Here is a 57,671-nt window from a genome sequence, read left to right as displayed (position 1 = left end):
CAAGTGCGTGATGGACCAGGGCTTCCACAAGACGACGATGGCGGACGTGATCCGCGAGTCCGGGCTGTCGGCCGGCGCCGTCTACGGCTACTTCAAGAGCAAGGAGGAGATCGTCGCGGCGATCGCGGACGACGCGCTGGGCACGATCGACCAGCTCTTCGAGGGCATCCTGGCGACCGAGGCGCCGCTCACTCCGGCGGCGGCGCTCGAGGCGACCCTGGAGCACATCGTCGGGATCGCCAGCCAGCCCGGTGGCGACCTGACCAGGGTGGCGATCCAGGCCTGGGCCGAGGCGCTGCACAACGAGACGATCATGGGCACCGCCTGCTCGAAGTACCAGCACCTGCGGAGCCATTTCGAGGCGGTCGCCCGGCGGGCGCAGGCCGACGGCACGGTCACCCCGGACGCCGATCCCAAGCTGATCGCCCAGGTGCTCTTCGGCCTTGTCCCAGGCTTCATCCTCCAGCGCCTGCTGCTCGGCGACGTAACCCCCCACGGCTACTGCACCGGCCTCGCCGCCCTGCTGAACACACCAGTCCCCAAACCGGTCTAGCCCAGGGAACGATCGGCGTCTCACCTACGTCCTTCGGGTGGAGGTGGGAGCGATCGACGGGATCTGGATTCTGTTCCTCAGCCTTGCCGTCGTGGCGGGGTTTCTGGGCCTGCTCGCCTGGGCCGCGGCGCGCTCGCGCAGGCGCGGGATCGGGGCGTCGATGATGGGCCCGTTCGAGCAGATGTGGCTGCCGACGGCGGCCGAGTCGCGGATCGAGATCCAGCTCCAGCAGGAGCGGAAGAAGCCGGTCGAATCCCCCGACGACCTGTGAACCTTCAAAAACTGAAGGCTTCTCCCACTTCGCGACTGTCTGCGATCGAGATGTGACGGAGGGCTTGAGACTCGCGACTTACCCGGTTAGGTTGTGCCGAGCCGCTTATTTCAGAGCTTGAACTAAGCGGGTGACAGGCAGGCACACAACGGCGCTGGGGAGTCGGAGGTGCGGTGCGTACAACCGTGGGGACAGCTCCGCCCAAGGCGGACTTCAGCTGGTACTGGACCAGCCAGACCGCAAGCTTCGTAGGCGACCGCCTGACCGGTTTCGCCGTCCCCAGCATCGCCATCCTGACGCTGAACGCCACTTCCGCCCAGGTAGGCATCCTCTCCGCCATCGGCTGGCTCGCCTACCCCACCCTCGGCCTGGTCGCCGGCGCCGCCCTGACCCGCCTCCCCCGCCGCCGGGTCATGATCACCGGCGAACTACTCCGCTTCCTCCTCTTCACCACCATCCCCCTGGCCGCCCTGGCCGGCTTGGTCACGATCCCCCAACTCCTGATCGTGGTCGCCCTGGCCGGCGTAGCCACCGTCTTCGTAGACATAGCCGGCCAGTCCTACCTCCCCGTAGTAGTCCGGCCCGGAGGCCTGGTAGCCGCCAACGCCAACCTCCAAAGCTCCGACAGCCTCTCCAAACTCGCCGGCCCCGCCCTGGCCGGCCTCTTCCTCAAACTCACCGGCCCGTACACCGGCCTCCTCCTCACCGCATTGCCCTTCCTCACCTCAGCCCTGACCCGAACCCGAATCCAAACCCGCGAGCCCCTCACCACCACCAACCCCACCGCGCAATTTCAGGGGTTAACCCCTGAAATTGTGGGTTGCCAGCCCGGAACCAAGGGGGGCAACCCACAATCTGAGGGGTTAACCCCCCAAATGGCGATGCGGGGGCGGATCGCCCTGGGGCTTCGGTTCGTGAAGGGGCACGGGGTGTTGCGGCCGTTGGTGGTCGGGGCGGCCGTGCGGAGTTTCGGGACCGGGATGGTGGACGCCGTTCTGTTGCTGTTCGCCTATCGGGTGCTGGGGTTGTCGAGCCTGCAAGGCGGACTGCTGATCGCGGCCGGGTCCGTCGGCGGGCTGGTCGGAGCGTTCGCCGCCAACCGGCTGGTCGATCGGATCGGGACACACCGCACTCTCCTGCTGACTGGGCTGGAAGGCGTGTTCTGGTTGGCGATTCCGGTCAGTTTGGTGTTTGCGCCGGCGATCGTGCTCGTCATCATCCGCGTCTGCGCGTCGGTCTGGACGCCGGTATGGAACGTCCTCACCACCAGCATCCGCCAGAACGTCACCCCCGCAGACCTCCAGAGCACCGTCCACGCGACCGCCCGCACCGTCACCTCCTCCACCATCCCGCTCGGCGCACTGACGGGCGGCTTCGCGGCCGGCGTACTGGGTGGACATCTCGGAACGTCCACAGCACTGGTCCTCGTCCTCGCGACGGGAGGTGTGATCGCCGGAGCCAGCGTCTTGTCGATCGGAAGAACAAGCCAAGCCTGAGGGAGATCGTATGCGCCCCACTACGACGCGAACGCTGAACACCAAGGAGTTCGCGGACATCAAGCACACCGTGTCCATCCGTTCCAAGGCCCGCAAGAACCTCCTGCTCGACCCCAGCTACGCCGCACCCCTGCCGCAGGAGGTCAGCCTCCAACTGACCTACCGCTGCAACCTGCGCTGCACCCACTGCTACCAGTGGAACGAGCAAGGCTTCTTCCGCGACTTCAGCATCCAGAAGCAGAAGACCGAGCTGGACCTCGAGGTGATCGAGGACGTACTCCGTACCACCGCCCCCGTCCGCTCCAAGCTCTTCCTCTGGGGCGGCGAGCCGCTCATGCACACCAAGTTCGACCAGGTGGCGGACCTCCTGGTGAAGTACCCGCGCACCGTCAACATGTGCACCAACGGCCTGCTCTTCAAGCGCAAGCTCGACGACCTGCTGAAGATCGGTGAGAACCTCAACCTGCTGGTCAGCCTGGACGGCCTCGGCGAGGACCACGAGGCGCTGCGCGGCCGCGGCACCTTCAAGCGCACGATGGAGAACATCCAGCTGATGCTGGACCTCAAGCGCAAGGGCGAATGGGACGGCGAGCTGTCGCTGTCCTGCATGGTCAGCCACGTCACCGTGCACAAGATGTACGAGTTCATGGAATGGGCCGAGGAGCTCGGCGTGAACACCGTCTACTTCCAGTTCCCCTGGTACATCAGCCCAGCGGTCGCCAACTCGATGGACGAGCTGTACGAGAAGACCTTCTCCTGGCTGAACCCCAGCACCGACACCAAGAAGCCCACCTGGCACTCGTACACCTACCAGCTGCCCGAGGAAGAGCTGCCGGCCTTGAAGGACTCGATGGCCCGCCTGGCGTCCCGGGCCTGGAACGTCCGCCTCCGCTATCAGCCGCAGCTCGAGGACGACGAGGTCGACGACTTCATCCTCGGTACCTCCCGCCCGGCCCAGCACCGCAGCAAGTGCCTCGCGGTGTCGAACCGGATGGAGGTCCACGCCGACGGCGCCGTCAGCTCCTGCAAGTTCTTCCCGGAGTTCGTGGTCGGCAACCTGTACGACCAGTCGGTGAACGACCTGTGGCAGAGCCAGTCCTTCAAGGAGGTCCGCCGGATCATGTCCGAGAACGGCATGATGCCGGTCTGCTCGAAGTGCATTCTCCTTTATCTGAACGGAGTCTGAGGTGGAGATCGAAGAACGCGTCAAGAACGTCCTGGCCAAGGTCCTCGACAACGGCATCACCGCCGGGGAGATCGGTCCCGAGGCGGATCTGGTCGAGCAGTACGGGCTGGACTCGCTGCAGACCATCACCTTCCTGCTGGCGATCGAGGACGAGTTCGACCTCGAGCTCGACTACCCGAACCTCCAGCTGGACGATCTGCGCTCGGTCCGCCAGTTCAGTACCTTCGTCGCCAACCTGGCGGCCCCGGTGCGATGAGCCATCACCTCGAGAACCGCGTAGTGCGGCTGGGCACGTTCGACGCCGAATCGAGCTGGCGTCCGACGGACCTGGCCGCCCTCCCGGCGATCGGTACCAGCGCCAGCGACCCAGCCATCGACGCGATGGACGAGCTACTGGCCGGCTTCTGCGACCCCGGCGACCTGCTGATCACCCGACGCCCGATGTCGGCGGCAGTACGCGAAGGCCTTGCAGCCATGGGATTGCACTTCGATCACCTGGCGCTCGGCGATCCCGGCCCCGGCCCGATCGAGCGCCACGTCCTGGCCGACCAGGCGATCATGAGCCGGATCCGCGGCGCCACCATCGCGCCGTACGCCGTCCTGCCGGAAACCTGGACCCTCGCGGAACAGTTGCTGCCGGCACCGGATGTGGTTGCCCAGGTCAACTCGAAGACCTGGTCCGACGAGCTGGTCCGGCGACTGGGACTGCCCGGCGCCGGGCGGGTGGTTCGCAGTACCGAAGAACTGGTCGACGCCGTCACTTCCCTTGATTTCAAGGCCTTGATCAAGGATCCGTACGGCGTCTCCGGCCGGGCACTGCTCGAAGCGAGTTCCCCCGGCATCCTCAAGGCGATCGAGCGAGTCCTCCGCAAGCAGGTCGGCAACGGCCTGCGGATCGAGCTCGTCGTACAGGAGAAGTTCCCCAAACAGCACGACTTCTCCGGCCACTTCCACCTCGACCAGAACGGCAGCTGGGAGTTCCTCGGCATCCAGCAGATGACGAATCGCGGCTTCCGCCACTTCGGCTCCAGCCCCGCCACCCCGTCACTGATCGACCAGGGCTGGTACGCCGAAACCGTCAGCGAAGTCATCCCCGCCCTCACCGAGGCCGGCTACTGGGGACCGGTCGGCGTCGACTCGATGCTGCTCGACGACGGCACCGTGATCCCCGTCCTCGAGATCAACGCCAGGCAATCACTCGGCCTGCTGGCGATCCGCCTCGACCGCCAGGCCAGGGAGCACGGCCTCACCGGCCACCTCTGGCAACTCGAACTCAACCTCGCCGCCGGCGAGACCATCGAAGACCTGACCCGGGCCTTCGCCCCCATCCGGTACGCCGGAACCGCACAGCCAGGCGTCACGGTGCTCAACGGGAGCACCCTGGCGTCCCCCGGCGGGCGGGTCCACGTCGCCATCTTCTGCGCCGCCGGTGAGATCCACCGTTGGCGGCAACGCCTGCTGACCGAAGTGATCTCGGCCGGCCTGACACCACGAGGGATGACCGATGCCGCTTGAGATCGGCTTGATCGGAGCCACCGGGATCGCCGAACGTACTCTGCTGGCGCAGGGTGCCGGCGTCAGAGCAGTCGCCGCGAGCGATCCCGTCCGCGCCAAGGAATACGCCGGCCGGCACGAGATCCCGGTCGTGCACGAGAACTATGCAGCGCTGCTCGCCGACCCGGCGATCGACGCCGTCTACATCTCGCTGCACAACTCCGCCCATCACCGCTGGGCCGTCCGGGCGGCGGTCGCCGGCAAGCACGTGATCGTCGAGAAGCCGCTCTGCCTCACCGCCGAGGAGCTGGCCGAGCTGTCCTTCGCCGCCACGGACGTGAAGGTCTTCGAGGCCGTCGCGACCGCGGATCACCCGTGGCAGCAGGCGGTTCACGACTTCGTTCACGGCGAGCCCTACGGGCCGTTGGTCAAGGCGGAGACGACCGTCAGGTTCGCAGTACCGGCTCCCGGTGGGTATCGCGATCGGCCGGAGCTCGGCGGCGGCATCTTCTTCGACGCCGCGAGCTACTGGCTGCAGGCCGTCCAGGCCACGATCGGGCTGGACCCAGTCGCTGCCGAGGGCAGGTCGGACTTCGACGGACCCAACGACGTCGACCGTTCGTTCGAGGCTTCGTTGCGCTGGGCAACCGGTGTCGAGGCGACGCTGACCGCCGACGTCGGCGAACAGCACATCTCGGACCATGTCTTCACCTTCGAACGCGCCAAGGTCAAGCTGAGGAACTTCCTCCGCCCGGTCGCCGGGGCGGTACCGCTCAACCTGATCGTCACCCCCACCGACGGCGACCGCCAGGTGATCGGCTTCCCGGCGATCTCGTACTACGAACGCCAACTCACCCGAATCCTCGACAGCCCGACCGACGACCTGGACGCGGCCACCCCGCGGATCACGTTGATGGACGAGATCTACTCCGACGCCCGCCGCCGCAAGGACAACCGATGAGCAACAAGCGCCAACTCGACCGCCCGGCCATCACCCAGATCCTGGAGGAAGCCGGCGTCGACCCCAGCGGCGAGGTCACCGAGCTGACCGAGGGTACGTACAACACCGTCTACCGGATCGGCTCCGACCTGATCCTGAAGGTCTCCCCCGACCCGGACGCGCCGGTGCTGAGCCATGAGCACGACCTGATCCACACCGAAGCCCTCTTCTACCAAGCGGCCCGCGGCAAGGCGCCGGTACCCGAGGTCATCCACAGCGGCGACGACTACCTACTGATGACGGCACTCCCCGGTACGACGATGCAGGGCGTGCCCGACGATGAGCGGGCCGTTCTCCAGCGTGAGCTGGGCGGGATCGTGTCGACTCTCCACGAAGTGACCGGCTCGGCCTTCGGGTATCCGCAGAAGGGGCTGGTCGCCACCTGGAGCGGGGCGTTCCTGTCGATGGTCGACGACGTCCTGGCCGATGCCAGCCGGTTCGCCGTGGAGCTGCCGCGGCCGGCCGAGCAGCTCCGGCAACTGGTCCTCAGCCGGCTCGACCTGCTGGACGAGGTACAGACTCCGCGGTTGATCCACTTCGACCTGTGGGACGGCAACATCCTGGTCGAGGACGGGCGGATCACCGGGCTGATCGACGGGGAGCGCGCGTTCTGGGGTGATCCGGTCGCCGAGTTCGCCTCGCTGACCTTGTTCCGCTCCGCACCTGATGCCGACCTGCTGGCCGGGTACGGCGAACTCGAGTTGGGCGAGACTCTCGTTCTTTACCGGGTCTATCTCTACCTGATCATGCTGGTCGAGGGGACGCCCCGCGGCTACGAGGGTCCGGACCGCGAAGCGATGGTGAAGTTGATCCTTCGGCACCTGAACAAGGACCTGGACCGCCTGTGATCGAGATCCTCACCTCGGGCGTAGCGCTGGGCGTCCACGTTCCGGGCCTGCTCCTCGCAGACCGCCTCGCCGAACAAGGCCAGGCTGCGAACGTCTCCGTGCTGGAGCGCCTGATGCCGCCCGAGACGCTCGCCACCACGGCCCGCTCCAAGCAGGCCTTCCACCGCGACTTCCGGATCGCCCTGGCCGGTCAGAAGCTCGCCCGCGATGCCTCAGTCGCCACCGAGGAGGCAGCTGTCACCGCACTCCTCGACGGCTGGCATGCGCGGCGCGTGACCCGCTTCGTGGTCTTCTCCGGCTTCTGGCTCCCACTGGTCGAGCGGTACATCGCCCAGTACGGCGAATTCCCCGTGGACGTGTGCCATGTCGACTCGGTCCAATCGCCATCCTTCGACAAGGCCGGCCCGACATCCCTGCCGGTGCGGCACATCTGGCTCGCAGACGCCGACAACCTGACTATTCCCTGCAGCATCCCAGTCAGCCGCGACGCCGCTGTGCCGTGGCGGGACAGGGAACAGCGCCTCCTCGTGCACGGCGGTGGCTGGGGCATGGGCACCTACCGCGAGCGAGCCGATGACCTACTCCAGGCAGGCTTCGAGCTGGACGTAGTCGCGTACGAGGACCGGGACCTCTCCACCAAGGGCGTGCGCTACTTCATGATCGACCCGGAGTGGCACCCGTGGCTCGACGACGGCTATCCGCCCTTCGGTGAGGTAGTAGCAGGGCGGCCGACCACCTTCCACCAGCGGTCCGGGCACCACGGCTCCTTCGACCTGTGCCGCCAAGCGCTCGCCACAGTGAGCAAGCCCGGTGGAGGCACACTGCTCGACTCGCTGTGGTCCGCGACACCGACAGTCCTGCTGGAGCCGTTCGGCCCACATGAGCAGCGCAATGCCGACCTGTGGATCGAGCTGGGCTTCGGCATCTCGTTCGAGCAGTGGCAGCAGAAGGGGTTCGCTGTGGAGGTACTGGAGGACCTGCACGAAGCACTGGTCGCAGCGGAGGTCCCCGACTACTCCCAGGCCCTCCTATGAAGACTTCTTTGTGGCAGACGTTCGCCCTGGAGATGGACGAGAAGCGTCCGGGCTTCGCCAAGGGCCCCTGGTTCACGATGAACACAGTGCTGACGCTGGACGACAAACTGGATGCCGACCGGCTAGCTACAGCTTTCTACCGGCTACAGCAGCGCCACGAGGTACTGCGCACAGAGGTCAGCAGCGACCGGCTCCAACTGATCCACCCCGAGCCCCGCTCGTCGCTGGAGCTGGTCGACGAGGTCAGCTCGCACGCCCCGGTAGACATCGCCCGCCCGATCAGACTGCGCCTAGCCGGCAACCAGCTCGCACTGCACCTCCATCACATGGTCTCCGACCCAGTAACCCTCTGGGAGACAGTCACCGAGCTAGCAGCCCTCTACACCGGCCAAGAGCTACCACCGCCCGCCCAGTACACCGACTACACAACAGCAGAGGAAGACCAGGTACGCCGTACCAGCAAAGAAGCCGCCGCCTGGTGGCACTCGAAGATCCGCGACACCAAGGTCTCACCGCAACCCTCCTCAACCGGCGATCCGCTGGCCTACCGTGACGACCTGCTCAGCGCGCAAGAGGTTGCCACCGTCGACGCACTGACCAAGCAGCACCGGAGCACACCCCTCGTCACCTACCTGGCCGCACTTGCCCACGGCATGGACCCCCACGTCGGCCCCGGCGACACCCTGGCGTTCACCACCCTCTTCGGCAAGCGCGACCGCCCAGCCTGGCAGCACCTACTCGGCCCCTGCATCGTCCCCTCCTACTTGGCCATCCCCCGCGTCACCGGCTCGCTAGCAGCCGACGTACCGGCAGTACGGGACGCCGTAGTCGGTTGCAGCCGCTACGCCCGCTACCCAGCATCAGCGATCTACGCGACGATCCAAGACCCCCAGCGCACCCCGTTCTTCGAGTACGTCCCCCAGCAATGGCCCACCGGCTTCACCTTCGGCACGGTCAAAGCAGAGGTCGCCACAGCCGCCGGCCCCAAGGACACTGGGCTAGCGGACGCTCTGGCGATCCGCGTCCGCACCAGGACGGATGGCGTACTCACTGGCCACTTCAGTGCCGACGGCACCGACTGGACCGAGCCACTGGTTCACCAGGTGCGGTCCGGCATCCGCGACTATCTCCTCCACGAAGAGGGGACCTAGCACTACCCCCAGTGGCTGCCCAACTCCCTGGGGAGCGCGTCTGGCTCTCCGTAGCGTCGTTCTCGTCAGTCGGGACAGCTACAAGGGGTCAGTCATGAGGCGTAGCAAGGAAGTACTCACCAGATCGAACCACTCGGTCGTGCTGCAGGACGTACGCCGGGTCTATGGCAAGGGCGGCAATGCCGTCACCGCGCTGGACGGTGTCACGATCAGCTTCGCGCGGGGCACCTTCACCGCCGTGATGGGGCCGTCGGGCTCGGGCAAGAGCACCTTCCTGCACTGCGCTGCGGGACTCGACCGGCCGACCGCCGGTACGGTCGCGATCGACGACGTACCGCTGGCCGGCCTGAACGAGCGGCAGCTCACCGAGCTACGCCGGGAGCGGATCGGCTTCGTCTTCCAGTCGTTCAACCTGCTGCCGGCCCTGACGGTCTGGCAAAACGTCACCCTGCCGCAGGAGCTCGACGGCCGCCGTACCAACAAGGCCGCCGTCCGCGAGGTACTGGACCGCGTAGGCCTCAGTGGCAAGCACAAGAGCCGCCCGGGCGAACTATCCGGCGGCCAGCAGCAGCGCGTCGCCATCGCCCGCGCCCTGGTCGCCCGGCCCGCGGTGATCTTCGCCGACGAGCCGACCGGCGCTCTGGACACCCAGACCGCCGCCGACGTCCTCGACCTGCTCCGCGAACCCGTCCGCACCCAGGGCCAGACCGTCGTCATGGTCACCCACGACCCGGTCGCGGCCTCGTACGCCGACCAGGTGGTCTTCCTCGCCGACGGCGTACTGGCCGGCAGCCTGGTCTCACCGACCGCCGAGCAGGTAGCAGACCGCCTCACCCACCTCGGCGCCCGCGCGGCCCGCGCCGCCCAAGCAGCCCGTGCGGCGCACGAAGCAGCCGGAGTCGGACGATGATGCGCCTGGCCGTCCGCACCCTGCGCTATCGCAAGAGCGGCTTCATCGCCACCTTCGTCGCCGTCATCTTCGGCACCGCCATCGTGCTCGCCTGCGGTGGCCTGATGGAGACCGGCATCCGCTCCAACGTCGCACCCGAGCGCCTCGCCGCAGCGCCGATCGTCGTCACCGGCAAGCTCACCCACCTCCGTCCGGGCAAGGAAGATGTCACCCACCTGACCGAACAGGTCGGCATCGACGACTCGGTCGCCGCCAAGATCCGTTCCCTGCAAGGCGTCACCGACGTCATCGGCGACCAGACCTTCCCCGCCCCGGTCCCCCAGGGCCAGGGCTTCAGCAAGGGCGAGGGCCACAACTGGTCAGCCGCCCCGCTCGCCCCCTTCACCCTCACCTCCGGTACTGCGCCTCGCCCCGGCGGAGTCGTCCTGGACGCAACGACCGCGCGGGACCTCCACGCGAAGCTCGGTGGCAAGGTGAACCTGCTGGTCGGTGGCCGGCAAACCGCCTTCACCGTCGACGGAATCGCCGCCGGCCCGGCCGGCAACACCTTCTTCTCCGACCAGGACGCCAGCCGTCTCGCCGGCCAACCCGGGAAGTTCTCCTCCCTCGGCGTACTCGTTGCCCCTGGCACCGACCTGAAGGCGCTGCGGAAGCAGATCGAGAAGACCGCCGACGTGTCCGCGCTGATCGGTCTCGATCGTGGCCAGGTCGAGCACCCGGACGCGGCCGTCAAGAAGGTCGTGCTGATCTCGGTGGCCGGCTCGTTCGGTGGCATCGCGACGATGACGATGATGTTCGTCGTCGCCTCGACGCTGGCCCTGGCCGCTCAGCACCGGCAGCGCGAGTTCGCCTTGCTGCGCAGCATCGGAACGACACCTGGCCAGGTCCGGCGGATGATCCTCGGTGAGGCGATGCTGGTCGCGCTTCCCGCAGTACTGGCTGGTGTGATCCCCGGCGCGTTGCTCGGGCGCTTCCTCTTCGATCAGCTCTCGAAGAACGGGGTGGCGTCGCCTGACGTGACCTTCTACCAGGGGCTGATCCCGTTCGCTGCCGGTGCGGGAGCCGCAGTACTGGCGGCTGTCGGTGCGGCGTTCATGGCGTCTCGGCGGTCAGCCAAGATCCGGCCGGTCGAAGCTCTGGTCGAGTCCTCGCTGCAGACCAAGTGGTTCAGCTGGGTGCGACTCGTGATCGGCCTGCTCTTCGTCGGCGGCGGTCTCGCGCTGATGATCGTGACGGGAGCCGTGATGAGCGGGCCGCTGGCCGGCGCGACTGCAGGTCCCGCGGTGCTGTGCTGGGCGATCGGTCTGGCAGTGCTCGGCCCGCTGGTCACCAAGCTGATCCTCGGCATCCTCCGCTGGCCGTTGTACGCGGTGAGCCGGGTCAACGGACGGCTCGCGATCCTCAACGTGACGGCGCGATCCGTCGCCATGTCGGCCGCGGTGATGCCGGTCATGCTGGCCGTCGGGATCGCCACCGCCAACATCTACATGCAGACCACCAACGTCGACGCGGCCTCGAAGGCGTTCACCAAGGACCTGCGCGCCGACGCAGTACTCGTCTCGACCGCCTCGGGTCTCTCGCCGTCGCTTCTCCCCCAGGTCCAGGCGCTGAAGGGGGTGGCGAGCGCGTCCGCCTACGTCACCAGCCTCGGCGTCATCGACGAGCCGCGGAACGCGCCGTTCGACGAAGACGGCGCACTCCTGCAGGGCATCTCGCCCCAGGGCCCGGACGGTACTGCGCCGGTACGCCTGACCACCGGCTCCCTCGAGGGCCTGACCGGCAACACGGTCGCGCTCCCCGACGTGGTCGCCAACAAGATCCAGCGTCCGGTCGGTACGTCGCTCAAGATGACCCTCGGCGACGGCACCCCGGTGGAGCTGAAGGTAGTCGCCACCTTCGCGGCCGAACGCGGCTACGAAAGCATCGTCCTCCCCGCCGACCTGGTCGCCGCCCACACCACCGATCGCCTGGCCCCGCAGATCCTCGTCCGCGCCGAGCCCGGCGCGTCGATCGCACCCGCCCTGGCCGAACTCGCCGCCGCGACTCCCGGCGTACAGGTAGCCGATCGCGACGCTCTCATCGCCGGCAACAACGAAGACCTCAAAACCCAAGCCTGGATCAACTATCTCCTGGTCGGCATGCTCATCGCCTACACCGCAGTCTCGGTAGTCAACACCCTGGCGTCCGCCACAGTCCGCCGCCGCCGCGAGTTCGGCCTCCAACGCCTCACCGGCTCCACCCGAGGTCAAGTCCTCAGAATGCTCACCACAGAAGGCATCCTCGTAGCCGTCTCCGGCATAGTCCTAGGCACCCTGGTAGCCCTGGCCACCCTCCTCCCCTACGCCTCAGCAGTCTCCACCAGCGCAACCCCCTCAGGCCCCATCTGGATCTACCTGATCATCATCGGAATCGCCTTCGTCCTGACGATGCTCTCCACCCTCATCCCCGCCACAAAGTCCCTCTCCACCAGACCTGCCGAGGCCGCCGCACGCGCCGACTGACCCCACGCGTCCCCCTCGGCCAGGAACTGGGACCCCGGACACCCCGTCCGGGGCCCCAGCCCCCTCCCCACCCACCCACCCACCATTTGAGGGGTTAACCCCTGAGGTGGTGGGTTGCCCCATCAGAACCACGTAGGGCAACCCACCATCTCAGGGGTTAACCCCCGAAATGTGCAGAGCCGCCGCAGCCTCGCGCCGCATCTTCCGCGCGGTGGGCGCGGTGGGCGCGGCGGGCGCGGCGGGCGCGGCGGGCGCGGCGGGCGCGGGGCGGATTGGGTGAGTTACTTGGCGGGGGTTGGTTCGGCGACTGGCTGGAGAGCGATTGTGGTTGCCTGCACCAGACCAGCGTGACGACGGAGCCAGACTGAGACCGGGAGCTGGAGGTCCTCGAAGTCCTTCTCCTCCAGCGCGACCGGCGGAGTCGGCACGCTCGCACCGAGCTCGGCGAGGACCGGACGCAAATGCAGGTCAGCAAGCAACTTGTGGCTGGGAGCAGCCGACACAGTGACCGGTACGACGACCGAGCCAGCCAGCGCCAGATGCGGCAGCACGTCGAGGAAGCTCTTCAGCAACCCCGTGTAACTCCCCTTGTAAACAGGCGTAGCCAGCACGATCACCGAAGCCGACGACACCAGCTCGATCGCACTGTCCAACGCCTCCCGATCCCCCTCCGCCGCGCTCTCCCCCTGGAAGATCGCCGGCGCGAACGTGACGAGATCGATCAGCTCGTCGATCCGGTACGGCGTACCGAGCTCAGAAGCAAGCAACTCGGCCACCGACGCGGCAGCCGCCGCCGTCCGGGACCCGGCTTTCGGATTCCCCACCACGGTGACGACGGATTGCGGCCAGACCGGCGGATCCGGCACGATCCGCGGCTCGAAGACGGTTGAGGGCATCGGGACCCAACTCCTGGGAGGTTCGGCAGTGAGATCTCGAGCCTAACCAAAGTCGAGCTGGCTACTTGACTTTCTCAGCTGGTGAACGATTCGCCCTCACCTTGACAACCACGAACCAGGTCACCGCGGCCACCGCACCCGCCAGTACGACGTACTGCAGCACCCCCACCGACGACTCCACGACATGCCACTTCTCACCCAGCGCATACCCCGCGACGATCAGCGCCGTGTTCCACACCGCACTCCCCAGCGCCGTCAGCGCGAGGAACAACGGCACGGTCATCCGCTCGACACCGGCCGGCACGGAGATCAGACTCCGTACCACCGGCACCAACCGCCCGATCAGGACCGCCTTGGCGCCATGCCGGTCGAACCACTCCTCCGCCTTGTCGACGTCCTCGAGCTTGACCAACGGCAGCCGCGCCGCCAGCCCGCGGGTCCGCTCCCGCCCGAGCACGCCGCCCACGCCGTACAGCGCGAGCGCACCCACCACCGACCCGAGCGTCGTGAACAAGATCGCGCTGATCAACCCGAGATCACCCCGATTGGCCGCGAACCCCGCCAACGGCAGGATCACCTCGCTCGGCAACGGCGGGAACAGGTTCTCCAGCGCCACCGCCAGCCCGGCGCCCGGAGCACCCAGCTTCTCCATCAGGTCGATCGCCCAACCGGCCACACCGGTCGGCTCCTGCGTCGTCTGCGCGAGCGCGCTCATCGTCACACCTGGTTCGTCGGGGTCATGGGGTCATTTCCTCGGCCCTCCCAACGTACCCAGCCGGCAAAACCCCACTCAACGACGCGGAAGCAGCGCCGACTCACGCCCGCTGAGCAACAGCAGCAACCCGGCGATCGGCCCGCGTACCTCAGCCCCCGCACCCACCGACCACTCGATGTCAGAGGCAACCAATCTGAAGCCACTCAACCGCTTGCGGGCCTTGAAAGGAAACGACTTGGCCCAGATCCGATCGGCCGCCACCACCGCCGCCTCGACCGGCATCTCATGCCGGCGCCCGAGTGGCAGCACGATGTCCTGGGTATGGATCAGCACATCGAGCAGCGGATCGACAACCGTCGTACCGAGCGGCCGCTGACGCGATCCGGCAAACCGCCGGTACTGCGCAACGATCTCCTCCCCCGAGTACTTCGCCCCCGCCCGCCGCGCCTCCTCGAACACGAATCGATTGAAGTCGCCCCGCGCCCGAACCATCCCGCCCATCACCGGCAGCACCCGGGCCTGCGGCGACGAGATCACATGCGCCGCGACGTCGCGGACCGTCCAGCCCGGACAGACCGACGGCGTCGACCACTCGGCCTCGGTCAGCCCGGCCAGCAGGTCGGCCAACGCCGCGCGCTCGGCATCGACGTACCGCCAGATCTCTTCGGTCTCCATCACGCACCCCAGTGGAACTAGTCAGCCTCTCTGACCAAATTAGACAGCCTCTCTGACCATCAGTCAAGATGGCCGGGTGCCGGACGACGACCCGAACCTCGGACTGCTGCTGTTCATCCCGTACCGCTCCCTGGAGAACCGCGTCTTCGCGCGACTGGCCGCGGCCGGCTTCGAGATCACGCCCGCCCAAGCCCGAGTGTTCCAGCGAATCGGCGCGAACGGCACCCGGCTGACCGACCTCGCCGACCAGGCCCAGGTCACCAAACAGACGGCCGGCTTCCTGGTCGACCAACTCGAGAAGGCGGGCTACGTCCGCCGCGTCCCCGACCCGAGCGACGCCCGCGCCCGCCTCGTCCAGATCACCGAGTACGGCGCCCGGACGATCCCCATCGCCGCCGCCGAGATCGCTGACATCGAGGCCGAGTGGACCGCCCACCTGGGCACCACCCAAGCCACCCAGCTCCGCCGCGCCCTGACCAAACTCCGTGAGGTCACCGATCCCTACGCCTGATCCAGCAGGACTCAGGCGCTGCCGCGAAGCTCCAGCCTGGTCTCGACGATGATCTGAGTCTCCGCAGGCTGCTCACCGCTCAACTGAGCCAGTAGGAGCCGGGTCATCTCGCGCCCCATCTCCTCGGTCGGCTGGAACACGGAGGTGAGCGGCGGGTCGGAGTGCCGGCCACCAGGCGAGCCGTCGAACCCGATCACGGCCACATCCTCCGGAATCCGCCGGCCGGCCGCCTTCAGCACCCGCATCGCCCCGAAGGCCATCGGGTCCGATGCCGCGAAAACAGCATCCAGCCCGGGCGCCCGGTCCAGCAGCGCCACCATCGCCTTCGCGCCGCTCTCCTCACTGAAGTCCCCGTACTCGACCAGGTCCTCGCCGATGACCTGGCGGAACCCCAGCAGTCGCGCTACCCCGGCGGACATGTCCTGCGGACCTGCGATGCACGCGACTCGTTTCCGGCCCTGATCCACCAGGTACTGCGCTGCCTGCCGCCCGCCGGTCGCGTTGTCGGCGTCAACGAAGGGAATGTCCCCGACCGGACGGTTGTCCGGCCCGGCCAGTGGCCGCCCGCACAGCACCAACGGCAGTCCGCCGGCCCGGACCTGGGCCGGCAGGGGATCGTCCGCGTGCTGCGAGAGCATCAGCACCCCGTCGACGTGCTCCCTGGTCAGGAAGCGGCCGGCCCGCTCGCGCTCGGTCGCGCTCTGCACCATCGACAACCACAACTGCAGCTGGGTCTGGGCCATCGCCGAACTGATCCCGCGGACGATGCCGGCGAAGTACGGCTCGGTGAAGAGCCGCTCGCCCGGTTCGGAGATCACCAGGGCCACGCAGTCGGTCCGCCGGGTGACCAGATTGCGAGCCGCCCGGTTCGGCACATAGCCCAGCTCGTCGATCGCCTTCAGCACGGCCGCGCGGGCCGCCGGGCTGACCTGGGAGGATCCGTTCACCACTCGCGAAGCGGTACCCCGCCCCACCCCCGCCCTTGCCGCGACGGTTTCGATGGTGGGACGGGGTTCGGTCATACCGCTAGCCTGCCTCGGATCAGATCGCCGTACCAATAAGCGCTGCTCTTCGGTGTCCGTGTCTGCGTCTCGTAGTCGACATGGACCAGGCCGAAACGCCGCGAGTACCCCCAGGACCACTCGAAGTTGTCGAACAGCGACCAGCAGAAGTAGCCGCGCAACGGGACTCCCGCGTCGATCGCCGCCCGACAGGCCCGCAGGTGGCCGTCCAGGTAGCCGATCCGGTCGGGATCACGGACCAGACCATCCGCATCCGGTACGTCCGCGAAGGCCGCGCCGTTCTCGGTGACGTACAGCGGCACCGGCGGATACTCCCGCGCGACCCGCTCGAGAACACCGGTGAGCCCCTCGGCATGGATCTCCCATCCCATCGCGGTGACCGGCAAGTCGCCCTTCACGAACCCCACGTCCTCGCTGCCGGGCCAGGGCGACGCGCCGGCGCCGCCCCCTCCACCATGACCGTCGTCGCCGCCGGTCGGCTCGCCTGTCACCACATGCCGGGTGTAGTAGTTCACGCCCAGGACGTCGAGTGGGGTGGAGATGACGGCCAGGTCCCCGTCCCGTACGTGCGCGAAGTCGGTCACCGGCGCGAGATCCGCGATCACGTCCGCCGGATAGGACCCGCGCAGGACCGGGTCGAGGAAGAAGCGGTTCTGCAGTCCGTCGATCCGCCGGGCCGCGTCCAGGTCGATCGCCCGCTCACTGGCCGGTACGACCTCGTACAAGTTGATGGTCACGCCGACCTGATGCCCGGCGGACCGGAGCAGGCCGGCGGCCAGGCCGTGCCCGAGCATCAGGTGATGCCCGGCGCGAACAGCCGCAGCAGAATCCTGACGACCCGGTGCGTGCACGCCCGAGCCGTAGCCCAGGAAGGCCGAACACCAAGGTTCGTTCAGCGTCGTCCACTGCCGGACCCGATCGCCCAGTGCCGCGGCGATCGCGCCCGCGTAGTCCGCGAACCGCTCCGCCGTGTCCCGCTCGGGCCAGCCGCCCGCGTCCTCCAGCGGCTGCGGCAGATCCCAGTGGTACAGGGTCGGCCATGGCTCGATACCGGCGGCGAGCAGCTCGTCGACCAGCCGCGAGTAGAAGTCGACGCCCGCCTGGTTGAGTGCGCCGCGACCGCTCGGCTGGACCCTCGGCCAGGCGATCGAGAAGCGGTAGGCCTGCAGACCGAGGTCAGCCATCAAGGCGACGTCGTCGCGGTACCGGTGGTAGTGGTCGATCGCGACGTCGCCGGTCTCGCCGCCCAGCACCCGGCCGGGCGCGTGCGAGAAGGTGTCCCAGATCGAGGGACCACGCCCGTCGGCGGTCGCCGCGCCCTCCACCTGGTAGGCGGCGGTGGCGGCGCCGAACAGGAACCCGGTGGGGAACTCCAGTCCGGTACCGGCCTCGGTCTGGCTGTCAGTTGTCACGACTTGATCGAACCTTCCATGATGCCGCCGATGATCTGGCGGCCGAACAGGACGAAGACCGCGAACAGGGGCAGCGTAGCCAGCGCTGTCGCCGCGAAGACCTGCGCGTAGTCGGTGTAGTACGCCGTCGCCAGCAGGCTGAGCGACAACTGGACGGTCGGGGTGTTCGCGTCGAGGACGGCGTACGGCCAGATGAACTCGTTCCAGGTCTGCATGAAGGTCAGCAGACCGAGTACGGCCGCGGCGGGCCGTAGTACGGGCAGCACGACGTTCCAGTAGATCCGGAAGGTCGAGCAGCCGTCCACCCGGGCGGCTTCCACCAACTCGTCGGAGATCGCCTCGGCGGCGTACTGACGCATCATGAAGACGCCGAAACCACTCACCAGGAACGGCACGATCACCGCCTGCAGGTGACCGTTCCAGCCGATCTTCACCATCAGCATGTACAGCGGGATCAGGCCGAGCTGGACCGGCACCATCATCGTGCCCACGATCACCAGCAGCAGACCGTTGCGGCCGCGGAACCGCAGTTTCGCGAACGCGAAGCCGGCCAGGGTGGAGAAGAAGACCACCGAGACGGTCACCACGCTGGAGACCACGACCGAGTTCACCAGGCCGTAGGCGAAGGCCGCGTGCTCGTTCGCGAACACCCGGCCGACGTTCGCGGCGAGCTCACCGCCCGGGAGCAGCGGCGGCGGTACGTCGTTGATCACGTCGTTGGACCGGGTGGCCACGACGACCATCCAGTAGATCGGGAACAGCGACAACGCGCAGGCGACGATCAGCGCCAGGTACGTCAACGGGCTGGTGCGCCACAGCCGGACCGAGGCGGCCCTCAGCGCGCTCACCGCGCGGCCCGCCGGACGATCAGCAGGTTGATCAGCGAGAACACCACGATCAGCCCGAACAGCGACCACGCGATGGCCGCGCCGTACCCGTACTGGAAGCGCTGGAACGCCGTCTCGTACATGTACATGGTGACCGTCTGGAACTGCCCGAGGGTGCCGCCGAGCATCCTGCCGTTGCCGAAGATCACCGGCTCGGTGAACAACTGCAGACCGCCGATCGTGGAGATGATGACGGTGAACACGAGCGTCGGGCGCAGCAACGGCACGGTGATCCGCCAGAACTGCTGCCGGGGCTTGGCCCCGTCCAGGGAGGCCGACTCGTACAGGTCCTTGGGGATCGCCTGCATCGCCCCGAGCAGGATCAGTGTGTTGTAGCCGGTCCAGCGCCAGTCGACCATCACGGCGATCGCGATCCAGCTGGACCACCAGTTGGCCTGCCAGTCCACCGCGTCCAGGCCGAACGCGGTGATGACGTAGTTGACCAGGCCGACGTCGCGGGCGAACAGCTGGCCGAAGACGATGCCGACCGCCGCCACCGAGGTGACGTTCGGGATCAGCACCCCCATCCGGAAGAAGGTGCGCGCGCGGATCTTGCGGTTCAGCAGATTGGCCACCGACAGCGCCATCAGCAGTTGCGGGACGGTCGCCAGCACGAAGATGCCGACCGTGTTCTTCAGCGCGTTCCAGAAGTCCGGATCCGAGAACAGCGCGGTGTAGTTGTCGAACCAGACGAAGGTGTGGTCACCGATCAGGTGCCAGTCGTGCAGCGAGACCCAGCCGGTGTAGACCAGCGGGAACGCCCCGAAGACGCCGAACAGGACGAAGAACGGCGCAATGAAGACGTACGGCGCGAACTTCATGTCCGCGCGGGTCAGCCGGGAGCGCCAGGAAACCCGGCCGTCGGCGGCACGCGCTGCCGCCGACGACCGGATGACGCCGGAAGAGGTCACTTCGCCTCTTTGACAGCGCTCTTCAGCGCTTGCTGCCAAGCCTTGTCGGGGGTGAGCTTGCCCTGTTCGACCGCCTGCATGGCCGGCTCGAAGGCCCGCTCCTTGACGGCCTGGTGCTTCGGGCCGAGGACGACCGGCTTCAGCGACTTGGCGCCCTCACCGAAGATCTTGCCGACCGGCGCCTTGGAGAAGTAGTCGTTCGTCAGCGCCAGGAACGCGGGGTCGTCCAGCGCCTTGGGCGACGACGGCAGCGGGCCCGCCTCCTTGAAGGCGGCGACCTGACCGTCGGGGCTGGTCAGGAACTTGGCCAGTTCGTAGGCCTCCTTGGGGTGCTTGCTCTGGGTGGGCACGGCCAGCCACGAGCCGCCCCAGTTGCCGCCACCACCAGGCACCGCGGCCACGTCCCACTTGCCGGCGTTCGCGGCGCCGGAGTTGGTCTTGATGATCCCGAGCATCCACGACGGGCACATGGTGACCGCGAAGCTGCCGTTCTTGAAGCCCGCCTCCCAGTCCTTCGACCAGGTGGCGATCTTGGCGCTGACCCCCTCCGACACCATCTTCATCGAGGTGTCCCAGGCCTGCCGCACGACCGGGTTGGAGTCCGCGATCAACTTGTTGTCACGGTCGTAGAAGTTGGTGTCGCCGGCCTGCGACAACATCGCGCTGAAGCTGGTCGTGACCGAGTCGACGAAGCCCTTGGCGCCGGTGTTGGCCGCGGTGAACTTCTTGCCGGTGGTGATGAATTCGTCCCAGGTCGGCCACAGCTTCGACACCGCCTCCCGGTCGGTCGGCAGCTTCGCCTTCGCGAACAGGTCCTTGCGGTAGCAGACCGCCAGACCACCGACGTCGGTACCGAGCCCGATCAGCGGCCCGTCGGCGCCGACCCTGCCCAGGTCCCACTTCCACGGCAGGAAGTTCGGCTGCAGGTCGGCCGCGCCCTGATCGAGCAGGTTGACGAAGTTCTGCGGCTGGGTCTTGAACTCGTTGAGAATGCCCTCCTCGAGCGCCACCACGTCCCCGGCCCCGGTCCCCGCCGCGAGGTACTGGGTGAGCTTGGGCTTGTAGTCGTCGAGCTTCTGCACACTGCGCAGCTCGACCTTCACGTTCGGGTGGTCGGTCTGGTACTGCGCGACCAGCGCCTTGTAGCCGAAATCCCCGAACGTGTCGACCACGAGATTGACCTGGCCGTCTGCTGCCGGCTTCGCGTCGTTCGTGTTCTTGCTGCATGCCCCGACCATGCCCATGGCCGTCACGGCAGCCACCGTGACCGCCAGGAACCGCTTCGTCTGGCTCATCGCCTGACCCCTCCTAGGTACTCAGGGCGCTCCATCTGGGAGCGCTCCCAAGAGCATCGGGGTGACGTAGACCACTGTCAATAGCTCGGTGGGAGCGTTCCCAAATCGAGTCCGAACTGTCGGTGGCCGATGATTGACTGTCCGGATGGCGCGCACGATGACTTCGACCGGACAGCCCGACGACCTGCTGGCAGCGGCCCGCGGCGAGCGGTGGTGGGTGCGCGGACGCCGGGTCGGCTCGGTCGGCCGCGCCGGGAAGTTCGTCGACGACGTCGGCTTCGCCCTACTCTTCCCCGCCGCCAAACCGATCGGCCCGTCCCTGTGGGAGGCCGTCGCGGGCGAGGACGAGGAGCCCTTCGCCGGCGGGATGAACGACAACGAGCAGAAGGTCTGGAGCTGGAAGGACGAGCTCCCCCGCCGCGGCCTCGCCTGGTACGGCGCCTTCCTCGGCGGCCGAGGCTCCTTCCTCTCCCCCAGCCTGCTCGCCGCCCTCTACCCAGGCGAGGGCGAGCTGGACGACCACCAGCACCTGGAGCTATCACCCGCCGCCCACGAACTAGCCGAAGCCCTCACCGCCGAGCCGCTCTCCAGCGCCACCCTCCGCGCCCTGCTCGGCGACAAGAACAAGTACCAACGCGCCATCGGCGAGCTGCAGAAGAACCTGCTGGTCACCACCGCCGGCATCGAAGAACAAAGCAACGGCTGGCCCGCCGCCCTCCTCACCCTCACCTGCGAACAGTTCGACGTCGGCGGCCGCCAGGACCACCACGAAGCAGCCCGCCACTACCTCGACACCATGCTCGAAGCAGCCCCGGTCGACCTGGCCCGAGCCTTCCGCTGGCCAACCCCCAAAGCCCGAGCCCTACTCAACGACCTGGTCGACCAAGCCCAAGCAACGACAGACGGCCGCAGGTACCAACCACTCAGCTAGCTCACTTCTGCTCGGCGAGGTCGAAGACGTTGCCCTCCGGGTCGGCGAGGGTCACCCAGTGGGCGCCGTACTCGTCGAACTCGCCGACCCGCTTGGCGCCCAGGCCGACGATCCGGTCGATCTCCTCGGCCCAGCCGGTGGTGGACAAGTCGAGGTGCAGGCGGTTCTTGCCGGCCCGCTCCTCGGGCACCTGGATGAACATCAGCGCCGACCCGTCGGCCTCCTTGTTCACGGTGGCGAAGAATTCGTTGCCCTCAGCATCGACTGAGGAGTTCAGCACGCCGGCCCAGAAGCCGGCCAGTTCGGCGGCGTTCTTGCAGTCGAAGACGACGTGTTCGAGAGTGATGGACATCCTGGTTCAGCCTTTCGGAGTGGGGAGCCGCTGGATCGGCCAGCAGATCTCGGTACGGAAATCACTGGCCGCGGCACCGTCGCCGGGCCCGGTCAGGTACAGCTCACGGATCGGCCCGGGCGCCACCTCGCAGTACTCCGCGACATGGCTGCCGAGCGCGCCGTAGGTGCGGTCGAAGTCGGCGTACGGTCCGTCGTGCCGGGTGATCGCGAAGTAGCTCGCCGGCAGGTCGACCAGCGAGACCCGCTCGAGCGCCGGCTGATCGGGCGCGACCGGCAGGAACCCGACCACCTCACCGACGTCGTCAGTGAAGAACTCGTCCCCGTACGTCGCTCCCGCGGTCGCGTTGATCCCGTACCGGCCGGCGATCTCGCCCAGCAACCCAAAGGTCTCCGAGCACCAGTCGTCGATCGAGTCGCGGTCGACGCGGTCGGTCACCGCGTACGCCCGGAAGGCCGGCATGAACCGGTACTCGACCGTCAACTCACCAACCGGCAGCGTCAGCATCGACCGCAGTGACGCGACCACGTCCCGCGTCTGCGCCAACTCGCGCTCCATCTGATCCAGATGCAGCCGCAACGTCTGGTCGCGGGTCTGGACGTCGGGCGCCTCCACCACCGCCCGTACCTGAGCCAGCGGCATCTGCAGGTCGCGCAGCCGCCGGATCAGCTGGGCCACCGGGACCTGCGCCGTCTCGTACCGGCGGTAGCCCGACGACGGGTCGATCCGCGCCGGCGCCAGCAGGCCGATCTCGTGGTAGTGATGCAGGGTCTTCACGCTGAGATGCGTGAGCCTGGAGAACTCACCAATCGTCACTGACGCCGTCATGAGGCAACCCTCCACCCTCCGCCTACCGGAGAGTCAAGCACCCCAGAACGCAACTCGACCGCCACCGGGGGCGCGGTGGCGGTCGTGCTGCAGGTGTCCCCGTGCGGACACCGCGTTCGGTCTGGCCGGTGTCAGTGACTACCGGCTAGGAGATGGTCCACTTCTGGTTCGCGGCTCCGGTACAGGACCAGATCTGCAATCGGGTCCCGTTGGCGGAGTTGTTGCCGGTGACGTCCAGGCACTTGTTCGCCTGGGGGTTCGTCAGGTCGTTGTTCGCGTAGTTCCATTGCTGGGCGCCGCTGCCGTTGCAGGTCCAGAGCTGTGTCTGCGCTCCGTTGGCGACCGAACCGCCCGACACGTCCAGGCACTTGCCGAGTGCACGGAGGGTGCCGTCACCAGGCCGGCTCCACTGCTGGGCAGCGCTGCCGTTGCAGTCGTACAGGTTGACCGGAGTACCGTCCGCGGTGTTCGCGCCGGCCACGTCGATGCACTTGCCGGCGAGGCCGGTGATCTGGCCGCCCGTACCGCCGCCACCCTGGGTGCCGGACCAGGTGAAGGTCGCCGAGGTCTTGGTCGGCAGGGTGTAGGTGAAGGACTGGCTGCCCCAGTTCACCCGGACCGACTGGTTGCCGCCGGTGGTGTTGAAGGCGATCAGCGACTTCGAGCCGTCGGGGTTCTTCCAGGCGACGTTCTTGACCGAGGCGTTCGCGGTCGAGTCGATCCGCAGCGCGCCCGGCTTCACGAACTTGGTCAGGTGACCCATCGTGTAGTACTCGACGGTCTTGGTGACCTGGCCGGCCTGGCCGTCGTTGCGGTGCACGGTCACCAGGCCGGTGCAGACGTTGCAGCCGGAGCCGACGAACGGCAAGTGGTTCTCGTCCAGCGCGATGCCCCACTTCACCCACGACTTGTCCCAGTTGCGGGTGTAGTCGATCAGGTTGTTCATGTCCTCGACCTGCTGGTTCGGGATCCAGGTACCACCCGAGTGCTCGGTCATGTAGGCGGGCACGTTCGGGTACTGGTTGTGGATCTGGGTCTGCAGGTTCACGTCACCGCCGTACCCGTGCCAGGCGATACCGCCGAAGTTCGGGTCGTTGCGCAGCGTCGCGTCGGCCAGCGGTACCGAGCCGAGGTCGTTGTAGTTGCCCCAGTTGTAGTCGAGCACCATCACCTTGGTGGACAGCCCGGCCGCGTGCAGCGCCGGGAACAGGTGGTTCTTGGTGAACTCGAGCAGGCCCGAGCCGTTCCAGTTCATCGACGCGTAGCCGGTGCTGTCGCTGCCGCAGCAGGTCGGCTCGTTCTGCACCGTGACGTAGTCGATGTGGTTGCCCTGGGCCTCGTTCTGCTGGATGTACTTGACGAAGTACTGGGCGTACATCGGGTAGTACTCGGCCTTCAGCCAGCCGCGGTGGACGAAGTCGTTGTTGTCCTTCATCCAGGCCGGCGCGCTCCACGGCGAGCCCATCACCTTGAGGTTCGGGTTGAGCTGCTTGGCCTGCTTGGTCAGCGGCACCACGTCGGCCAGGTCGTGGTTGATGGTGAAGTCGTTCAGGTTGCAGCAGGTGTCGTCGTAGGAGTAGTTGAACCGGGCCAGGTCGGAGGCGCCCATCGGGTTGCGGACGAACGACAGGCCGATCCCGTTGACCGGGTCGAACAGGTCCTTCATCACCTGGTTGCGGGTCGCCGCCGAGATCGTGTTGCTGCTGTTCAGCAGCCACGCGGAGCTGTCGGCGAAGGACGCGCCGCCGCCCTCCCAGGACTGGTACGTCGTGTTCTCGTTGACCGTGATCGTCTGGTTGGCCGTGCCGCCGGCCGGGCCGAAGTTGACCGGCGTCTGCTGCTGCAGCCCCCGGGTCACGTTCTGGCCGGCCGAGTCGTTGGTGGTGGTCAGGTAGACGTTGACCTGCTCGCCGGCGGCGTGCGCGGGCTCTGGATTGCTGATGCCGATTCCGGTCGCGATCACGGACAGGGCCGCGAGCCCGGCGAGCGCCGGCAGCACACGCCGGCGACGACCGCCGAGACGGAGGGTCCAGTTCGGAGACATGGGCGGATCTCCCTTTTGCTCAAGGGCTTTCTCAGGGGTGGGTAGGACCCCGAGGTACCGGCGTCTGCCCTCGCCGCAACTGGTGGTCAGCTTGAGATAACCATCGGTGAATAGCCGTGTCAACGTCAGGGCGCCACTTTTTTCACAGCTTATATTTATGTGTGGTCTTGACCTGAGAGCGTTCTCACAGCAAGCTGCCACCCAGCGAAACCCTGTCTCGCGACAGTCCGCCCCCCGCCCCCAACGGCCGGACATCACGCTCCGGCCGCGCGAGAAATGAGGCACGCATGAGGCTCACGCGTACCCGGTTCCGGTCAGCCGCCCTGCTCGCCGCAGGCGCCGCACTGGTCGGCACCGCTCTGCTCCAGTCCCCCGCAACGGCCGGTACCTCCGCTGTCGACTCGGCCGCGTCGCCGATGGCGGCGAACGCGGTCGGACCGGTCATCTGGGAGGACAACTTCGACGGCCCGGCCGGCCAGGCCCCCGACTCCAGCAAGTGGCGCTACGACATCGGCGGCTCCGGCTGGGGCAACGACGAGCGGCAGTACTACACCAACAGCACCCGCAACTCCGCCAAGGACGGCGCCGGCAACCTGGTGATCACGGCGCGCCAGGAGAACGGCGGCTTCCAGTGCCACTACGGCCCGTGCCAGTACACGTCGGCCCGGCTGCTCACCGCTCAGACCTTCACCCAGACGTACGGGCGGTTCGAGGCGCGGATCAAGATCCCTGGCACACAAGGGGTCTGGCCCGCGTTCTGGATGCTCGGCGCCGAAGGTGGCGGCTGGCCGAACAACGGTGAGATCGACATCATGGAGAACATCGGCCGCGAGCCGAACACCGTGCACGGAACCATTCACGGCCCGGGCTACTCCGGCGCCGAGGGCATCGGCGCGGGGTACAACTCCCCCAACGGCCAGGCCTTCCGCGACGGCTTCCACACCTACACGGTCGACTGGGAGCCCGGCGCGATCACCTGGTACGTCGACGGCGTCCAGTACCAGCGCCGCACCCCGGCGGACCTCGGTGGCGACACCTGGGTCTTCAACCACCCGTTCTTCCTGATCATGAACGTCGCGGTCGGCGGCTACTGGCCGGGCTACCCCGACGGCAGCACGGTGATGCCGCAGACGATGACGATCGACTACGTCCGCGTCAACCAGCTCACCTCCGGTGGCGGCGGTACCGGCGGTGCGATCAAGGCGCTCGGCAAGTGCATGGACGTCGCCGCGGCCAACTCGGCCGACGGTACGCCGGTACAACTCTACGACTGCAACGGCTCCGCCGCCCAGCAGTGGACCCGCCCCGGCGACGGCACCATCCGCGCCCTGGGCAAGTGCCTGGACGTAGCCGGCGGCGGCACCGCTGACGGCACCAAACTCCAGATAGCCACCTGCAGCGGCAACCCCGCCCAGCAGTTCACCTACACCGGCGCCCAAGACCTGGTGAACCCCCAGGCCAACAAGTGCGTAGACATCCCGTCAGCCAACACAGCCAACGGCAACCGCCTACAAATCTGGACCTGCAACGGCACCGCCGCCCAGAAGTGGACCCTCTAGCCAACCCCCACCCCAACCACGCCCATCTCGGGGGTTAACCCCCGAGATGGTGGGTTGCCCCACCAGAATCTGGTGGGGCAACCTTGCGTTTGGGGGGTTAACCCCTCAGATTGCGGTGGGTCTTGATGAGGTCGGTGTAGGTCTTGCCGCTGGTTTTCATGACTCGTTTGCCGGTGGGGTAGTCGACGTAGGCGAGGCCGAAGCGGGGGGCGTAGCCATAGGCCCATTCGAAGTTGTCCATCAGGGACCAGGCGAAGTAGCCCGCGAGTGGGGCGCCCTGCTCGACGGCGCGGACGCAAGCGGCCAGGTGGCTGTCCAGGTAGGCGGTTCGGTCGGTGTCGTCGACGTTGAAGTCGGCGTCGGGCTGGTCGACCCAGGCCGAGCCGTTCTCGGTGATGTAGATCTTTTCGGCGCCGTACTCCTTGGCGAGGCGGAGGATCAGCTCCTCCAGACCCGCCGGGTGGACCTCCCAGTCGAGCATCGTGTGCGTGACGTTCGGACCCGGAACCTGGCTGAATCCCAGCACAGGAACGGATTCGTCCGCCTTCACGATCTGCCGGAAGTAGTAGTTCAGCCCGACGAAGTCCGTCGGCGCCGCGATGATCTCGGCGTCGCCGGGCTGCTCGGGCAGCTCGACGCCGTACACCTCGACCATGTCCGCCGGGAAGCCGCGACCGAACAGCGGGTCCAGCCACCAGCGGTTGACGTGGCCGTCGGCAACCTGCGCCGCACGGATGTCAGCGGCAGCGGTCGAAGCCGGCTCGATGCCACTGAGGTTGACGACCAGTCCGACCTGCGGCGGCTTGGGCGCCGATTCGCGCAGTGCCGCGACACCGAGCCCGTGCGCGAGCATCAGGTTGTACGACACCCGCACAGCGATCTCGTGATCCTTGATGCCAGGCGCCATCCGCCCTTCCCAGTGGCCGATCCAGGCCGAGCACAACGGCTCGTTCAGCGTCACCCAGTCAGTGACCCGGTCGCCGAGCCGCGCCCCGACGACGGCCGCGTACTCCGCGAACCGGTACGCCGTCTCGCGGTTCTCCCAGCCGCCGAGATCCTGCAGCGCCTGCGGTAGATCCCAGTGGTACAAGGTGACGAACGGTTTGATGCCATTGGCAAGCAAGTCGTCGACGACCCGCTCGTAGTAGGCGAGACCGGCCTCGTTGACCTCGCCGGAGCCGGTCGGGAAGATCCGCGGCCAGGCGATCGAGAACCGGTACGCGTCGACACCGAGCTGCTTGATCAGCTCCAGATCCTCGGGCCAGCGGTTGTACGAATCACATGCGACGTCACCGGTATCACCGTTGTCGATCGCGCCGGGAACCCGGCAGAACGTGTCCCAGATCGACGGCAGCCGGCCATCGGCATCGATCGCACCTTCGATCTGGTACGCCGACGTTGCGGTACCCCAGACGAAGTCCTGCCGGAGCGGGGAGAGCTCGACCATCGGTGACCCCCAAGGGGTAGTAGGCGGGTTTTTTCAAAGCATAGTTGAAGTCCTGAACCCCGAATAGCGAGCGAGGTTCCGGAACCGTCCGAGCAGAAAGCCGGCGTCAGCGAGCGCGCGCGGTGAGATTGCGTGGCGCACGCGAGGTGGTGCCGCCGTCGCGGAGCAAGCGAAGAATCGGCAGCGTCGCGGCACCCATGGCGACCGCGTCACGACCGAGCTCGCACAGCTCGATGGAAACCTGCGCATAGGGCTGCCGCAACGCGTGCCGAGCAGTGGCCGCGCGCAACTCGGGGAGGTAGCGCTCGCCCAGCAACAGTCCGGACCAACCGCCGAGCACGATCCGCTCGGGGTTGAACAGGTTGACCAGGTTGGCGAAACCAGCGCCCAGGTAGCCGATCGTGTCCTCGACCACCTTCGCGGCGGCCTCGGACGAGTCGACCGAGTCGAGCAGCGCGATGAAGGCGGCTTCCTCGTCAGCCCCGAAGGAGACCTCGCTGCCGCCGGCCAGTCGATGCCGATCGAGCACGCCTTCCGCACCGACGTACGCCTCGAGACAGCCGTCCGATCCACAGCGGCACCGGCGTCCGCCGTACATGATCGTCGTGTGGCCCCACTCGCCCGCGCTGCTGCGGGTGCCGCGATAGCTGGTGCCGCCCGTGACGAGCGCGGCGCCGACGCCGGATCCGACCAGCGCGACCACGGCATCGGTCGCACCCCGGCCGGCCCCGAACCACATCTCGGCCTGGCCGAGAGTGTTCGCGCCGTTGTCGACCTGGATCGGAATGTCGGTCTTGGCCGCGAGCAACGCACCCAGCGGAACCGCGTCCCACCCGAGCGTCTGCGCATGCACGACCGCGTCAGCCGGCCCCTCGACGACACCAGCCACAGCAACACCGAGGCCCAACACGCGATCCTCAGCGATCCCAGCCTGAGCCAGTACTTCGGACAGCCCGGCGAGCACGTACTTGACCACCAGCGCAGGGTCCGGCTTCGGCGTCTCGATCGGGTAGACCTTCGTCGCCAGCTGGTTCATCGCCAGGTCGAAGAGCTCCACCCTGACCCGCGTCTCGCCGACCTCCGCGCCGACGACGTACCCGAAGGCCGGGGCGACCCGGAGCAGCACGCGGGGCCGGCCACCGTCGGACTCGACCGAGCCGGCCTCCTCGACCACGCCCTCGTCGAGTAGCTCGCCGACCAGGTTGCTCACGCTCGCGGCGCTCAGCGACGTCTGGTGTCCCAGCTCGAACCGGCTCAGCGGTCCGTCGCGGTAGATGCTGGTGAGCAGCACGGAGCGGTTGGACCTGCGCATGTCGCGCACAGTGGTCCGGCGTCCATCCATCGTTGTGTGTTCCGCCCTCGGGGTCTGCGCCGGCCGGCGGCTGAAAATCGATCTTTCGGCCGACACTCCATCATGCACCAGCGCCGGTCCGGAAGGGCCTGGAGACGCTGTGCTCGATGCCTCCCCCACCGCACCACCCCGGTCCGCGGTCAAGACAACGAAGGACTTCTTACAAATCGTGAACTTAGTCGTGATTCGTTATCGCACCGTGATTGACGTGAGCTGACTCACTCGGCTTCACTCTACGGAACCGCTTCCGAAACCGGTTCCGAACATTCCGGACACGTCGCGGCAACATGAACCCCAACCGCCCGAGGGGAGCTGAAGTGTCGATCACCATCGCCGATGTCGCCGCCCGTGCAGGCGTCAGCAAGACCACCGTCTCCCGTGTCCTCAACGGCAAGGGCGAGCTCGACATGCGCACCGCCGAGCGGGTCCGCCAAGTGATCGCGGAGCTCGGTTACGTGCCGAGCGCCCGCGCCGTCGGGCTGGCCCGCGGCCGGACCCGGATCGTCGGCATGCTGGTCCCTTCGCTCACCTGGCCCTGGATGGGCGAGGTGCTGCAGGGCGCCGTGGACGTGGTCGAGTCCGAGGGCTACGGCCTGCTGCTGTTCACCTGCAACCGGGGTGAGGAGTCCATGCAGCAGTTCGCCTCCCAGGTCTCGGCCCAGTCCTTCGACGGCCTGCTGGTGATCGAGCCGGAAGGCACGCTCGCCTACATCGAACAACTGCACTCCCGCGGCTTGCCCGTCGTCCTGATCGACGACCGGGCCAAGCAGCCTGTCTTCCCGTCCGTCGCCACCACCAACCGCGCCGGTGGCGCGGCCGCGGCCCAGCACCTGCTGGAGCTCGGCCGGCACCAGCCCTTGGTGATCACCGGCGTGGACTGGTTCGGCTGTACCCAGGAACGCCTGGACGGTTTCCGCGACACCTACGCGGCGGCCGGGATCGAGCTCGACCCGAGACTCGTCTTCGAAGGCGACTTCACCCATGACTGCGGCCGCAAGGGCGTCCAGCAGGCCCTCGACGCCGGACTGAAGTTCGATGCGATCTTCGCGCACAACGACCTGTCCGCCGGCGGCGCCATCCAGGCCGTCCGGGAGACCGGGCGGAACGTGCCGAACGACGTGTCGGTGGTCGGTTTCGACGACATCCCCTACGCCCAGCACACCGAACCGCCGCTGACCACGGTGCATCAGCCGATGCGCCAGATGGGTCAGGCGGCGGCCCGGATGCTGATGGGCTACTTCGGCGGCAGTCCGATGCCGGAAGAGCCCCAAGTGCTGCCGACGACCCTCATCGTCCGCAGTTCAACCGCCCCCGTGACCGCCCGCCACACCGTGAACCGCTAGTCACCAGACTCCGGCGGCGGAGTGGCTGCCCCCGCTCCGCCGCCGGTGAAAAGCATCCGTCACCGATCAGCACCGATACCGATCTGTTAGCGCCGCCGATATTCCCATGAGAGCGCTTTCACGGCACGATGCGAAGGCCCCCCAGGCACCACCCGACAGTCATCCCACTGTCATCCGCCAACCAGTTGGACGAAACACAGGAGGAACGATGCGAGCTCGACGCTCAGTCGCGCTAGCCCTCACGGGCGTGCTCGCGGCAGCCCTGATGGCTGCCTGCAGTAACGGGGACGACAGCAAGAACACCGCCGGCACGGGCGGCAGCACCACCACCGTGCTCAACGTGGGAATGCCGAACGGCCCGCAGACCGAGAACCACAACCCGTTCCTCGGCTCGTCGGCCGGTGCGTCGCTGGGTTACCGCTGGATGATCTTCGAGCCGCTGGTGATGATCAACGGCATCAAGCCCGCCGAGCCGGGCAAGCCGTGGCTGGCCACCGAGTGGAAGTGGGACGCCAACTTCACCAAGCTCTCGCTGACCATCCGCGACGGGGTCAAGTTCTCCGACGGTACGCCGATGACCGCCGACGACGTCGCGTACTCGTTCCAGCTCCGCAAGGACAACGAGGGCCTGAACACCGACGCGATCCCCTACGGGACGATCACCGCGTCGGGCAACAAGGTGGACCTGACCTTCACCCGGTCGCAGTTCACCAACCAGAACAAGGTCCTGACCGTGTTCGTGGTGTCGAAGAAGCAGTGGTCGGCGATCAGCGACCCGACCAAGGACATCCTGAAGAACCCGATCGGCACCGGCCCGTACACGGTCAAGTCGTTCACCCCGCAGACCACCACGCTGACGGTCCGCGACTCGTACTGGCAGGACCTGCCGAAGATCAAGGAACTGCGCTACACCTCGTACAACGACAACAACGCGCAGACCACCGCGCTGGCCAACGGCGCCTCGGAGTGGAGCTTCGTCTTCGTCCCGAACGTGAAGGCGGTCTACCAGTCGAAGGACGAGAAGAACCACAAGCTGTTCTTCCCGGCCAACCTGGGCATCCACGGGCTGTGGATCAACACCACCCGCAAGCCGTTCGACGACCCGGCGCTGCGCCGGGCGATGGACAAGGTGATCAACCGCGACGACATCTTCCAGCAGGGCGAGGCCGGGTACTTCTACCCGAAGGTCGAGTCCGTCACCGGCATCCCGACGCCGGCTGGTGAGTCGTTCATCGCCCCGGAGTACAAGGACAAGAAGCACGTCGTCGACGTCGACGGCGCGAAGGCCGACCTGGCCGCCGCCGGCTACAAGCTCGAGGGCGACGTGCTGAAGGACAAGACCGGCAAGCCGGTCACGATCACGCTGACCGACCCGGCCGGCTGGTCCGACTACATCACCGACCTCGAGATCATCAAGGACAACCTGTCCACGATCGGCATCAAGGCGACCGTCGACAAGGCCAACCAGGACGCCTGGTTCAAGAAGATCGACGAGGGTGACTTCGACGCCGCGATGCACTGGACCAACGGTGGCGCGACGCCGTTCGACATCTACCAGAACATCATGGACGGCAAGATCCTCAAGCCGATCGGCAAGGGCGGCGTGAGCGGCAACTACGGCCGGTTCAACTCGCCGGAGGCCACCAAGGCGCTCGACGAGTACGCGAACGCCGCCGACGAGGCAGCTCGCACCACCGCGCTGAACACGCTGCAGAAGATCATGGTCGAGCAGATGCCGATCATCCCGACCTCGGCGTCCAACGTCGGCGGTCTGTACAGCACCAAGAACTGGTCCGGCTGGCCGAGCGACGCCGACCCGTACGCACCGGGTCAGCCGACCCAGCAGAACGCGCTCGAGATCGTCCTGAAGCTGAAGCCCTCCGGAGCCTGAGCACAAGACCGCGGCCGGATCCCACCACCTGGGGATCCGGCCGCGGTGCCGCGATCGAGCTAGGAGCATCGACAAGTCATGACGGCGACCGAGACAGAACCGGTGACCACGGGCGACGTGGTCCTCGAGGCCGACGGCCTCACCAAACACTTCCCCGTCCGCCGGGGGTTGCGCGACCTGTTCACCAAGGAGCGCAAGGCAGTGCACGCGGTGGACGACATCCAGCTGACGCTTCGCCGGGGGCGGGTCACCGCACTCGTCGGCGAATCCGGCTCGGGCAAGTCGACCGTGGCCCGGCTGATGGCCCAGTTGTACGGCCGTACCGCCGGCGACATCCGGCTGCACGGCGAGACGATCACTGTCAAGGGCGGCCGCGGTTTCCGCGCGTACTGCCGCCAGGTACAGATGATCTTCCAGGACCCGTTCGCCTCGCTGAACCCGGTCCACACCGTGCGGTACCACCTGACCCGCGCGCTGAAGATCCACGGCCGGGCGGGCAAGGGCTCCGCCGAGCTCGAGCAGAACCTGAACGCGCTGCTGCTGCGGGTCCAGCTGACCCCGCCGGAGCGCTACCTGGACAAGTTCCCGCACGAACTGTCCGGCGGCCAGCGCCAGCGGGTGTCGATCGCCCGCGCGCTCGGCGCCAACCCCGAGGTGCTGCTCGCCGACGAGCCGGTCTCGATGCTCGACGTCTCCATCCGCCTCGGCGTACTGAACCTCCTGCGTGACCTGAAGGAACGCCTCAACCTGGCGATCCTCTACATCACCCACGACATCGCCTCGGCCCGGTACTTCGCCGACGAGACCCTGGTGATGTACGCCGGCCGGATGGTCGAGGGCGGCGACTCCGAGACCCTCACCCAGAACCCGGCGCACCCGTACACCCGGCTGCTGATCGAGAGCGCGCCCGACCCCGACCGGCTCGACCGGGTTGGGGACGCGAAGGACGCTCCCGAGGACACCGCGGGTGGTGAGCCGCCGAGCCTGATCGCACCGCCGACGGGCTGCCGGTTCCACCCGCGCTGCATCCACGCGATGCCGAAGTGCTCCACCGAGCTGCCGCCGCGGTTCGAGCTGCCGATCGTCTCCGGCGAGGGCGAACACTGGGCCGCCTGCTGGCTCTACGAGGAAGGGGCCGCGAAGTGAAGTTCCTTCTGCAGCGGATCGCGTTCTACCTGTTCACCGCATGGGCAGCCGTCACCATCAACTTCTTCATCCCCCGGCTGATCCCGGGCGACCCGGTCCAGTCGCTGATCAACAAGCAGCAGGGCAACATCAGCACCGAGGCGGTCCACTCGCTCTACGTGCTGTTCGGGCTGGACAAGAACGCCAGCATGCTTTCGCAGTACAAGGACTACTGGATCCAGATCTTCCACGGTGACCTCGGGACGTCGTTCACCTTCTTCCCGGCGCCGGTGTCGCAGATCCTGACCCAGTCGCTGCCGTGGACCATCCTGCTGGTCGGTATCACCACCATCGTCAGCTTCGCGCTCGGTACCGGGCTCGGTGTGCTGGCCGGCTGGCGGCGCGGCTCCTGGATGGACGGGCTGTTGCCGGTGACGACGTTCATCTCGTCGATCCCGTACTTCTGGCTCGGTCTGCTGGCGATCACCCTGCTGGCCGGCGCAGGCAGCTTCTTCCCGTCGTCCGGCGGCTACGAGCCCGGCCTGGTGCCATCCTGGAACGGCGAGTTCATCGGCAGCGCGATCCAGCACAGCCTGCTGCCGGCGCTGACCATCCTGATCTCCTCGGTCAGCGGCTGGATCCTCAGCATGCGCAACATGATGGTCACCGTCGCGTCGGAGGACTACATCACCGTCGCGCACGCCAAGGGCCTGTCCGAGCGGCGGGTGATGGTCAGCTACGCCGCCCGCAACGCGCTGCTGCCGAACGTGTCCGGCTTCGCGCTCTCGCTCGGCTTCATCGTCGGTGGCACGCTGCTGGTGGAGATCGTCTTCTCCTATCCCGGTATCGGCTACAACCTGTTCCAGGCCGTCGGTTCCAAGGACTATCCGCTGCTGCAGGGCATCTTCTTGATCATCACGCTCTCGGTGCTGGTCGCCAACCTGCTCGCGGACGTCGCGTACCTGCTGCTCGATCCCCGCACCCGCAAGGAGGGCTGACCGATGTCCGCACCAGCCAGCACCATCACGGCGGTCACCCCCGGTGGGCCGGCCGCGGCGACCGCCCCGGCCAAGCGTCAGCGGCTGCGGTTCGTCGCCAACGGCAAGGCCGCGACCGGACTGGTCACGCTCGCCTTCTTCTGCCTGATCGCGATCATCGGGCCGTGGATCGCGCCGTTCGATCCGTCCAAACGCAGCAGCGACATCCTCCAGAGCCCGTCCGGCAAGCACTGGTTCGGGACCACGCACCTCGGCCAGGACATCTTCAGCCAGATCCTGGTCGGCACCCGCGGCGTCATGTTCGTCGGCCTGCTGGCCGGCATCATCGCGACGGCGCTGTCGGTCCTGATCGGGGTCAGCTCCGGCTTCCTCGGTGGCGCCGCGGACGAGACCCTGTCCGCGCTCTCGAACGTCTTCCTGGTCATCCCGGCCCTGCCACTGATCATCATCGTCGCCTCGACCATCCCCGGCGCGGGCGACCTGATGGTTGCCTTGGTCATCGGTCTGACGTCGTGGGCCTGGGGAGCGCGAGTACTCCGTGCGCAGACCCTCTCCCTGCGACGGCGTGACTACGTCGAGGCGGCCCGGGCCACCGGTGAGAGCACCTGGCGGATCATCACGGTCGAGATCCTGCCGAACCTGACCGCGATCATCGCGTCGGGCTTCGTCGGTACCGTGATCTTCGCCGTCATGTCCGAGATCACCCTGGCCTTCATCGGCATCTCGACCATCTCCGAGTGGAACTGGGGCACCATCCTGTTCTGGGCGCAGAGCCAGCAGGCCCTGGCCCAGGGCGCGTGGTGGTGGTTCGTCCCGGCCGGTCTCGCGATCGCGATCCTCGGTACGGCGCTGTCGCTGATCAACTTCGGCATCGACGAGTTCGTCAGCCCGCGGTTGCGCAGCAGCGGCCACACCAAGGTGAAGACCGCCGACGGCCACACGGTCAAGATGCGCGTCGGGTTCACCCCGGTCCTGTCCCAGAACGGCAAGAAGGACCCGGTCACGCCCGTGGTGCGGAAGGCCACTGACGAAGCGAAGGGCGCCGCATGAAGCCGCCAGTGCTCGAAATCAAGAACTTCAACGTCGACTACGGTCTGGGCGACCAGGCCGTCCAGGCGGTCCGCGACGTCACGCTGACCCTGCACCGCGGTGAGGTGCTCGGGCTGGCCGGCGAGAGCGGCAGTGGCAAGTCGACGCTCGCGTACGGCGTCACCCGGCTGCTCCCGCCGCCCGGCGTGATCAGCGGCGGCTCGGTCATCTACCACCCGCCGGGCGGCGAGCCGTACGACGTGATGGCGCTCAGCAACTCCGAACTGCGCGCGTTCCGCTGGGCCGAGACGTCGATCGTGTTCCAGGGCGCGATGAACTCGCTCAACCCGGTGCACAAGGTCTCCACCCAGATGCTCGACGTGATCCGCGCGCACGAGCCGCAGCTCACCCAGGAGGCACGGGTCGCTCGGGCCAAGGAGATGCTCAAGCTGGTCGGCATCTCGGCGGATCGGATGGACGCCTACCCGCACCAGCTGTCCGGCGGTATGCGGCAGCGGGTGATGATCGGGATGGCGCTCGTGCTCGAGCCCCAGGTCGTCATCATGGACGAGCCGACCACGGCCCTCGACGTGGTCATGCAGCGGCAGATCCTCGCCCAGCTGGTCGAACTGCGCGAGCGGCTCGACTTCTCGGTGCTGTTCATCACCCACGACCTGTCGCTGCTGGTCGAGTTCTCCGACCGGATCGCGATCATGTACGGCGGCCGGATCGTCGAGCAGGCGAAGTCGGCCGACCTCTACAAGGACTCCCTGCACCCGTACAGCGAAGGACTGCTCAAGTCCTTCCCGGCGCTGCGCGGTCCGCGCAAGGAACTGGCCGGGATCCCCGGATCCCCGCCCGACCTGCGCGGGATGCCGACCGGTTGCGCGTTCCACCCGCGGTGCCCGCACGCGTTCGACCGCTGCTCGACGGAGATCCCCGTCCTCGGCGTACCCGAGGCCAGGAACGACCCGAACCGCGAGGTGGCCTGCTGGCTGCCGGGTCGCGTTCCGGTCGGCTGATCTCTCACCTCTACCTTTCGAAGGGAGCCAGTACGGCGCTCGCCCACCGGCGGGCGCCGTACACACGCCTATGAACAGCACCGCTGCCCCCACCTCCACAGCGTTCACCGCGCCGGCGGCCGAGCAGGCCCTGATCGACACCCTGCCACCGGGCTTCCGCTGGGGCGTCGCGACCTCGGCGTACCAGATCGAGGGCGCCATCGACGTCGACGGCCGCACGCCGTCGATCTGGGACACCTTCTGCAAGGTGCCCGGCGCGATCGACAATGGCGACACGGGTGACATTGCCTGTGAGCACTACACCCGGATGCCGGCCGACGTCGCCCTGATCAAGGACCTCGGGCTGGACACGTACCGGTTCTCGGTCTCCTGGCCGCGGGTGCAGCCGGGCGGTCGCGGTGGGGTGAACCCGGCCGGGATCGCGTTCTACGACCGGCTGGTCGACGAACTGCTTGCCCAGGGCATCGATCCTTGGGTGACCCTGTACCACTGGGATCTGCCGCAGGAACTCGAAGACGCGGGCGGCTGGCCGGTGCGCGATACGGCGTACCGGTTCGCGGACTACTCGATGCTCGTGTTCGACGCGCTGAGCGACCGGGTCGACACCTGGACGACACTGAACGAGCCGTGGTGCTCGGCGATGCTCGGCTACGCGTACGGCGCCCATGCGCCGGGCCGGAAGGAGTACCCGGCCGCTGTTGCCGCGGTCCACCACCTGCTGCTCGGCCACGGTCTCGCCACCGAGAGGATGCGGGAGGCAGCGCCGCGCAAGCTCGACATCGGCATCACGTTGAACGCGGCAACGGCGTACCCGGCCAGCGACCTGGAGCCGGACCTCGAGGCAGCCCGTCGCGCTGACGGTATGGGCGCGCGGCTCTACCTCGACCCGCTCGTCCACGGCCACTACCCGGCCGACGTCATCGCCGACCTGGCCACCGAAGGCATCGAGATCCCCATCCAGGAAGGAGATCTGGCCACCATCTCAGCCCCCTTCGACGTCCTGGGCATCAACTACTACTTCAGCCAGAAGTTCACCGGCTTCGGCGAGAACGGCGAAACGGCCGGCGAAGACGGTCTCCCCATCACCCGCACCCTCCCCCTGAACCGACCCCGCACCGCCATGGACTGGGAAATCGTCCCCGAAGGCTTCACCGACCTCCTGGTCCGTATCTCCAAGGACTACCCCGGCGTCCCCATGGTCATCACCGAAAACGGCGCCGCCTTCGAAGACACCGCCGACACCACCGGCTACGTCGCCGACGAAGGCCGCACCGCCTACTTCGCCTCCCACCTAGCGGCGGTAGCCTCCGCCATCCAACAGGGCGCCGACATCCGCGGCTACCTGGCCTGGTCCCTCCTGGACAACTTCGAATGGGCCTACGGCTACGACAAACGCTTCGGCATAGTCCGAGTCGACTACGAAACCCAGGCCCGAATCCCCAAGCAAAGCGCCCTGTACCTCAAAGAGGTAGCCCAGCAGCACCGCTCCAAGTAGGCAAGAACCGAACGGCCCGGACGTCTCCGTCCGGGCCGTTACCATTCCACCGTGCCGCCGCCCTCCGCACCCGACCGAGCCTTGGGCCACGTCACCGCTCTCTCCTCGGGACCGCCGCTGGATGAAACCCTCCGCATCACCCTCAACTTCCACCCCGACCGCGACGGCGGGTCTACGGCGCCCTCAACTACCGGCACCAGCCCACCGGCGCAGCGCCGCGCTTCGGCTCCGCTCACTTCCGCCTGACCGCCGACGCCCTGGCCGAGGCCGACGACCGAGATGCCCTGGACAACTACGTCGAAGCCCAGATCCACGGCCCGGTCCGACTGGACCGCGACGTCGAGGCATTGGTCCTGGACCCCAGCCACCGCGGCACACCAATCGAGCAAGCAGCCCGCCGACTCCCCTGCCCAATCGAGTGGCACGCCGGCTTCCGCCTCACCACCGACGACCTATGCCGCCATCCCGACTACAGAGGCCGGCAGTACGTAGACCTCGGCCTGTCGATCGAAGTAGACGGCTGGCTGACGCCGTCAATCCTCGGCGACGCGGCGGCGCTCGGACAGCACGACCCCCAAGCCCTCAAACGCGTCTGGCACTACCTGGCCCGCTTCGGCGACGAGTCCAGGTGACCTCAGCACCGGTCAATCGGATCGAGCGGTGATGCACGGTGTGGCCGGAGGCAACGCTGTGAGTGTGCCTGGGCGGCCGGGTCAAGGGACCTATGGCATGAATCCTCGAACTCTTTCGGCTCTGGCTCCGCCGACGGATGTCGCGACCCTGAAAGGGACTGCTTGGCGCAGGGGACTGGGGGGCGATCCAGGCAGGATCCGAGTCCAGAGGGAGGCTGATCGTGAATGTCAGAAGATCCACCACGTGCTTGACGGTATTGGCGGTGATCGCGGGTTCCATGACGTGGCTGGCGGGGCCCGTCAGTGCGGTCACGCCGGCGCGCGTGTCCGCTGCGGGTCCGGTGTCGCCGACTGACGAGACCAAGGTCCCGCACTACTTCGGGCCCTATCCGAACTGGGCCAACAGCCCGGCCACGCTGTCGACCGCGGCGGTGAAGATCAACGGGACGGGGACCGGGGCGGCGGCTGTGGCCCAGGTCGACCCGGCGACCGGTGGGATCACATCGATCACGGTCACGGCTCCCGGTCACGACTACGACGCGACGACGACGGTGACCGTCGATGGCAGCACTGGTACGCCGGCCGGCGCGACTGCGACGGTCAACCCGACCGGCGCGGTCGTCAACCTCACAGTAGGCAGCGCCGGCACCGGGTATAGCGGGTTCGGCGTCGCGATCACCGGTGGCGGTGGCACCGGTGCGACCGCGACCGCCTCTGGGGGCGTGGACGCCGTTCACATCGCCGACGGTGGCAGCGGCTACACGATGCCGACTGTCGACTTCGACCTGCCCGACGATCCCAACGGCACCGTCGCCAAGGGACACGTGCCGATGATCGCCAATGGCGACCCGGTCGACGGGATGAACGCCAACGGCACGATCACCGCGGTCGTCGTCGATTCACCCGGCTCCGGTTACAGCACGGCGCCCGCAGTCACGGTTCGCGACGGCACGATCTTCGACCCGATCACCGGGTCCACCCCGGCCACTGCCACGGCCGATCTGAAGCTGGTCGCTGCCACCGTGACCGACCCCGGTACCGGCTACACGAGTACGCCGGCGGTCGCGGTCACCGACCCGACCGGGACCGGCACAGGGGCGGCCGTGACGGCAGTCACCGACGTCGGCTCGATCAGCGGGATCACCGTGGACACGCCTGGAAACGGATACCTGTCCCCGGGCCTCAAGAAGTTCCAGGACGAGCTTCCGGTCACCTGCAACCCGGGCACCGACGGTACGGGCTGCCCGCTGGCGCCGAGTACCCCGGCGATGGGGCCGGCCGCGAAGTTCATTCCCACCGCGGTTCCGGAGGCCAAGACCTACAACGGCAAGGCGAGCGACGAGTACGTCATCGGTCTGGTGCAGTACCGGACGAAGTTCTCCTCAGACCTGCCACCGACCTTGGTCCGCGGCTACGTGCAGCTATCCACCCCTGGAGTTCCGGGACGGCAGGTGCCGCTCTACAACGAACTGGTGGACGGCACCCGGCAGCAGATCGCCGGCTACACCGGTGTCGCCTCGCCGCAATGGCTCGGCCCCATCATCGCCGCGACGAAGGACAAGCCGGTACGGATCGTCTTCCGCAACCTGTTGCCCACCGGTGCCGCCGGTGATCTGTTCCTGCCCACCGACAGCACCATGATGGGATCGGGCACAGGCCCGACCGGGCAGGCCGCACCGACCAACGCCGGCACCGTCATGGACGGTGTACGCAACCCGGCCTGTACGCAGTACCCGAAGGACGCCGGGTGCTTCAAGGACAACCGCGCCACGCTGCACCTGCATGGCGGGGTCACGCCGTGGATCAGCGACGGTACGCCGCACCAGTGGATCACGCCGGCCGGGGAGAACACCCCATGGCCGCAGGGTGTGAGTGTTCGCACCGTGCCTGACATGGTCGACGGCTCGGGCGCCGAGGTCTGCGCCGCCGCCGACGACGGCTGCTCCACCTTCTACTACACGAATCAGCAGAGTGCGCGGATGATGTTCTACCACGATCACTCGTGGGGGATCACCCGGCTGAACGTGTACGCCGGCGAGGCCGCCGGTTACCTGATCACCGACGACACGGAGAAGGCGCTGGTCAGCAGTGGCACGATCCCTGGTGAGGCCGACAGTCTCCCGCTGATCGTGCAGGACCGGACGTTCACCCCGGACCAGGCCCAGCTCAAGCTGCAGGACCCCACCTGGGACGAGCAACGCTGGGGCGCCAAGGGCAGCTTCTGGTACCACCACGTCTACATGCCTGCACAGAACCCGGGTGACCCCTCGGGGATGAGTGCCTACGGCCGCTGGATGTACGGGCCATGGTTCTGGCCGCCGGCCACCGGCACGGTCAACGGCCCGATCGCCAACCCGTACTTCGACCCCGCCTGCAAGCTCGACGTCCCGTCGACGTGGCAGTACCAGACCGATCCGTTCTGTGAGCCCGAGCAGATCCCCGGGACGCCGAACATCTCAGCAGGGATGGAGCAGTTCAACGACACCCCGATCGTCAACGGGGTGGCCTACCCCAAGGTGACGCTGCAGCCGAAGAGCTACCGGCTGAGGATGCTCAACGCCGCCAACGACCGGTTCTTCAACCTCCAGTGGTACACCGCCGATCCGACCCAGGGTGACGGCACCACCGAGGTCGCGCTGAAGCCCAACGAGCTCCAGGCAGCGCAAACAGATCCGACGGTGTCACCGACACCGGTGGGCGCCAACAACAACGCTTTCGGCCCCGACTGGGTTCAGATCGCCAACGAGGGTGGCTTCCTGCCCGCTCCCGCGGTGATCGACGGCCAGCAGCCGACGACCTGGATCACCGACCCGACCCGGTTCGACGTGGGCAACGTCGACAAGTCGTCGTTGCTGCTCGCACCGGCGGAGCGGGCCGACGTCATCGTCGACTTCTCGAAGTTCGCCGGCAAGACGCTGATCCTCTACAACGACGCTCCCGCCGCGTTCCCGGCCAGGGTGCCGTCGTACGACTACTACACCGGAGCACCGGACCTCCGCCCGGCCGGCGCCCCGACCCCATTGGCCGGCTACGGCCCCAACACCCGCACGGTGATGCAGGTGACGATCGCCGCCAGCACGCCCGCGGCCGCGTTCGACCTCACCAAGCTCCGCGCCGCGTTCACGCACAAGGCCAACGGTTCCGGGGTCTTCGAGTCGGGGCAGAACCCGATCGTCGTCGGTCAGGCGGCCTACAACTCGGCGTACGGCTCGTCGTTCGCCGCCAGCAGCAACTGCAACGTCGCGAACACCAACGTACAGCGGTGTGACGGCCTGGTCCGGGTGAACGACACCGGCACCTTCGGCTTCAACACGTTGCGGTCGCCGGCCACGAAGGTGTCCATGAAGCTGGAGCCGAAGGCGATGCACGACGAGATGAACTCCTCGACCTTCGACGAGTTCGGGCGGATGCAGGCCAACCTCGGCCTCGAGGCCCAACCACCGAGTCCAGGGCAACAGAACGTCACCCTGTACCCGTACGTCAATCCACAGACCGAACTGATCGACGGCACCAAGCTGCCGACCGCCGACGTCAAGGCCAGTCCGATCAGTGACCTGAAGGACGGCACGCAGATCTGGCGCTTCACCCACAACGGGGTGGACACGCACCCGATCCACTTCCACCTCTTCGACGTCCAGGTGCTGAACCGGGTGACGTGGGACAACATCATCATCCCGCCGGACCCTGGCGAGCTGGGCTGGAAGGACACGGTGCGGATCAGTCCGCTGGAGGACACCATCGTGGCGCTGCGCCCGATCATCCCGAAGGTGCCGTTCGAGGTACCGAACTCGGTACGGCCCCTCAGTCCGATGAGTCCGATCGGGTCGACGGTGGGCTTCAACAGCATCGACCCGCAGGGCAATCCGACGGCGGCGATCACCAACCAGCTGGTCAACTTCGGCTGGGAGTACGTCTACCACTGCCACATCCTGTCCCATGAGGAAATGGACATGATGCGACCGGTAAGCCTCGCGATGCCGCCGCTCAAGGCCGAGAACCTCGCGTTCACCTTCACCGGCACCGGCGCCAACCGGAGGGTGCGCCTGACCTGGACCGACAACTCGATCACCGAGACGTCGTTCGTCGTCCAGCGCACGACCAACGGCATCGACTGGACCACCGTCTCAACGGTGCAATCGCCGCTCAACCAGACCAACACGAAGGGATCAACACTGGTCACGGTCGACCCGACGTCCAATGCGACGACGCCTTACCGCTACCGGGTACAGGCTGTGAACACGGTCGGCTACGGGTCGGGCTTCCCGACCATGTCGGTCCAGTCGACCTCGAGCGAACTCGGCGTCAACCTCCCGGCAGCTCCGACACTGCTCACGGCGGCGCTGCAGGCAGGGCCTCCCAGGGTGGTGCTCACCTGGCGTGACAACGCGAGCAACGAGTCCGGCTTCGCGGTCGAGCGCTCGACCGACGGCGGCACGACGTTCAGCAGGATCGCGACAAGGGCCGCCGGCGCCGGCACCGGGAACGTCACGTTCACCGACACCGGCGTGGCACTCGGTTCCACGTACGTCTACCGGGTCGCCGCCGAGAACACCGCCGGAACCTCGGCATTCACCCCGGCGTTGACCGTCACCGTCGACGTCCCGGCCGTGCCGACAGCCCTGGTCGGCAGCGCCGTACGGCAAGGGAGCGGGGAGCGGGTCACCCTCACTTGGAACGGTGTCGCCGGAGCTTCCGGCTACACCATCCAATGGAGCGCGACCCCAGCATTCACGACGGTTGCCGGCACCACGAACCTCGGAGCCGTCACGACCGTCACGACCGGAACCATCGCTCGACAGGCGTGGTACTTCCGGATCCGTGGCACCAACGCACTAGGTACCGGCGCCTGGTCGACACCGGTCCTGGTGGCCGCTGCTCTCTGACCAATCACCGGCTCATCAAACACCCAGCTGGAGGAGGTACCGAACCAAAGGAACGAAGCGGCGCCGGGGTCACACAACGTGCCCCGGCGCCGCTCCACGAGCAGGCGAGCCCGGGGGCGGCTAGCGCCAGGTGATTTCGGGGGCTCGGTAGAAGTTGATGCTTAGGGTGTCCCAGCGGGAGCCTTGGGCGCCTAGGCGGGTTTTGTAGGTGGTCCAGTCGAGGGCGGAGGACGGGGACCAACCTAGTTCGGCGATGCCTGGTAGGCGGGGGAAGGCCATGTATTCGAGCTTGTCGAGGTTGTCGAGGGTTTCGGACCAGATGGGGGCTTCTACGCCGGCTACTGCGGTGGTGGGGAGGTTCGGGATGAGGGTGGACGGGTTCCAGCTGTAGGACTTCTGGATGCTGACGTAGCCGGCCCAGGACAGGCCGTACGGAGTACTGGAGTTGTACTTCATGTCCAGGTAGGCGCGGTTGGCCGGGGACAGGACTACCTTGGCGCCTTGGGCGGCGGCCTTGCGGGCCAGGTCGCGGGAGCGGGTGTCGTCGGTGCCCCAGTACTGCGCGATGCTGTTGGCCGGGAGGGTGGTCTCGGCGATCTCTTGCCAGCCCATCACTCGCTTGTTCTGCTTGGTGACAAGGGCGGACGCCTTCGGGACGAAGGTCAGGTAGTCGGAGTGCGGGGTCGAGTGCGCCTCATCCCCGCCCAGGTGGACGATGTCGCCAGGGGTCTGCTGGGCCACCTCACGGAACACGTCGTCGAGGAACGTGTACGTGACGGGCTTCGCGACGCAGAGGGAGCTGAAGCCGACATCGGTGCCGGTGTAGAGCGGCGGGGCGACCCCGTTGCAGTTGAGCTGGGCATACGACGCCAGTGCGGCGTTGGTGTGGCCGGGGGTGTCGATCTCGGGGATGACCTGCAGGTAGCGCTCACCGGCGTACCGGACGATCTCTGCGAAGTCTGCCTTGGTGTAGAAGCCTCCTGGGGTGCCGCCAACCTCGAGGCTTCCTCCGTACGTCGTGAGCCGCGGCCACGAGTCGACCTGGATGCGCCAGCCCTGGTCGTCCGAGAGGTGCAGGTGGAGCTTGTTGAGCTTGTAGAGCGCGGCTAGGTCGATGTACCGCTTCACCTCGGTCAGTGAGAAGAAGTGGCGGGATACGTCGAGCATGGTGCCGCGGTAGGCGTAGCGCGGTGAGTCGTCAATCGTCGTACCGGCTACAGTCCACGGGCCGGCCTGCTGGGTCGACGCCTCGGACTTGGCGGGCAGTAGTTGCCTGACGGTGGTGAGGCCGCGGTACAGGCCCTCGGGGGTTGCTGCGGTGACGGTGAGCGCGGTGCTGTCGGCGCGCAACTGGTAGCCCTCGGCACCGAGCGAGGCGGGGCCGTTGGTGGAGAGCTTGATGGTGGCGGTGCCCGGCACTATCGCTAGTGGGTAGCCGGTTGAGACGCGCAGTCTGGCGGCGAACTGTTCTGCGACCTTGCCGGCGGCTTGGCTTTCGGCGGCGTCGGTGGCGACGTTGATCGCGCTCGAGCTGGTCAGGGTGAAGGTCTGGCCGGTGAGCGCGGTTTGGCTGACCGGCTTGGGGATCAGGCTGGGTGCGGGGTCTGCTTGTGGCGTGGCCAGGGCAGTCGTCGTGGGTGCGAAGAGGGGTGTCGCGAGCAGAGCGGCGGTGAGGATGCCGGCTAGCGAGACCCGTCCTGGGCGGCGGGCGAGTCGTGTCATAACCGTGAGTGTTCGGGCCCTCACCGGTCGAGTCAAGGCCCGGTCCGTGGGGTAGCTTTTCGGCATCCGGACATTGGGGAGCGTTATGGGTGAGTACGTGCAATTGGGGGCCGTGAAGACCTGGTACGACGAGCACGGGGCGGGCTCGGGTGAGCCGCTTGTGCTGATGCATGGCGGGCTGGTGGATGCGCGGTTCTTCGAGGCGAACACGCCCGCGCTGGCGGAGCACTTCCACGTCTACACGCCAGAGCGGCGCGGGCACGGGCATACGCCGGATGTCGAAGGGCCGATCAGCTACCAGCTCATGGCCGACGACACGATCGCGTTCCTCGAGACCGTGATCGGCCGGCCGGCCGATCTGGTCGGGCACAGCGACGGCGCCTTCACCGCGATGCTCGTCGCGATGCAACGCCCTGAGCTGGTCAATCGGCTCGTGCTGATCAGCGGCGGCTTCAACAAGTCGGGCGAGGCGGGCCCGGAGATGGAGTGGGACGTCCCGGCGATCACCCAGTTCCTCGGCCCGGCGTACGGCGAGGTCTCCCCCGACGGCGAGGACCACTTCCCCGTCGTCGCCACCAAGATCGGCGAAATGGCCGCCAAGGAACCCGACCTGCGCGCCACCGACCTCAACGTGATCACCGCCCGCACCCTGGTGATGTTCTCCGACGACGACCTGGTGACGCTCGCCCACGCCGTCGAAATGTACGACAACATCCCCAACGCCGAATTCGCCGTAGTCCCCGGCACCTCCCACTTCCTGCCCCAGGAAAAGCCGGCCCTCGTCAACACCCTGGTCCTCGACTTCCTCACCAACACCCCCGTCCCAACCATCGCCCCCATCCGCCGAGCACCTGCCCCCGAAAACACCTGACCCAACCGGCCACTGGCCCCTAGCCGCAACGATCCACCGCACCGCGACCCAACTCCTCGGCCAGAACCGGCGACCTTGAACAGGTTCCGGTGGGTTTGAACACCGAATAGCTTGTTCAAGGTCACCGTTTGGTGTTCGAGCCCACCAGTGGTGGGCCCGGACACGAAGGGCTGCGCGAGATCTGGTTCGGGTGGCGGGGATCGGTCATGATGGCGAGTTCCGAGTGCACCGATCTGGGGACGGGTGAGCCATGCGCGGAATCGTCAGGGCGGCCGTGGTCGCGATGCTGTTGGTACTTCCGGCGACGGGGTTGGCGCCGGCCCGCGCCACGGTGGGGACCGAGCGGGGAGCGGCCGAGTCGGCGGCGGTTGGGTCCCCGGCGACCGGGTCGGGCGGCGTACCGGCGTACCGGGCTGACGTGGTGCCTGGTTGGGTGCCGCCGCTCAGTACTCGGGGGCGGTGGATTGTGGATGCCAACGGGGACCGGTTTCGGTTGAGGTCGGGGAATTGGCATGGGGCCAGCGGGACCTGGAACGGGTCCGGTGACAGCGAGGTCGACGCCAATCACCATGCGGGCGAGAACAGTGGGCGGATGCCGCTGGGGCTTGATCGGGCGGCGATTGCGGACATCATCGGCGGGTTCGGCGAGCTGGGGCTGAACAGCATTCGGTTGCCGTTCTCCAATGAGATGATGCATGACGCCCGCCCGGTGACGGACGCTTCGGTGGCGGCCAATCCTGAGCTGCGGGGGAAGACGCCGTTGCAGGTGTACGACGCGGTCGTACAGGCGCTCACCACCGCCGGGTTCGCCGTGATCCTCAACAATCACACGAACACGACCCGCTGGTGCTGCGGCATCGACGGCAACGAGCGCTGGAACAAGAGCCAGTCCGACCAGGCCTGGGAGAGCGACTGGCTCTTCATGGTCAATCGCTACAAGATCAACCCCCGCGTCGTCGGAGCGGACCTGTACAACGAGGTACGCCGTGACATCCTCGACGACCCGAACTGGGGCCTCGGCGACGCCCACGACTGGTTCGCCGCGACCCAACGCCTCGGCGACCGCATCCTCACCGAAGCCAACCCCAACCTGCTGATCGTTGTCGAAGGCATCAACTGGACCGGTATCCCGGTCGACGGCTTCCCGCACGAACGCCCGACCCTCGAGCCGGCCCGCGGCCTGTCACACACGTTGGTGGCGTCCAGCAAACTCGTCTACTCCGCGCACTTCTACGGCTACACCGGTCCCCGCCACAGCGGCGCGACCGGCACCGGCGAGACCAGTGATCCCCGCTACCAGGACCTCTCCCCCACCGACCTGATCAGCGAACTCAACCGTCAAGCCTTCTTCGTCACCGGCGAGGACGGCCACTTCACGGCCCCCTTGTGGATCAGCGAATTCGGCGTCGGCGGCCGCGAGGAGACCGGCGCCAAACCACGCGCCTGGTTCGAGAACTTCATCGACCAATTGATCCGTACCGACGCCGACTTCGCGTACTGGCCACTGGTCGGCTGGCACACCAACCGAACCGGCAACGGCTGGGCCCTGCTGCACTGGGATTCCGCCGGCCACCGAATGGGCCTGTACGACGGCGACGACTGGCGCGCCTCCGCGTGGACCCGCCTTCTTGCCGCCCCGAGTAGAACCGGCCAGATCCCACCCACGCCGCACTGGAAGATGCTCAGCCCCGACCACGGCGACTTCGTCGAGTCCCTCCGCATGCGAACCGCCGGCGACTGGGACTCCGGCGGCCGCAAAGCCGCCTGCCCCGACGGCACCCGCCTGATCGCCCTGGCCCACACCAACAACCGGGCCCTCTGCCGCTCCGGCGTCTCTTCGACCGGCTACGAAGTGGTAAAGGACGAACGCCACGTCTCCCCCGACTGGGCCTCCGGCTACACGAAGTACCAATGCGCCCCAGGCTCCTTCGTCATCGGCTACAGCGTCCGTGGCGCCCGACTCTCCTCCGCCCTCTGTGCCTCCGCCGCCCTCCCCCAAGGCACCTCCGCCCGAACCGTCTGGTTCGACCGAAGCGACAACCGCCCACCCACCAACGGCGGCGACTTCGCCCCCAACAACTACAAAGGCCAGTGCACCGACACCGAATACATCGCAGGCATAGCCTTCACCACCCGCGTAGGTTCCTCCGGCACCCCAGCCGCCCTCTACTGCCGCCAACTCGGATAACGCTCCTCACGCCGGACTAGCCCGCAGTGACACTCCGCCCGCCCCTACAGCCCCCTTGTCAACCGGATCCGGTGACCTTGAACACCACAGCCGCCCGGCTCCATCCGCCATCAGTGGTTGGTGCAGAGGGCGTGGTCGATCAGGGCTCCGGTGGCTCTGTCTTGGGCGATGACGTTGGCGACGGAGTCTTGGCGTTCGGTGGAGACGGAGACGACTGCCGATCGACCGTCGGGGGTGAAGGCGTTGCGGGTCATGTAGCCGAGGATGTCGCCGTTGTGGGTCCAGTAGACGCCGCCGCAGGAGAGCGGGCGGGAGAACAGGCCGAGGCCGTCGCGGGCGCCTGGCCAGATCTCGGCGAGTTGGCCGGCTACCGGGATCGTTTGTTGCATCGCGGTTAGCTGAGCCGGGCGTAGGAGGCGTCCGCCGACCAGTGCTTGGAAGAACCTGGTCTGGTCGGCTGTGGTGGTGACGAAGCCGCCGGCTCCCCCGGCCATGTACGCCTCTCGCCCGATGGTGACGTCGGTGGGGTTCTGGCCCGGGTAGATCTGATATCCATTGGCGTGCGGCGATCGGACGCCGGCGCCGAGCCCTGGCCAGTAGGTGTCTCGCAGGCCCAGCGGGCGGATGATTCTTGCCTGTACCTCCGCGTACCAGCTGTGGCCGGTCGCGCGCTCGGTGATCATGCTGAGCAGGACATAGCCGGTGTTGGAGTAGTTCCACCCCTTGCCCGGCTGGAAGTCCGGCAGATGCGTCATCGCGCGCCGCACCAGCTCGGAGCCGCGCACCACGTCGTACCGATGCGCGTAGTACTCGACCGCCGTCGACGGGCTGGGGATGTCGTCGTGGATGCCGCTGGTGTGCTGCAGCAGGTTGCGTACGGTGATTCGGCGCCCGTCGTTGCCGTTGCCTCGGACAACACCCGGCAACCACCGCTCCACCGAGTCGTCCAGCGAAACCTTCCGCTCTCCGACCAGCTGCAGGATGACCGTCGCCACGAACGTCTTCGTACTGCTACCAGTCCGGAAGAACCCGTTCGCCGGTACCGGCGCCCCGGTCCGCAGATCAGCCACCCCACTCACCGCCGTCGTCGTCCCAGACCTGTTCGAAACCCGAGCCTGTACGCCGACCGCGCCCGTCGCACGAATCGCGTCAACATCCCGCTGCAACTCGCCGCCGGCCCGCGCGACCGAAGCGCCACCGACCGGCGCGCTCGCCGCCAACGCGGCCGTCGCCGGTGGGGTCGTCGCCACTGTTGTCGTCGCCAGCGCGGTTGTCACCAGCGCCGCGCCCAAGATCGCTGTCAGCACACCCCTCGGACAGTTCGTCATCATCATCTCCCTGCCTAGCTTGAACGGTCCTCCTCAAGCTAGGCAGCGCCGAGGACGAGCACAGTCACCCTCACACCCGTTCCGAGGTAGAGCAGACTCAACCATCAGCCCAATCAACAAGCCGAGCGCCCAACTCAGCCACCAGCCGCCGCAACTCCAGCGGCTCCTCAACCACAAACGGCCGATCAAGCCCCACCAGCAACGCCGGCACCCAATCCAGCCGCTCAGCCCAAAACTCAACCCGCACCTCGGCATCAAGCGGGGTGATAAGGGCGAGGCCGAGTGGGAGCTTGCGTTGGACGTCGTCGACCGAGCCTTGAACTCGTACTGAGATCTTGTGGGCCCAGGGCGCGGTTGCCAGTGACCTCAGGACGGTGCTCGGCAGGTCGGCGGGAGCAGGCTCGGAGGTGGTTGCCAACAGCAACGATGCTGATGTGATGCGATCCAGGCGGAAGGTGCGGTCATGGGTGGCGACGTACCAGTGGCCGGCATGGCCGACCACTCCATCCGGTGCGATCGTGCGGGTGGTGCTGATGCTGCGCCTGTCGACGTAGGTGATCTCAACGGTCCGGCGGTCGCGGGCGGCCTCGGCGATGGTCAGTAGGAGGTCGGTGTCGACGGCCGTGGTGGATCGCGGCGGAGCGGTGAACGATGCGGTGGCGAGCAACGCGCCGAGTCGATCGGCCAATCGGGTTGGGAGCACTCGGCGGAGTTTTGCCAGCGCGCTCTCGGAGGCGTGCGACTCCGGTACCAATCCCGCCCGGCGGCCAACCACCAGGCCAAGGGCGACGGCGACCGCTTCGTCGTCCATGAGCATCAGCGGTGGCATCCGGTAGCCGGGGGCGAGACGGTAGCCGCCGTAGCGGCCGCGCACCGAGCGGACCGGGATGTCGAGCTCGACGAGATGCTCCGCGTATCTCCGTACGGTCCGCTCGTCGACGCCGAGCCGCTCGGCCAGATCTCCGACCCGCCGTGTGCCACCGCCCTGGAGCAACTCCAGCAGCGCCAGCACCCGCGAAGTCGGCCTCGTCACACCGAGAAGAATACCGGGCGGATCCTGTCCGGTATCACCTCTACCGTCGACGACATGACAACCTTCGCCTCAGTCCGCATCGTCACCGACGACCTCGACCGCCTGACCGCCTTCTACGAACACGTCACCGGCCTCACCGCGAGCCGCCCGGCGCCGGTGTTCGCCGAGTTCCGCACCAGCGCCGGCGCCTTCGCCATCTCCAGCAGCGACCTGACCACCAAGCTGTACGGCGAAGACGTCGTCCGCCCCGCCGCCAACCACACGGCGTTCCTGGAGTTCCAGGTCGAGGATGTCGACGCCGAGTACGAACGGCTCAGCGACCTCGAGTTCGTCCAGAAGCCGACCACCATGCCCTGGGGCAACCGCTCCCTGCTCTTCCGCGACCCCGACGGCAACCTGGTCAACCTCTTCACCCCGCCCGGCTCCGTCCCGACCGACAGGACATAGTCCCTCGATCAGGCCCCACCGGCGCCTCCGTGAGCGTGGCGAACGGGCGGACCACCGACTATGTCCTGTCGATCGGGACGCCCCACCGGAAGGGGCAGACCGCGTATGCGATCTGCCCCCTGTACCTCAGCCTCAGCAGGTGGCCGTCGGTGCTGCCCAGTCGGCGCGGTCGTTGTAGCCGCCGTCGCCGGCGTCGCCGACCACCAGGTCGAGGACCCGTACGCCGGTGAGGTCGACATCGACCGGCTTCGGGTGATCTCGATCGACGACCCCGGAGTCGAACAGCACCTTGCCGTCACCGATCACCTGGAAGGTCGAGGTCCCGCCCTCCGGCCCGACGTTCCGCACCGCGTCATCGATCCCGACAGTCGCCGTGAACTTGGTGCACTGCTGCCCGACGTAGTACCGGACCAGCGACGGCGAAGCGACGCCGATACCCGTCGGATACGTCTGGCTGACCAGGCTGATCGGCGAACCGCCGCCGACACTCTCATCGACCGTCGGCGACATCCAGCCGCTCGTCGCACTGATCCAGGGGTGGTGCGAAAGCGCAGCAACCCCATCCGGCGGCACCGGCGCGATGACCAGCGGCGACACCGTCACCTGCTGCTGCTTGCCATACCCAAGAGTCTCGTACTGCGTGGTCGCGGTCAGCGACGCGTTCCCCGCAACCGCCGTCGCCGGCAGCGTCACCTTGAAGGCCAAAGTGGTCTTCTGGCCGGGAGCCAGCAACGCCGGAGCCTTGCCGACCGGAGTGACCGTCCAACCAGCAGCAGCGGTCAGCGCGACGGTCGGCTTGAAGACCGGAAGCACACCGTCGTTGCGCACGGCAACCTCTGCCCGCAGCTCGTCGCCACCGGCGACAACGGGAGCGCTGCCCTCAGGAAGCACCTGCGTACCGACCTGGGTGACCTGCGGGATGCCGGCGGTGACATGCGGGATGCCCGGGACACCAACTGCCGGGCCGACCCGGAACAGCGCAGTGCCGTGAGCCGGTACGGCGGCGCTGATCGTGCCGGCGCTTTCGGTGACCGCGTTGGTCCAAGCGTTCTTCAGCGTGAAGCGACCACCCTGCAGACCGACGGCCGAGGCGGTCGTGGTGAGGGTCTTCGCGCTGTCGCCACGGTTGAGCAGTACGACCGCGCGGCTGCCGTCCGCAAGACGCTTGACCCACGTCTCCGTAGTACCGGCCGCACCAACCCGCACAGCCTGGACGGCCGCCTTGTCCTGGTTGATCGCGATCACATCCGGATCGGTCAGCATGCCGATCGTGGTCGCGCTCAGCTTGCGAATGTCGCTACCCACAACGAGCGGAGCGGCCGCAACCGACCACAGCGTCAGCTGCGTACGAAACTCCTCGTCGGACATTCCAAGCTCAGGCGCCAGGTAGTCCGGGTCACTGAACGCGCCGGGCTTGACGACCTCGGGGTGCCGGGCGTTCGCGTCGTAGTTGCGCAGGACGTCCTTGAACTTGATGTCGCCCTGGAAGCCGACATCGGTGTACGTCCGCCACGACTGCGCGATCCCCGGCGCATACGACCAGGAGTTGATCGACTGCTGCGACTCGGGGTAGTTGCCCCAGTCCGGCGACGTCACCGGGTTGCAGAGGTTGAAGATCAGCGGCCGGTGACTCGCGTTGTTGTGCAACGCGTTGGCGAACTCGGTGAAGACCGTCTTCGGGTCGAGGTTCGCGGCGATACCGCAGAGGTAGTCGACCTTGACCGCGTCGAAACCCCAAGCAGCGAAGGTGTCCGCGTCGTGCTGGTAATACCCGCCGCTACCGAGACCACACTTGCCCGGGATGTACGGGCCGGCGTCGGTGTAGATGCCTGCCTTCAGGCCCTTGCTGTGGATGTAGTCGACGAGCGGCTTGAGCCCGTTCGGGAACTTGGCCGGGTTGGGGACCAGGTCGCCCGCCGCGCTGCGCGACTCGTCGGCCTGCCAGCCGCCGTCGAGCCAGACGATGTCGTAGCCGGCCTTCTTCAGGCCGCGGCTGACCATGGAGTCGGCGACGGAGCGGATGGTCGTCTCGGTGAAGTCGCCACCGAGGCCGTAGTACGTGTTCCATCCCATGTACGGCGTGGGGCTGAGTACCGGGGATGTGGTGGCGGCTGCTTGGGGCGTGGCGCTGGTGGTCGTGGCTGCTGCGGTGGTGGCGACCGCGGCGGTCACCAGGACCGCCGAGAGCGCGCCGCCGAGCAGGGCGGATAGTCGTTTCACGTCTTCATCCTTTTAGTTGGACGGGGTGATGACCAGGCATTGCGAATCGGTCGAGTCATCCCAGGGGACGCCGACCTGCAGCAGGTAGCTGCCCGGGTAGACCTCAGTTCCCACCCGGTAGTTCTTGGCAGGATCCAGCTGAACGAGCGGGATCCCACGGGGTCGCGTCGGCAGAGTGCCGCGGACGTTGCCGTCGCCCGTGTTCCACAAGAACACGACGCTCCGGTCTTCTGCTACGTATTGAGTACCCTCGGCAAGCTGATAGACCTTGCCATGAGCAACCACATCCCGGATTTCCTTGTACTGCGCAACGTGCCGCGCCGCCGTCGCCAACTGCTCGTCGGTCCAGCGCGACAGATCCGCGCCGATCCCGAGCCCGCCGGCCATCGCGACATGGAACCGGAAGTCGAGCGATCGCTCGCGCCCGTCATGAGTCCCCTCTGCGTCCGTCACCCACGAGCTCATCAGGTGCGGCGAGTACCCGGTCAGGAACCCACGCTGGATGCTCAACCGATCAAGCGGCGCGGTGTTGTCACTCGGCCAGAGCGTGTCGACGCGAGCAGCCATGCCGAGATCGACCCGCGCACCTCCTCCGGCGCACCCTTCGACGACTACTTGCGGGTGCTCGGCGCGGAGGCCGTCGAGGATCTTGTAGAGGTTCTCGACGACCCTGCCGTCGAGATCGCGCCGCTGATCCCCGGCGTCGAGCCGGGGCCGGTTCGCGTCCCACTTGAGATAGCTGATCTCGTACGACGAAAGCAGCCGGTCGAGCGTCTCCCAGATCCACTCGGCGACATCGTCCCGACTCAGATCGAGCAGCAACTGATTGCGAACCAGCAGCGGCTCGCGACCCGGCGTCTGCAGGATCCACTCGGGATGCTTGGCCGCCAACTCCGACGACGGACTGACCGACTCAGGCTCCACCCACAGGCCGAACCCGAGTCCGAGTTCCTTCAAGTCGTCGATGAATGCGCCGAGCCCTTTGGGGAAGGCTGCCGGATCGACATCCCAGTCCCCCAGCCCGCCGGTGTCATCCGACCGCCCGACAAACCACCCGTCGTCGACGACGAACGTCTCGACCCCGGCCCGTACCGCGCGCTTGGCCAACTCGAGCTGGTGCCCTGCCCGTACGTCGAACTCGGTCGCGAACCACGAGTTGTACAAGACCTTCTGCGGCAACCCCCGCGAGAAGGTCCGCTGGTAGGCATGGAAGGCCCGCGCCAATCCGTCGACACCCTCGGTACTACACCCGCCGACCGCCACCGGGGAGACCCAGCTGGATCCCGGGGCAAGAGCGAGCCCGAGGCTGGACGGAGCCCGGCCCGCCTGAATCCGGGTCTGCCCGGTGGTGTCGACGTCCGCGCTCAACTCCCAGCTCCCCGACCACGCGAGCTGTACGCCCCACGTAGTACCGGCTGGATCTTCCAAGTCGGCAACGGACAGAAATGGCGAGTACGAATGCCCGGTAATCCCCTGCCGGCTGTCGACGGAGAACCGCCCCCGCCGCAACTCAACAGCCCCTCGCTGGAACTCGCTGTTCCACTCCCCCCACAAATACCTGACAACAGCCCCGTTGCTGGTCGGCACGACAAACCCCGCAGACGCATGCTGCCGAAGCGTCAGTTCCTCGCCGCCAAGGTTGTGCACGGAAACCCACCGCTCAACAACATCGAGTCCCGCGGGAATCCGGTAGTGCAGGACCACCCGCACTTCGCGAAGATCGTCAACGAACGCCAACTCCAGCCAGTCCCCGCCTCCGGCTGCGACGGGCCGGAGGGCGGAGGGAGAGCCGGGATGCGCTCCAGTGGCGTGGGTTGGGTCGTACGAGGAGGTCTCGGCTGTGGCGGAGCCGCTCGCGCCTACGAAGAGCGGGCGTAGCTCGTCCGAGCCGTCTGGGCCGACGACCACCAGGTCGGTCGGGGCGGTGTAGCGGACGCCTCGGGCGGCGTACTCCAGCGGCTCCACATCAGAGCGAGGGATGAAGTGTTCGGTACCGACCGGGGCGAGGAGCGACGGGCCGTCGGCTACAGCGTGCGGACCCCAGGCGACCAGGGCCGCCCACTGGCCATGCGACGGGACCTCCACGGCGTACGAGGTGGTTGCTCCGCGCAACGTCCATAGGGTCACTTGACGGCTCCGATCGCGAGTCCCGAGACGAAGTGCTTCTGGAACTTCAAGAAGACCGCAAGGGTCGGGACGGCCGCAATAACGGTGCCTGCGGCAATCACGTTCCAAGACGAGACGAACAGCCCCTGCAGACCGAGCAGCGCCGGCGTGACCGGCATCTTCTCGCCGGACCGGATCACCGTGATCGACCAGAGCAGATCGTTGAAGATCCAGGTGAAGGACAGAGCACCGAGCGCCGCCATCGCCGGCCGCGTGAGCGGCAGGATCACGCTGGCATAGATCTTCCCCGGCCCGGCACCATCGATCGTGGCCGCCTCCTGAATCTCCCGCGGCAGGTCACGCATGAAGCCGTGCAAGACAAAGGTGTAGAACCCAAGCCCAAACCCGACGTGCACCGCGATCAACGCATACAACGTGTCGTAATACCCAGTCAGCTCGACGAACCGCGAGATCGGGATCAGCAAGATCTGCGGCGGCAGCAAGTTCCCCATCAGCATCAGCAACAACACCGTCCGCCGGAACGGGATGTTGTACCGAGCCAACCCGTACGCCGCGATCGAAGCCAACCCAAGACTCAGGATCACCGCCGGGATCGTCACCCCCAACGAGTTCATCAGCGCCCGGAACTCGTCCGCGTCCTGCCAGGCCGACTTGTACGTCGAGAACGTGAACGAATGCGGCAACGACCCGAGCCCATTGGCCGCCACATCGTCGAAGCTGCGCAGCGAGATCACGACCACCCACAGAATCGGCGCGATCCACAGGAACGAGACGATGCTCATCGCCACGTGGTACCCACCGGTCTTGAAGCGGTTCGTCATGTCTCCTCCCGGAAGGCGCGGATCAGATAGCCGAGGATGACGGCGAGCGCGAGGATGAAGATCACCACGGCGATCGCCGACGCGTAGCCCAGCTGGGTGGACTGGAACGCGGTCGAGTACATGTACGTGCTGAGCAGCTCGGACGAGTGGTACGGCCCGCCCTTCGTCATCGACCAGACGATGTCGAAGGAACGTAGCGAGTCGATCACGATCACCGACAGCACGACCGAGTTCACGCCTTTGAGCTGTGGGATCGTCACGTACCGGGTCCGTTGCCAGGCGGACGCGCCATCGACGCGGGCCGCTTCGTAGAGAGCCGGGTCGACTGCTTTCAGCCCGGCCAGATACAGCACCATCACGTACCCGATCTGCCTCCACAGAGCCGGCAGGATTACGGCGTACAGGGCAGTGTCGGGATCAGCGAGCCAGGGATGGATCCAGCTCTCGAGGCCGATGCCGCGAAGGATCGAATCGATCAGGCCGTCCGGCTGGTAGAAGACCCGCCAGATCAGCGCGGTGACGACCAGCGAGAAGACCACCGGAGTGAACAGCGCCGCCCGGTAGATGCCGACACCGCGACGCTCCTTCTGCAGGAGCATCGCCATGCCGAACCCACCGATGACACTGAGCCCACCGAACAGCACCAGCCAGATGGCCGTGTTCTTCAGCGCCGTCTTGAAGATCGGGTCGGAGAACATGTCCGCGAAGTTGCCGAAGCCGACGAACTTCGGCGCCGACAACCCGTCCCAGTTCGTCAGCGACAACCAGAACCCCTGCAGTGCGGGCCAGAACACCCACACCGCCTCGACCGCGAACGGAACGAAGACGAACGCCAGGATCAACGGCGACACTCGCCAGGGGCGTCGGTCAGCGCGTCCCGATCCGGCCGGCGCCCTGGGCGGCGACTCCGGTTCCACCGTGGTTGCGGTCACGCCTTGAACACTTTCTCGGCCGCCGCCTGCCAGTCCTTGAGGATCTTGTCGATCTGGTCCGGCTTGTCCATGAACTTGGTCAGCGCGGCGTCGGCGGTCGGCTGCAGCGCGTCGCTGGAGTCACGGTTGAAGAACTGGGTCAGCTCCTTCGCGCCCTCGATCATCGCCTTGCCCTTCTTCACCAGCGCGGTGTCGGCCGATTTGCCCAGCGGGTTCGCCGGGATCGCCGTACCGGAGGAGCTCTCGACGTAGATGTTCTGCGCCTCGGGCGTGGCCAGCCAGGT

The 57,671-nt window shown here is 67.2% G+C and carries 49 protein-coding genes (2 of these 49 cut by a window edge); 27 read left to right on the top strand and 22 right to left on the bottom strand.

Translation table 11 applies throughout. The features are described from left to right. The 12 genes from ABD116_RS03020 to ABD116_RS02965 form a co-directional block, all read left to right on the top strand. Positions 1-553, top strand: the 3' portion of a protein-coding gene (locus ABD116_RS03020) for a TetR/AcrR family transcriptional regulator (RefSeq protein WP_343964530.1). Its footprint begins 62 nt before the window's first position; only the last 553 of its 615 coding nucleotides appear in the window; the start codon falls outside the window, past its left edge; the stop codon is at positions 551-553. A gap of 37 nt (positions 554-590) precedes the next feature. Continuing rightward, positions 591-824 (top strand): hypothetical protein, encoded by a 234-nt coding sequence (locus ABD116_RS03015; RefSeq protein WP_343964528.1) that lies wholly within the window; start codon positions 591-593, stop codon positions 822-824. A 173-nt stretch (positions 825-997) separates the two neighbouring features. Further along, positions 998-2,320 carry an MFS transporter gene (locus tag ABD116_RS03010; RefSeq protein WP_343964526.1) on the top strand — a complete coding sequence of 441 codons (1,323 nt, stop codon included), beginning with the start codon at positions 998-1,000 and terminating at the stop codon, positions 2,318-2,320. Positions 2,321-2,330: 10 nt separating this feature from the next. Next, entirely contained in the window at positions 2,331-3,506 is a 1,176-nt protein-coding gene (locus tag ABD116_RS03005) for a radical SAM protein (RefSeq protein WP_343964524.1), read from the top strand. A gap of 1 nt (position 3,507) precedes the next feature. Further along, positions 3,508-3,762 carry an acyl carrier protein gene (locus tag ABD116_RS03000; protein WP_343964522.1) on the top strand — a complete coding sequence of 85 codons (255 nt, stop codon included), beginning with the start codon at positions 3,508-3,510 and terminating at the stop codon, positions 3,760-3,762. Then, a complete protein-coding gene (locus tag ABD116_RS02995; protein ID WP_343964520.1) occupies positions 3,759-5,021 on the top strand; it encodes an ATP-grasp domain-containing protein in 1,263 nt (420 codons plus the stop codon). The genes ABD116_RS03000 and ABD116_RS02995 overlap by 4 nt, the downstream gene beginning before the upstream one ends. Next, a complete protein-coding gene (locus ABD116_RS02990; protein WP_343964519.1) occupies positions 5,011-5,961 on the top strand; it encodes a Gfo/Idh/MocA family protein in 951 nt (316 codons plus the stop codon). The genes ABD116_RS02995 and ABD116_RS02990 overlap by 11 nt, the downstream gene beginning before the upstream one ends. Next, a complete protein-coding gene (locus ABD116_RS02985; RefSeq protein WP_343964517.1) occupies positions 5,958-6,848 on the top strand; it encodes a phosphotransferase family protein in 891 nt (296 codons plus the stop codon). Before ABD116_RS02990 ends, ABD116_RS02985 begins: the two co-directional genes overlap by 4 nt. Next, a complete protein-coding gene (locus tag ABD116_RS02980; protein ID WP_343964515.1) occupies positions 6,845-7,882 on the top strand; it encodes a glycosyltransferase family protein in 1,038 nt (345 codons plus the stop codon). Before ABD116_RS02985 ends, ABD116_RS02980 begins: the two co-directional genes overlap by 4 nt. Continuing rightward, positions 7,879-9,033, top strand: coding sequence for a hypothetical protein (locus tag ABD116_RS02975; RefSeq protein ID WP_343964513.1), 1,155 nt, complete (start codon positions 7,879-7,881; stop codon positions 9,031-9,033). The genes ABD116_RS02980 and ABD116_RS02975 overlap by 4 nt, the downstream gene beginning before the upstream one ends. A 94-nt stretch (positions 9,034-9,127) precedes the next feature. Beyond that, positions 9,128-9,943, top strand: coding sequence for an ABC transporter ATP-binding protein (locus ABD116_RS02970; protein ID WP_343964511.1), 816 nt, complete (start codon positions 9,128-9,130; stop codon positions 9,941-9,943). Then, positions 9,940-12,444: an ABC transporter permease gene (locus ABD116_RS02965; RefSeq protein WP_343964509.1), complete on the top strand. Its 2,505-nt coding sequence runs from the start codon at positions 9,940-9,942 to the stop codon at positions 12,442-12,444. The genes ABD116_RS02970 and ABD116_RS02965 overlap by 4 nt, the downstream gene beginning before the upstream one ends. Positions 12,445-12,725: 281 nt before the next feature. Here ABD116_RS02965 and ABD116_RS02960 read toward each other — a convergent pair whose 3' ends face one another. The 3 genes from ABD116_RS02960 to ABD116_RS02950 all read right to left on the bottom strand — a co-directional run bounded on the left by ABD116_RS02960 (position 12,726) and on the right by ABD116_RS02950 (position 14,730). Continuing rightward, positions 12,726-13,340 carry an NADPH-dependent FMN reductase gene (locus tag ABD116_RS02960; protein ID WP_343964508.1) on the bottom strand — a complete coding sequence of 205 codons (615 nt, stop codon included), beginning with the start codon at positions 13,338-13,340 and terminating at the stop codon, positions 12,726-12,728. Between the two features lie 61 nt (positions 13,341-13,401). Further along, positions 13,402-14,055 carry a DedA family protein gene (locus tag ABD116_RS02955; RefSeq protein ID WP_343964506.1) on the bottom strand — a complete coding sequence of 218 codons (654 nt, stop codon included), beginning with the start codon at positions 14,053-14,055 and terminating at the stop codon, positions 13,402-13,404. Between the two features lie 75 nt (positions 14,056-14,130). After that, a complete protein-coding gene (locus tag ABD116_RS02950; RefSeq protein WP_343964504.1) occupies positions 14,131-14,730 on the bottom strand; it encodes a maleylpyruvate isomerase family mycothiol-dependent enzyme in 600 nt (199 codons plus the stop codon). A 76-nt stretch (positions 14,731-14,806) separates the two neighbouring features. On the opposite strand from ABD116_RS02950, the gene ABD116_RS02945 reads away from it, so the two are divergent. Beyond that, a complete protein-coding gene (locus ABD116_RS02945) occupies positions 14,807-15,241 on the top strand; it encodes a MarR family winged helix-turn-helix transcriptional regulator (RefSeq protein ID WP_343964502.1) in 435 nt (144 codons plus the stop codon). 11 nt (positions 15,242-15,252) lie between these two features. On the opposite strand, the gene ABD116_RS02940 is transcribed toward ABD116_RS02945, so the two are convergent. Genes ABD116_RS02940 through ABD116_RS02920 form a run of 5 tightly spaced genes read right to left on the bottom strand, consistent with a single transcriptional unit; the run spans position 15,253 to position 20,768 of the window. After that, the gene (locus ABD116_RS02940) at positions 15,253-16,263 is read right to left on the bottom strand and encodes a LacI family DNA-binding transcriptional regulator (RefSeq protein ID WP_343964500.1); all 1,011 of its coding nucleotides are present in this window, start codon (positions 16,261-16,263) and stop codon (positions 15,253-15,255) included. Then, a complete protein-coding gene (locus ABD116_RS02935) occupies positions 16,260-17,675 on the bottom strand; it encodes a glycoside hydrolase family 1 protein (protein ID WP_343964498.1) in 1,416 nt (471 codons plus the stop codon). Before ABD116_RS02935 ends, ABD116_RS02940 begins: the two co-directional genes overlap by 4 nt. Beyond that, a complete protein-coding gene (locus ABD116_RS02930) occupies positions 17,672-18,523 on the bottom strand; it encodes a carbohydrate ABC transporter permease (protein WP_343964496.1) in 852 nt (283 codons plus the stop codon). The genes ABD116_RS02935 and ABD116_RS02930 overlap by 4 nt, the downstream gene beginning before the upstream one ends. Then, positions 18,520-19,473, bottom strand: a complete 954-nt coding sequence (locus ABD116_RS02925) for a carbohydrate ABC transporter permease (RefSeq protein ID WP_343964494.1) — start codon at positions 19,471-19,473, stop codon at positions 18,520-18,522. Before ABD116_RS02925 ends, ABD116_RS02930 begins: the two co-directional genes overlap by 4 nt. Continuing rightward, the gene (locus ABD116_RS02920; RefSeq protein ID WP_343964492.1) at positions 19,470-20,768 is read right to left on the bottom strand and encodes an ABC transporter substrate-binding protein; all 1,299 of its coding nucleotides are present in this window, start codon (positions 20,766-20,768) and stop codon (positions 19,470-19,472) included. The genes ABD116_RS02925 and ABD116_RS02920 overlap by 4 nt, the downstream gene beginning before the upstream one ends. 145 nt (positions 20,769-20,913) lie before the next feature. On the opposite strand from ABD116_RS02920, the gene ABD116_RS02915 reads away from it, so the two are divergent. Further along, entirely contained in the window at positions 20,914-21,699 is a 786-nt protein-coding gene (locus ABD116_RS02915; RefSeq protein WP_343964490.1) for an AlkZ-related protein, read from the top strand. Between the two features lies 1 nt (position 21,700). Here ABD116_RS02915 and ABD116_RS02910 read toward each other — a convergent pair whose 3' ends face one another. The 3 genes from ABD116_RS02910 to ABD116_RS02900 all read right to left on the bottom strand — a co-directional run bounded on the left by ABD116_RS02910 (position 21,701) and on the right by ABD116_RS02900 (position 24,923). Then, positions 21,701-22,051, bottom strand: coding sequence for a VOC family protein (locus ABD116_RS02910; protein WP_343964488.1), 351 nt, complete (start codon positions 22,049-22,051; stop codon positions 21,701-21,703). Positions 22,052-22,057: 6 nt separating this feature from the next. Then, the gene (locus ABD116_RS02905) at positions 22,058-22,879 is read right to left on the bottom strand and encodes a MerR family transcriptional regulator (RefSeq protein ID WP_343964486.1); all 822 of its coding nucleotides are present in this window, start codon (positions 22,877-22,879) and stop codon (positions 22,058-22,060) included. A gap of 145 nt (positions 22,880-23,024) precedes the next feature. Beyond that, positions 23,025-24,923, bottom strand: coding sequence for a ricin-type beta-trefoil lectin domain protein (locus tag ABD116_RS02900; protein ID WP_343964484.1), 1,899 nt, complete (start codon positions 24,921-24,923; stop codon positions 23,025-23,027). 287 nt (positions 24,924-25,210) lie between these two features. On the opposite strand from ABD116_RS02900, the gene ABD116_RS02895 reads away from it, so the two are divergent. Continuing rightward, on the top strand, positions 25,211-26,482 hold the full coding sequence (locus ABD116_RS02895) for a family 16 glycosylhydrolase (RefSeq protein ID WP_343964482.1): 1,272 nt from the start codon (positions 25,211-25,213) through the stop codon (positions 26,480-26,482). A gap of 97 nt (positions 26,483-26,579) precedes the next feature. On the opposite strand, the gene ABD116_RS02890 is transcribed toward ABD116_RS02895, so the two are convergent. Together ABD116_RS02890 and ABD116_RS02885 are read right to left on the bottom strand one after the other, a co-directional pair. After that, positions 26,580-27,929, bottom strand: coding sequence for a GH1 family beta-glucosidase (locus tag ABD116_RS02890; RefSeq protein WP_343964480.1), 1,350 nt, complete (start codon positions 27,927-27,929; stop codon positions 26,580-26,582). Between the two features lie 106 nt (positions 27,930-28,035). Continuing rightward, positions 28,036-29,241, bottom strand: a complete 1,206-nt coding sequence (locus ABD116_RS02885; protein WP_343964478.1) for an ROK family protein — start codon at positions 29,239-29,241, stop codon at positions 28,036-28,038. A 356-nt stretch (positions 29,242-29,597) separates the two neighbouring features. Here ABD116_RS02885 and ABD116_RS02880 point away from each other — a divergent pair, with 356 nt between their 5' ends. The 7 genes from ABD116_RS02880 to ABD116_RS02850 all read left to right on the top strand — a co-directional run bounded on the left by ABD116_RS02880 (position 29,598) and on the right by ABD116_RS02850 (position 38,183). Further along, positions 29,598-30,623 carry a LacI family DNA-binding transcriptional regulator gene (locus ABD116_RS02880; RefSeq protein ID WP_343964476.1) on the top strand — a complete coding sequence of 342 codons (1,026 nt, stop codon included), beginning with the start codon at positions 29,598-29,600 and terminating at the stop codon, positions 30,621-30,623. A 208-nt stretch (positions 30,624-30,831) separates the two neighbouring features. Beyond that, positions 30,832-32,514, top strand: a complete 1,683-nt coding sequence (locus ABD116_RS02875) for an ABC transporter substrate-binding protein (protein WP_343964474.1) — start codon at positions 30,832-30,834, stop codon at positions 32,512-32,514. Between the two features lie 78 nt (positions 32,515-32,592). Next, entirely contained in the window at positions 32,593-33,660 is a 1,068-nt protein-coding gene (locus ABD116_RS02870) for an ABC transporter ATP-binding protein (protein WP_343964472.1), read from the top strand. Beyond that, entirely contained in the window at positions 33,657-34,637 is a 981-nt protein-coding gene (locus tag ABD116_RS02865; protein ID WP_343964470.1) for an ABC transporter permease, read from the top strand. The genes ABD116_RS02870 and ABD116_RS02865 overlap by 4 nt, the downstream gene beginning before the upstream one ends. 3 nt (positions 34,638-34,640) lie before the next feature. Continuing rightward, complete coding sequence (locus ABD116_RS02860) at positions 34,641-35,687, top strand: ABC transporter permease (protein ID WP_343964468.1); 1,047 nt, start codon at positions 34,641-34,643, stop codon at positions 35,685-35,687. Further along, positions 35,684-36,688, top strand: a complete 1,005-nt coding sequence (locus tag ABD116_RS02855; RefSeq protein ID WP_343964466.1) for an ABC transporter ATP-binding protein — start codon at positions 35,684-35,686, stop codon at positions 36,686-36,688. The genes ABD116_RS02860 and ABD116_RS02855 overlap by 4 nt, the downstream gene beginning before the upstream one ends. A gap of 70 nt (positions 36,689-36,758) precedes the next feature. Beyond that, entirely contained in the window at positions 36,759-38,183 is a 1,425-nt protein-coding gene (locus tag ABD116_RS02850) for a GH1 family beta-glucosidase (protein ID WP_343964464.1), read from the top strand. 38 nt (positions 38,184-38,221) lie between these two features. Here ABD116_RS02850 and ABD116_RS02845 read toward each other — a convergent pair whose 3' ends face one another. Continuing rightward, on the bottom strand, positions 38,222-38,551 hold the full coding sequence (locus ABD116_RS02845) for a hypothetical protein (RefSeq protein WP_343964462.1): 330 nt from the start codon (positions 38,549-38,551) through the stop codon (positions 38,222-38,224). Between ABD116_RS02845 and ABD116_RS02840 the strand changes: the two genes are divergently transcribed. Together ABD116_RS02840 and ABD116_RS02835 are read left to right on the top strand one after the other, a co-directional pair. Next, positions 38,441-38,815, top strand: a complete 375-nt coding sequence (locus ABD116_RS02840; RefSeq protein WP_343964878.1) for a DUF3626 domain-containing protein — start codon at positions 38,441-38,443, stop codon at positions 38,813-38,815. The genes ABD116_RS02845 and ABD116_RS02840 overlap by 111 nt on opposite strands. 323 nt (positions 38,816-39,138) lie before the next feature. Further along, positions 39,139-43,698, top strand: a complete 4,560-nt coding sequence (locus ABD116_RS02835; RefSeq protein ID WP_343964460.1) for a multicopper oxidase domain-containing protein — start codon at positions 39,139-39,141, stop codon at positions 43,696-43,698. Positions 43,699-43,818: 120 nt separating this feature from the next. Here the strand turns inward: ABD116_RS02835 and ABD116_RS02830 are convergent, their stop codons facing one another. After that, complete coding sequence (locus tag ABD116_RS02830) at positions 43,819-45,420, bottom strand: beta-N-acetylhexosaminidase (RefSeq protein ID WP_343964458.1); 1,602 nt, start codon at positions 45,418-45,420, stop codon at positions 43,819-43,821. A gap of 85 nt (positions 45,421-45,505) precedes the next feature. On the opposite strand from ABD116_RS02830, the gene ABD116_RS02825 reads away from it, so the two are divergent. Together ABD116_RS02825 and ABD116_RS02820 are read left to right on the top strand one after the other, a co-directional pair. Further along, a complete protein-coding gene (locus ABD116_RS02825) occupies positions 45,506-46,291 on the top strand; it encodes an alpha/beta fold hydrolase (protein WP_343964456.1) in 786 nt (261 codons plus the stop codon). A gap of 250 nt (positions 46,292-46,541) precedes the next feature. Beyond that, positions 46,542-48,479 carry a glycoside hydrolase family 5 protein gene (locus ABD116_RS02820; protein ID WP_343964454.1) on the top strand — a complete coding sequence of 646 codons (1,938 nt, stop codon included), beginning with the start codon at positions 46,542-46,544 and terminating at the stop codon, positions 48,477-48,479. A 110-nt stretch (positions 48,480-48,589) separates the two neighbouring features. Here the strand turns inward: ABD116_RS02820 and ABD116_RS02815 are convergent, their stop codons facing one another. Together ABD116_RS02815 and ABD116_RS02810 are read right to left on the bottom strand one after the other, a co-directional pair. Next, positions 48,590-49,807, bottom strand: coding sequence for a serine hydrolase domain-containing protein (locus ABD116_RS02815; protein WP_343964452.1), 1,218 nt, complete (start codon positions 49,805-49,807; stop codon positions 48,590-48,592). Positions 49,808-49,904: 97 nt separating this feature from the next. Next, the gene (locus tag ABD116_RS02810; protein ID WP_343964450.1) at positions 49,905-50,840 is read right to left on the bottom strand and encodes a helix-turn-helix transcriptional regulator; all 936 of its coding nucleotides are present in this window, start codon (positions 50,838-50,840) and stop codon (positions 49,905-49,907) included. Positions 50,841-50,894: 54 nt separating this feature from the next. On the opposite strand from ABD116_RS02810, the gene ABD116_RS02805 reads away from it, so the two are divergent. Then, positions 50,895-51,287 carry a VOC family protein gene (locus ABD116_RS02805; protein WP_343964448.1) on the top strand — a complete coding sequence of 131 codons (393 nt, stop codon included), beginning with the start codon at positions 50,895-50,897 and terminating at the stop codon, positions 51,285-51,287. A gap of 132 nt (positions 51,288-51,419) precedes the next feature. Here ABD116_RS02805 and ABD116_RS02800 read toward each other — a convergent pair whose 3' ends face one another. The 5 genes in view from ABD116_RS02800 to ABD116_RS02780 are tightly spaced (at most 12 nt apart) and all read right to left on the bottom strand, a layout consistent with a single transcriptional unit that may run on beyond the window. Further along, a complete protein-coding gene (locus tag ABD116_RS02800; protein ID WP_343964446.1) occupies positions 51,420-53,507 on the bottom strand; it encodes an NPCBM/NEW2 domain-containing protein in 2,088 nt (695 codons plus the stop codon). Positions 53,508-53,519: 12 nt separating this feature from the next. Then, a complete protein-coding gene (locus ABD116_RS02795; RefSeq protein WP_343964444.1) occupies positions 53,520-55,619 on the bottom strand; it encodes an alpha-galactosidase in 2,100 nt (699 codons plus the stop codon). A gap of 11 nt (positions 55,620-55,630) precedes the next feature. Continuing rightward, the gene (locus tag ABD116_RS02790) at positions 55,631-56,455 is read right to left on the bottom strand and encodes a carbohydrate ABC transporter permease (RefSeq protein ID WP_343964442.1); all 825 of its coding nucleotides are present in this window, start codon (positions 56,453-56,455) and stop codon (positions 55,631-55,633) included. Continuing rightward, complete coding sequence (locus tag ABD116_RS02785; RefSeq protein WP_343964440.1) at positions 56,452-57,387, bottom strand: carbohydrate ABC transporter permease; 936 nt, start codon at positions 57,385-57,387, stop codon at positions 56,452-56,454. Before ABD116_RS02785 ends, ABD116_RS02790 begins: the two co-directional genes overlap by 4 nt. Continuing rightward, positions 57,384-57,671, bottom strand: partial view of an ABC transporter substrate-binding protein gene (locus tag ABD116_RS02780; protein WP_343964438.1) — the final stretch only. 1,002 nt of this gene lie beyond the right edge of the window; the window shows 288 of its 1,290 coding nt (coding positions 1,003-1,290); the start codon falls outside the window, past its right edge — the gene reads right to left on this strand; its stop codon occupies positions 57,384-57,386. Before ABD116_RS02780 ends, ABD116_RS02785 begins: the two co-directional genes overlap by 4 nt.

Source organism: Kribbella koreensis, assembly GCF_039525325.1.
GTDB classification, from domain to species: domain Bacteria; phylum Actinomycetota; class Actinomycetes; order Propionibacteriales; family Kribbellaceae; genus Kribbella; species Kribbella koreensis.
This window is presented reverse-complemented; position numbering and strand designations above follow the sequence as displayed.

Coding starts and splice junctions, on each gene's coding strand:
- ABD116_RS03005 (WP_343964524.1), top strand. CDS start 2,331: ATGCGCCCCACTACGACGCGAACGCTGAACACCAAGGAGTTCGCGGAC.
- ABD116_RS02995 (WP_343964520.1), top strand. CDS start 3,759: ATGAGCCATCACCTCGAGAACCGCGTAGTGCGGCTGGGCACGTTCGAC.
- ABD116_RS02990 (WP_343964519.1), top strand. CDS start 5,011: ATGCCGCTTGAGATCGGCTTGATCGGAGCCACCGGGATCGCCGAACGT.
- ABD116_RS02985 (WP_343964517.1), top strand. CDS start 5,958: ATGAGCAACAAGCGCCAACTCGACCGCCCGGCCATCACCCAGATCCTG.
- ABD116_RS02975 (WP_343964513.1), top strand. CDS start 7,879: ATGAAGACTTCTTTGTGGCAGACGTTCGCCCTGGAGATGGACGAGAAG.
- ABD116_RS02970 (WP_343964511.1), top strand. CDS start 9,128: ATGAGGCGTAGCAAGGAAGTACTCACCAGATCGAACCACTCGGTCGTG.
- ABD116_RS02965 (WP_343964509.1), top strand. CDS start 9,940: ATGATGCGCCTGGCCGTCCGCACCCTGCGCTATCGCAAGAGCGGCTTC.
- ABD116_RS02960 (WP_343964508.1), bottom strand. CDS start 13,340: ATGCCCTCAACCGTCTTCGAGCCGCGGATCGTGCCGGATCCGCCGGTC.
- ABD116_RS02955 (WP_343964506.1), bottom strand. CDS start 14,055: ATGAGCGCGCTCGCGCAGACGACGCAGGAGCCGACCGGTGTGGCCGGT.
- ABD116_RS02950 (WP_343964504.1), bottom strand. CDS start 14,730: ATGGAGACCGAAGAGATCTGGCGGTACGTCGATGCCGAGCGCGCGGCG.
- ABD116_RS02940 (WP_343964500.1), bottom strand. CDS start 16,263: ATGACCGAACCCCGTCCCACCATCGAAACCGTCGCGGCAAGGGCGGGG.
- ABD116_RS02920 (WP_343964492.1), bottom strand. CDS start 20,768: ATGAGCCAGACGAAGCGGTTCCTGGCGGTCACGGTGGCTGCCGTGACG.
- ABD116_RS02915 (WP_343964490.1), top strand. CDS start 20,914: ATGGCGCGCACGATGACTTCGACCGGACAGCCCGACGACCTGCTGGCA.
- ABD116_RS02910 (WP_343964488.1), bottom strand. CDS start 22,051: ATGTCCATCACTCTCGAACACGTCGTCTTCGACTGCAAGAACGCCGCC.
- ABD116_RS02905 (WP_343964486.1), bottom strand. CDS start 22,879: ATGACGGCGTCAGTGACGATTGGTGAGTTCTCCAGGCTCACGCATCTC.
- ABD116_RS02900 (WP_343964484.1), bottom strand. CDS start 24,923: ATGTCTCCGAACTGGACCCTCCGTCTCGGCGGTCGTCGCCGGCGTGTG.
- ABD116_RS02895 (WP_343964482.1), top strand. CDS start 25,211: ATGAGGCTCACGCGTACCCGGTTCCGGTCAGCCGCCCTGCTCGCCGCA.
- ABD116_RS02890 (WP_343964480.1), bottom strand. CDS start 27,929: ATGGTCGAGCTCTCCCCGCTCCGGCAGGACTTCGTCTGGGGTACCGCA.
- ABD116_RS02885 (WP_343964478.1), bottom strand. CDS start 29,241: ATGCGCAGGTCCAACCGCTCCGTGCTGCTCACCAGCATCTACCGCGAC.
- ABD116_RS02875 (WP_343964474.1), top strand. CDS start 30,832: ATGCGAGCTCGACGCTCAGTCGCGCTAGCCCTCACGGGCGTGCTCGCG.
- ABD116_RS02870 (WP_343964472.1), top strand. CDS start 32,593: ATGACGGCGACCGAGACAGAACCGGTGACCACGGGCGACGTGGTCCTC.
- ABD116_RS02860 (WP_343964468.1), top strand. CDS start 34,641: ATGTCCGCACCAGCCAGCACCATCACGGCGGTCACCCCCGGTGGGCCG.
- ABD116_RS02855 (WP_343964466.1), top strand. CDS start 35,684: ATGAAGCCGCCAGTGCTCGAAATCAAGAACTTCAACGTCGACTACGGT.
- ABD116_RS02850 (WP_343964464.1), top strand. CDS start 36,759: ATGAACAGCACCGCTGCCCCCACCTCCACAGCGTTCACCGCGCCGGCG.
- ABD116_RS02830 (WP_343964458.1), bottom strand. CDS start 45,420: ATGACACGACTCGCCCGCCGCCCAGGACGGGTCTCGCTAGCCGGCATC.
- ABD116_RS02825 (WP_343964456.1), top strand. CDS start 45,506: ATGGGTGAGTACGTGCAATTGGGGGCCGTGAAGACCTGGTACGACGAG.
- ABD116_RS02820 (WP_343964454.1), top strand. CDS start 46,542: ATGCGCGGAATCGTCAGGGCGGCCGTGGTCGCGATGCTGTTGGTACTT.
- ABD116_RS02815 (WP_343964452.1), bottom strand. CDS start 49,807: ATGACGAACTGTCCGAGGGGTGTGCTGACAGCGATCTTGGGCGCGGCG.
- ABD116_RS02805 (WP_343964448.1), top strand. CDS start 50,895: ATGACAACCTTCGCCTCAGTCCGCATCGTCACCGACGACCTCGACCGC.
- ABD116_RS02790 (WP_343964442.1), bottom strand. CDS start 56,455: ATGACGAACCGCTTCAAGACCGGTGGGTACCACGTGGCGATGAGCATC.